Source organism: Rodentibacter caecimuris (assembly GCF_010587025.1).
Lineage (GTDB): Bacteria > Pseudomonadota > Gammaproteobacteria > Enterobacterales > Pasteurellaceae > Rodentibacter > Rodentibacter caecimuris.
In genome coordinates this window covers 2,531,355-2,589,025 of the sequence record NZ_CP040863.1, presented here as the reverse complement: position 1 = coordinate 2,589,025, position 57,671 = coordinate 2,531,355, and the positions used below count along the sequence as shown (strand labels likewise).

The 57,671-nt window shown below is 40.0% G+C and carries 45 protein-coding genes, 2 tRNA genes and 1 pseudogene (2 of these 48 cut by a window edge); 20 read left to right on the top strand and 28 right to left on the bottom strand.

Going from position 1 to position 57,671, the window contains the following annotated elements; translation table 11 throughout:
• Together FEE42_RS12490 and FEE42_RS12485 are read right to left on the bottom strand one after the other, a co-directional pair.
• Positions 1 to 994, bottom strand: the 5' portion of a protein-coding gene (locus FEE42_RS12490) for a peptide ABC transporter substrate-binding protein (protein WP_164028774.1). The gene continues 563 nt to the left of window position 1, outside the view; 994 of the gene's 1,557 nt are visible here — the first part of the coding sequence; it begins with the start codon at positions 992 to 994; its stop codon lies off the left edge, out of view.
• Entirely contained in the window at positions 987 to 1,391 is a 405-nt protein-coding gene (locus tag FEE42_RS12485; RefSeq protein WP_059365450.1) for a YbaN family protein, read from the bottom strand. Before FEE42_RS12485 ends, FEE42_RS12490 begins: the two co-directional genes overlap by 8 nt.
• A gap of 114 nt (positions 1,392 to 1,505) precedes the next feature.
• Here FEE42_RS12485 and prlC point away from each other — a divergent pair, with 114 nt between their 5' ends.
• Positions 1,506 to 3,545 (top strand): oligopeptidase A, encoded by a 2,040-nt coding sequence (gene prlC, locus FEE42_RS12480; protein ID WP_164028773.1) that lies wholly within the window; start codon positions 1,506 to 1,508, stop codon positions 3,543 to 3,545.
• A gap of 106 nt (positions 3,546 to 3,651) precedes the next feature.
• Here the strand turns inward: prlC and FEE42_RS12695 are convergent, their stop codons facing one another.
• The 5 genes from FEE42_RS12695 to fabB form a co-directional block, all read right to left on the bottom strand.
• Positions 3,652 to 4,170 (bottom strand): hypothetical protein, encoded by a 519-nt coding sequence (locus tag FEE42_RS12695; RefSeq protein WP_059365452.1) that lies wholly within the window; start codon positions 4,168 to 4,170, stop codon positions 3,652 to 3,654.
• The gene (locus FEE42_RS12470) at positions 4,170 to 4,595 is read right to left on the bottom strand and encodes an SMI1/KNR4 family protein (RefSeq protein WP_164028772.1); all 426 of its coding nucleotides are present in this window, start codon (positions 4,593 to 4,595) and stop codon (positions 4,170 to 4,172) included. The genes FEE42_RS12695 and FEE42_RS12470 overlap by 1 nt, the downstream gene beginning before the upstream one ends.
• Positions 4,596 to 4,646: 51 nt before the next feature.
• Positions 4,647 to 5,399, bottom strand: a complete 753-nt coding sequence (locus FEE42_RS12465; RefSeq protein WP_135968846.1) for an SMI1/KNR4 family protein — start codon at positions 5,397 to 5,399, stop codon at positions 4,647 to 4,649.
• Positions 5,396 to 6,190 carry a hypothetical protein gene (locus FEE42_RS12460; RefSeq protein ID WP_164028771.1) on the bottom strand — a complete coding sequence of 265 codons (795 nt, stop codon included), beginning with the start codon at positions 6,188 to 6,190 and terminating at the stop codon, positions 5,396 to 5,398. The genes FEE42_RS12465 and FEE42_RS12460 overlap by 4 nt, the downstream gene beginning before the upstream one ends.
• 71 nt (positions 6,191 to 6,261) lie before the next feature.
• Entirely contained in the window at positions 6,262 to 7,482 is a 1,221-nt protein-coding gene (fabB, locus tag FEE42_RS12455) for a beta-ketoacyl-ACP synthase I (RefSeq protein ID WP_135968844.1), read from the bottom strand.
• A gap of 189 nt (positions 7,483 to 7,671) precedes the next feature.
• Here fabB and mnmC point away from each other — a divergent pair, with 189 nt between their 5' ends.
• Positions 7,672 to 9,681, top strand: coding sequence for a bifunctional tRNA (5-methylaminomethyl-2-thiouridine)(34)-methyltransferase MnmC2/FAD-dependent 5-carboxymethylaminomethyl-2-thiouridine(34) oxidoreductase MnmC1 (gene mnmC, locus FEE42_RS12450; RefSeq protein WP_164028770.1), 2,010 nt, complete (start codon positions 7,672 to 7,674; stop codon positions 9,679 to 9,681).
• Between the two features lie 68 nt (positions 9,682 to 9,749).
• Here mnmC and araA read toward each other — a convergent pair whose 3' ends face one another.
• The 9 genes from araA to FEE42_RS12405 all read right to left on the bottom strand — a co-directional run bounded on the left by araA (position 9,750) and on the right by FEE42_RS12405 (position 23,510).
• On the bottom strand, positions 9,750 to 11,237 hold the full coding sequence (gene araA, locus FEE42_RS12445) for an L-arabinose isomerase (protein ID WP_059365457.1): 1,488 nt from the start codon (positions 11,235 to 11,237) through the stop codon (positions 9,750 to 9,752).
• Positions 11,238 to 11,246: 9 nt separating this feature from the next.
• Positions 11,247 to 12,848, bottom strand: coding sequence for a xylulokinase (locus FEE42_RS12440; protein ID WP_059368791.1), 1,602 nt, complete (start codon positions 12,846 to 12,848; stop codon positions 11,247 to 11,249).
• Positions 12,849 to 12,978: 130 nt separating this feature from the next.
• Positions 12,979 to 13,836, bottom strand: coding sequence for an arabinose operon transcriptional regulator AraC (gene araC, locus FEE42_RS12435; protein ID WP_237184436.1), 858 nt, complete (start codon positions 13,834 to 13,836; stop codon positions 12,979 to 12,981).
• A gap of 141 nt (positions 13,837 to 13,977) precedes the next feature.
• Positions 13,978 to 14,946 (bottom strand): L-arabinose ABC transporter permease AraH, encoded by a 969-nt coding sequence (gene araH / locus FEE42_RS12430; protein WP_059365459.1) that lies wholly within the window; start codon positions 14,944 to 14,946, stop codon positions 13,978 to 13,980.
• 16 nt (positions 14,947 to 14,962) lie between these two features.
• On the bottom strand, positions 14,963 to 16,480 hold the full coding sequence (gene araG / locus FEE42_RS12425) for an L-arabinose ABC transporter ATP-binding protein AraG (protein WP_164028768.1): 1,518 nt from the start codon (positions 16,478 to 16,480) through the stop codon (positions 14,963 to 14,965).
• 38 nt (positions 16,481 to 16,518) lie between these two features.
• A complete protein-coding gene (locus FEE42_RS12420) occupies positions 16,519 to 17,520 on the bottom strand; it encodes an arabinose ABC transporter substrate-binding protein (RefSeq protein WP_164028767.1) in 1,002 nt (333 codons plus the stop codon).
• A 435-nt stretch (positions 17,521 to 17,955) separates the two neighbouring features.
• Positions 17,956 to 21,396: a transcription-repair coupling factor gene (gene mfd / locus FEE42_RS12415; protein ID WP_164028766.1), complete on the bottom strand. Its 3,441-nt coding sequence runs from the start codon at positions 21,394 to 21,396 to the stop codon at positions 17,956 to 17,958.
• A gap of 90 nt (positions 21,397 to 21,486) precedes the next feature.
• A complete protein-coding gene (locus tag FEE42_RS12410; protein WP_157888081.1) occupies positions 21,487 to 21,660 on the bottom strand; it encodes a DUF5363 family protein in 174 nt (57 codons plus the stop codon).
• Positions 21,657 to 23,510, bottom strand: coding sequence for a tRNA(Met) cytidine acetyltransferase TmcA (locus FEE42_RS12405; protein WP_164028765.1), 1,854 nt, complete (start codon positions 23,508 to 23,510; stop codon positions 21,657 to 21,659). The genes FEE42_RS12410 and FEE42_RS12405 overlap by 4 nt, the downstream gene beginning before the upstream one ends.
• A gap of 125 nt (positions 23,511 to 23,635) precedes the next feature.
• Here FEE42_RS12405 and FEE42_RS12400 point away from each other — a divergent pair.
• From FEE42_RS12400 to FEE42_RS12385, 4 genes and pseudogenes are all read left to right on the top strand, one after another.
• Positions 23,636 to 24,097 (top strand): annotated as a pseudogene (locus FEE42_RS12400) (PTS sugar transporter subunit IIB); the annotation flags it as partial.
• 11 nt (positions 24,098 to 24,108) lie between these two features.
• Entirely contained in the window at positions 24,109 to 24,903 is a 795-nt protein-coding gene (locus tag FEE42_RS12395) for a PTS mannose/fructose/sorbose transporter subunit IIC (protein WP_077585887.1), read from the top strand.
• A 10-nt stretch (positions 24,904 to 24,913) separates the two neighbouring features.
• Positions 24,914 to 25,747 carry a PTS system mannose/fructose/sorbose family transporter subunit IID gene (locus FEE42_RS12390; protein ID WP_164028764.1) on the top strand — a complete coding sequence of 278 codons (834 nt, stop codon included), beginning with the start codon at positions 24,914 to 24,916 and terminating at the stop codon, positions 25,745 to 25,747.
• Positions 25,748 to 25,810: 63 nt separating this feature from the next.
• Complete coding sequence (locus FEE42_RS12385) at positions 25,811 to 26,194, top strand: hypothetical protein (protein WP_164028763.1); 384 nt, start codon at positions 25,811 to 25,813, stop codon at positions 26,192 to 26,194.
• A 40-nt stretch (positions 26,195 to 26,234) separates the two neighbouring features.
• On the opposite strand, the gene FEE42_RS12380 is transcribed toward FEE42_RS12385, so the two are convergent.
• From FEE42_RS12380 to FEE42_RS12360, 5 genes are all read right to left on the bottom strand, one after another.
• Entirely contained in the window at positions 26,235 to 28,076 is a 1,842-nt protein-coding gene (locus FEE42_RS12380) for an ATP-binding protein (RefSeq protein ID WP_164028762.1), read from the bottom strand.
• Between the two features lie 161 nt (positions 28,077 to 28,237).
• Positions 28,238 to 31,051: a valine--tRNA ligase gene (locus FEE42_RS12375; protein ID WP_164028761.1), complete on the bottom strand. Its 2,814-nt coding sequence runs from the start codon at positions 31,049 to 31,051 to the stop codon at positions 28,238 to 28,240.
• Positions 31,052 to 31,071: 20 nt separating this feature from the next.
• Positions 31,072 to 31,992, bottom strand: a complete 921-nt coding sequence (locus FEE42_RS12370) for a restriction endonuclease (protein ID WP_164028760.1) — start codon at positions 31,990 to 31,992, stop codon at positions 31,072 to 31,074.
• 267 nt (positions 31,993 to 32,259) lie between these two features.
• Complete coding sequence (locus tag FEE42_RS12690) at positions 32,260 to 32,847, bottom strand: hypothetical protein (RefSeq protein WP_206023153.1); 588 nt, start codon at positions 32,845 to 32,847, stop codon at positions 32,260 to 32,262.
• Positions 32,848 to 32,876: 29 nt separating this feature from the next.
• Positions 32,877 to 33,308, bottom strand: coding sequence for a DNA polymerase III subunit chi (locus tag FEE42_RS12360; protein ID WP_059365472.1), 432 nt, complete (start codon positions 33,306 to 33,308; stop codon positions 32,877 to 32,879).
• 499 nt (positions 33,309 to 33,807) lie between these two features.
• Here FEE42_RS12360 and fumC point away from each other — a divergent pair, with 499 nt between their 5' ends.
• Complete coding sequence (fumC, locus tag FEE42_RS12355; RefSeq protein ID WP_077582507.1) at positions 33,808 to 35,202, top strand: class II fumarate hydratase; 1,395 nt, start codon at positions 33,808 to 33,810, stop codon at positions 35,200 to 35,202.
• A gap of 110 nt (positions 35,203 to 35,312) precedes the next feature.
• Positions 35,313 to 35,915, top strand: coding sequence for a chalcone isomerase family protein (locus FEE42_RS12350; RefSeq protein ID WP_059365474.1), 603 nt, complete (start codon positions 35,313 to 35,315; stop codon positions 35,913 to 35,915).
• 26 nt (positions 35,916 to 35,941) lie between these two features.
• Here FEE42_RS12350 and FEE42_RS12345 read toward each other — a convergent pair whose 3' ends face one another.
• The gene (locus FEE42_RS12345; protein ID WP_059365475.1) at positions 35,942 to 36,841 is read right to left on the bottom strand and encodes an ATP-grasp domain-containing protein; all 900 of its coding nucleotides are present in this window, start codon (positions 36,839 to 36,841) and stop codon (positions 35,942 to 35,944) included.
• Between the two features lie 126 nt (positions 36,842 to 36,967).
• On the opposite strand from FEE42_RS12345, the gene FEE42_RS12340 reads away from it, so the two are divergent.
• The 4 genes from FEE42_RS12340 (at position 36,968) to FEE42_RS12325 (ending at position 42,859) form a co-directional block, all read left to right on the top strand.
• Positions 36,968 to 37,231 carry a GrxA family glutaredoxin gene (locus FEE42_RS12340; RefSeq protein ID WP_059365476.1) on the top strand — a complete coding sequence of 88 codons (264 nt, stop codon included), beginning with the start codon at positions 36,968 to 36,970 and terminating at the stop codon, positions 37,229 to 37,231.
• A 371-nt stretch (positions 37,232 to 37,602) separates the two neighbouring features.
• Positions 37,603 to 38,853, top strand: coding sequence for an NADP-dependent isocitrate dehydrogenase (gene icd, locus FEE42_RS12335; RefSeq protein WP_059365477.1), 1,251 nt, complete (start codon positions 37,603 to 37,605; stop codon positions 38,851 to 38,853).
• Positions 38,854 to 38,951: 98 nt separating this feature from the next.
• A complete protein-coding gene (gene acnB, locus FEE42_RS12330) occupies positions 38,952 to 41,555 on the top strand; it encodes a bifunctional aconitate hydratase 2/2-methylisocitrate dehydratase (protein WP_164028759.1) in 2,604 nt (867 codons plus the stop codon).
• 29 nt (positions 41,556 to 41,584) lie between these two features.
• The gene (locus FEE42_RS12325) at positions 41,585 to 42,859 is read left to right on the top strand and encodes a citrate synthase (protein ID WP_059365479.1); all 1,275 of its coding nucleotides are present in this window, start codon (positions 41,585 to 41,587) and stop codon (positions 42,857 to 42,859) included.
• Between the two features lie 65 nt (positions 42,860 to 42,924).
• Here FEE42_RS12325 and FEE42_RS12320 read toward each other — a convergent pair whose 3' ends face one another.
• The 6 genes from FEE42_RS12320 to rsgA form a co-directional block, all read right to left on the bottom strand.
• Positions 42,925 to 45,969 carry a glycoside hydrolase family 2 TIM barrel-domain containing protein gene (locus FEE42_RS12320; RefSeq protein ID WP_164028758.1) on the bottom strand — a complete coding sequence of 1,015 codons (3,045 nt, stop codon included), beginning with the start codon at positions 45,967 to 45,969 and terminating at the stop codon, positions 42,925 to 42,927.
• 136 nt (positions 45,970 to 46,105) lie between these two features.
• Positions 46,106 to 47,305 carry a mannose-6-phosphate isomerase, class I gene (gene manA / locus FEE42_RS12315; protein ID WP_164028757.1) on the bottom strand — a complete coding sequence of 400 codons (1,200 nt, stop codon included), beginning with the start codon at positions 47,303 to 47,305 and terminating at the stop codon, positions 46,106 to 46,108.
• Positions 47,306 to 47,362: 57 nt separating this feature from the next.
• Positions 47,363 to 47,863, bottom strand: coding sequence for a PTS glucose transporter subunit IIA (crr, locus tag FEE42_RS12310; protein ID WP_059365482.1), 501 nt, complete (start codon positions 47,861 to 47,863; stop codon positions 47,363 to 47,365).
• Between the two features lie 59 nt (positions 47,864 to 47,922).
• A complete protein-coding gene (gene ptsI, locus FEE42_RS12305) occupies positions 47,923 to 49,650 on the bottom strand; it encodes a phosphoenolpyruvate-protein phosphotransferase PtsI (protein WP_059365483.1) in 1,728 nt (575 codons plus the stop codon).
• Positions 49,651 to 49,754: 104 nt separating this feature from the next.
• On the bottom strand, positions 49,755 to 50,012 hold the full coding sequence (gene ptsH / locus FEE42_RS12300; protein ID WP_164028756.1) for a phosphocarrier protein Hpr: 258 nt from the start codon (positions 50,010 to 50,012) through the stop codon (positions 49,755 to 49,757).
• A 161-nt stretch (positions 50,013 to 50,173) separates the two neighbouring features.
• On the bottom strand, positions 50,174 to 51,214 hold the full coding sequence (rsgA, locus tag FEE42_RS12295; RefSeq protein ID WP_164028755.1) for a small ribosomal subunit biogenesis GTPase RsgA: 1,041 nt from the start codon (positions 51,212 to 51,214) through the stop codon (positions 50,174 to 50,176).
• 70 nt (positions 51,215 to 51,284) lie between these two features.
• On the opposite strand from rsgA, the gene orn reads away from it, so the two are divergent.
• From orn to glnE, 8 genes are all read left to right on the top strand, one after another.
• Positions 51,285 to 51,833, top strand: coding sequence for an oligoribonuclease (gene orn / locus FEE42_RS12290; protein WP_164028754.1), 549 nt, complete (start codon positions 51,285 to 51,287; stop codon positions 51,831 to 51,833).
• A 92-nt stretch (positions 51,834 to 51,925) separates the two neighbouring features.
• Positions 51,926 to 52,001, top strand: a tRNA-Gly gene (locus FEE42_RS12285).
• 14 nt (positions 52,002 to 52,015) lie between these two features.
• Positions 52,016 to 52,091: transfer RNA gene (locus FEE42_RS12280), tRNA-Gly, on the top strand.
• A 158-nt stretch (positions 52,092 to 52,249) separates the two neighbouring features.
• Positions 52,250 to 52,720 carry a tRNA (adenosine(37)-N6)-threonylcarbamoyltransferase complex ATPase subunit type 1 TsaE gene (gene tsaE, locus FEE42_RS12275; RefSeq protein WP_164028753.1) on the top strand — a complete coding sequence of 157 codons (471 nt, stop codon included), beginning with the start codon at positions 52,250 to 52,252 and terminating at the stop codon, positions 52,718 to 52,720.
• Between the two features lie 18 nt (positions 52,721 to 52,738).
• On the top strand, positions 52,739 to 54,247 hold the full coding sequence (locus FEE42_RS12270; RefSeq protein WP_135968826.1) for an N-acetylmuramoyl-L-alanine amidase: 1,509 nt from the start codon (positions 52,739 to 52,741) through the stop codon (positions 54,245 to 54,247).
• Positions 54,247 to 56,130: a DNA mismatch repair endonuclease MutL gene (gene mutL / locus FEE42_RS12265; RefSeq protein WP_164028752.1), complete on the top strand. Its 1,884-nt coding sequence runs from the start codon at positions 54,247 to 54,249 to the stop codon at positions 56,128 to 56,130. The genes FEE42_RS12270 and mutL overlap by 1 nt, the downstream gene beginning before the upstream one ends.
• The gene (miaA, locus tag FEE42_RS12260; protein WP_164028751.1) at positions 56,131 to 57,066 is read left to right on the top strand and encodes a tRNA (adenosine(37)-N6)-dimethylallyltransferase MiaA; all 936 of its coding nucleotides are present in this window, start codon (positions 56,131 to 56,133) and stop codon (positions 57,064 to 57,066) included.
• A gap of 4 nt (positions 57,067 to 57,070) precedes the next feature.
• On the top strand, positions 57,071 to 57,671 hold the 5' portion of the coding sequence (gene glnE, locus FEE42_RS12255; protein ID WP_164028750.1) for a bifunctional [glutamate--ammonia ligase]-adenylyl-L-tyrosine phosphorylase/[glutamate--ammonia-ligase] adenylyltransferase. 2,342 nt of this gene lie beyond the right edge of the window; only the first 601 of its 2,943 coding nucleotides appear in the window; its start codon is at positions 57,071 to 57,073; its stop codon lies beyond the right edge, outside the window.

Genomic DNA, 57,671 nt, shown 5'->3' with positions numbered 1-57,671 from the left:
ACATCGCTTTTGGTAAAAAATAAGAACTTGGAATAGAATCCGGCATTTCGTTATTTATAATCGCAGACACAGAAATAAGAGAAGCGATGGCTTTCCGCACCAAAGGATTAGCCAACTTAGGATCCCGTAAATTAAATTCGTAAAAATAGCCGCATAATTGGGGAAAATATTGTATGTTTCCTGTTTTCTTTGGCGGAGACCAGATAATATCTAACTCATCAAGCGGTTTGCTATTATAAGGCACATAATCCACCTGTTTGAATGATGTCCTATCCTTTTGCCAATAATACGGATTTTTCACCAAATGAACCCCTTTTTCATCGCGCAGTGAAAGCGTATATGCCCCGTTTGATACGAATAAATCCAAATCACGATATTGCGGCAATAACGCAATGTGTGCCAACATCTCAGGTAAATAAGGGGTAGGTTTATCCAATGTGATTACTAAAGTGCGGTCGTTTTCAGCCGAGATTCCCAAATTTGTTAACGGCTGTTTTTTTTCCAGAACCGGTTTCGCCCCTTTCAAATTTAAATACTGTAAATAAAATTTAAACGGACTTTCGGATTGAGAGAGTGCTTGCCAAGACAGAACAAAATCTTGTGCAGTTAAAGGCATACCATTTGACCATTTCAGCCCCTCACGCAGAATAAACGTCCAATTTTGATTATCTTGGGTTTGCCAACTTTCTGCCGCCGCCGGAACAATATTCCCTTGCGCATCATAAGCCGTGAGTCCTTCAAACAGATCCCGAATAAGCGAAAGCTGTTCTTCCTCTTTCACTTGCCAAGGATCTAAAACCGCATCGAATTTTATGCCACGAATCAGTTTTTCACGATTGTGTTGAACCGTCGGTTTTTCTATTGAAATAGTAGATTCAGACTGAGATTGAGATAGCGTTGGATTATTCAGATTCTCGTTATCACAACCGCTTAGCGTAAAAATAACGGAAAAAATAACCGCACTTTTCAGACTTGCAGAGAAAAAATTATTCATTTCCTATCTCTTCTCTTGGTATGGAATCAACTTCTGATTCTTCCTCAGTTTTAATCCAAAATAAGAAAAACCAATACTTCACAATAATTAATGCGGCGATAATACTTCTGCCCACCACACTAGGAGTAAAATAAAATCCGATTAATAACATTGAGCTGGCAAACGCCAAAATAACTATTTTTGTTTTTTTGCTCATTGCTCGGCGTTCATTAAAAGACTTCAAATGTTTTTGATAGATAGACGTGCCAAGAAACCAGGTTTCTAAACGCGTTGAGCCTTTCGCAAAGAAAAACAACGTCAGTAAAAGAAATGGTGTGGTTGGCAAAAGCGGAAGAAAAATACCAACAACACCAAGAGCAAGAGAAATAAAACCCAACAGAATATAAATGTACTTCATAGTATTCCTAAATAATTTAAATGCGAACCATTATTACTGATTTTTTAGATTTTTCAACCTTGATATTATAGAATTCACCGTCATATACAGAACAGTTTAACAAAGGAAATATCTATGACAAATCCATTACTCAATATCCAAGGGCTACCGCCTTTTTCACAAATCAAACCGGAACACATTCAACCTGCTGTAGAAAAACTCATTCAAGATTGCCGTGACACAATAGAACAGGTCTTAAATCAACCGCACTTTACTTGGGAAAATTTTATTTTACCTTTAACGGAAGTGAGCGATCGTCTAGGTCGGGCTTGGTCGCCGGTTTCCCATTTAAATTCGGTAAAAAACAGTCCAGACTTACGCACTGCCTATCAGGCTTGCCTACCTCTACTTTCTGAATATAGTACTTGGGTCGGTCAGCACAAAGGACTTTATAATGCGTATTTAGCACTCAAAAATAGCCCTGAATTTGCCACTTACTCCATAGCTCAAAAAAAGGCGATTGAAAATTCCTTACGGGATTTTGATCTTTCCGGTATTGCTTTATCGGAAGAAAAACAAAAACGTTATGGTGAAATTTCAGCAAGATTATCCGAACTCAGTTCTCAATTCAGTAATAATGTGCTTGATGCAACAATGGGCTGGGAAAAGGTGATTGAAGATGAAACAGCACTTAAAGGACTGCCTGAATCCGCATTGCAAGCGGCAAAACAATCCGCTCAAAGTAAAGGATTACAAGGCTATCGCTTTACTCTTGAAATTCCAAGCTATTTGCCGATCATGACCTACTGTGAAAATCAAGCGATACGCGAAGAAATGTACCGTGCTTACGCAACCCGTGCCTCAGAGCAAGGTCCGAATGCCGGTAAATGGGATAACAGTAAAATCATGGAAGAAATTCTCACCTTGCGTGTAGAATTGGCGAAATTACTCGGTTTTAATACTTACACCGAACTTTCCCTTGCGACTAAAATGGCGGAAAATCCACAACAAGTGCTGGATTTCTTAGATAATTTGGCGAAACGCGCCAAACCACAGGGTGAAAAAGAATTGGCTGAACTCCAAGCCTACTGCGAAAAAGAATTTGGTGTAACAAAACTTGAACCTTGGGATATTACTTTCTACAGCGAAAAACAAAAACAACATCTATACGCGATCAACGACGAAGAACTTCGCCCTTATTTCCCTGAAGATCGCGTGATCTCCGGCTTATTTGAACTGATTAAACGCATTTTCAATATCCGTGCAGTAGAACGTTTTGGAGTAGATACTTGGCACAAAGATGTACGTTTCTTTGATCTGATTGATGAAAATGATCAACTACGCGGCAGTTTTTATCTCGATCTTTATGCCCGTGAAAACAAACGCGGCGGAGCTTGGATGGATGATTGCATGGGTAGAAAACGTAAATCTGACGGTTCCGTTCAAACATCGGTGGCATATTTAACTTGTAACTTTAATGCGCCTATTGGTGATAAACCCGCATTATTTACCCATGATGAAGTCACCACGCTTTTCCACGAATTCGGACACGGCATTCACCATATGCTCACACAAATTGACGTATCTGATGTGGCAGGCATTAACGGTGTACCTTGGGATGCAGTGGAATTACCAAGCCAATTTATGGAAAACTGGTGCTGGGAAGAAGAGGCGCTGGCATTTATTTCCGGCCACTACGAAACGGGCGAACCTTTGCCAAAAGAAAAATTAGTACAACTATTGAAAGCAAAAAACTTCCAAGCGGCGATGTTCGTGTTACGCCAACTTGAATTCGGCATTTTCGATTTCCGTTTACATCACACATTTGATCCGGAAAAAATGAATCAAATTCTTGATACGCTCAAAGCCGTAAAATCGCAAGTTGCGGTAATTCAAGGAGTGGACTGGGCAAGAACACCGCATAGTTTCAGCCATATCTTCGCGGGAGGATATGCAGCAGGTTATTACAGTTACTTATGGGCGGAAGTACTCTCTGCCGATGCCTTCTCACGCTTTGAAGAGGAAGGGATTTTCAACCCAATTACCGGAAAATCCTTCCTTGATGAAATCTTAACCCGTGGCGGTTCAGAAGAGCCTATGGAACTTTTCAAACGCTTCCGAGGCCGCGAACCACAGCTAGACGCACTGTTAAGACATAAAGGTATCGCAAATTAACCATAATCAAAAGCCCTGAATATTCAGGGCTTTTTTATAGATAAAGTGCGGTCATTTTTTAAAGAGATTTTTCTGCTGTATTCTGTACCACTTCGTATGATTAACCTCAACGAATTTCCCTATCCATACATAAATTATTCCATTTATACAGAAGATTATATGTACTTATAATCTTAATAAACATAGGGAAATGTTTTCTTGTTTTCTTTCTAATTAACACTGCCTCTAAAAAATATTTTTCTGTTTTAATTGATTTATCAAGATTAATAAATACTAGTTCATATTCTTTAGAATTAATCATGCTACATAGCTGAGAAAAATCAATAAACTTTCTAGTTGTAAAAAGATATTTATTAAGAAAATAAATATTATGAAACATTTCTATTTCATAATGGTATTCTATATCAGGCTCATTATGACTAAAAACAATACAAGATTTATCTGTTTTCAAATGTTTTCCGGATCGATTATCCGAATGCGTATTGAGCACCACAAACCCATCTTCAAATTCAAAATAAACTTTATTGTCTATCACCTGAATACTTGTGCACACACAATCATGTAACGAAATAATATTTGGAACTGTTTCCTGTTCAATATGTATAAAATTTATTTTATCACTCATCAATATAATCCTTCTAACAATGCTGTAAAACTTTCACAAACAAACTCTAATTCCTCACCCTCACAATACGGAATTTCATGATCAAAATAATAAATTTTACCCGTAGGAGATAAAACGAGCTGATCACCATTTGGGGTTTCGGCAATGGCAAGCCCATAATCCCCCATATTTATTAATAAGTAACCACTATAATGAGATTTTAGTGCAAAAAAATATTGCACCACGACATTCTCATTAAATACTGATTTAGAAGGATCGCCTCCGTTATAACGCATTAAGAAATCAATATAATCTTGTGGTAAAGAAAATCCAATCTCAGCCTCAAGTGCCACAATATCATCTTGCGTAATCACATAATCCGTTTCGTAAGTCTTAATTAAAGCACGTTTATCCCGCTTATCCAAACGAAGACTGTTTTTCTGCATGTCTTCTAAATCTTCAGGGCTTAACCAACCCTAACTTTTTAAATATTAAACTCATATCAGTGACTCCAACAACATAGTAAAACTTTCCGCAATGCATTCCGGTTCATCTTCTATATCATAGAGAAATTCCCCCTCATCATCACAGAATATTTCAACGTCAAAAAATAGAATTTCCCCTTTTGGCGAAAGAACTAATAAATCTCCGGCAAGCGTTTGAGCAATCGGTAAACCGTAACCATAATTTGGCACATTGTTAAAAATCTCGCTTAATCGAAGCTCCAGATTATCAGTAACTAAGTTATAAAAATAGTCAATTTCAATCTTGTCATTAAATACGCAAGCAACCGGCGATTCACCGTTATAACACAGTAAAAAATCACGATAATCTTGGGGTAATGAAAAACCGATTTGTTGTTCTAACGCACTTATATCGCCCACTGTCACCTTGTAAGGATTATTATAATGCGCCTTATCGTTCTTAGATTTATCTTGTATTAAAGGCGTATTTTTTATTTTATAATTCCTCCAACCAAAATAGAACGAGACGATACCCAATAAAAGGGAAATAACCAAAACCGCCTCTCCTCCAGCTAAATTATAAATTACGGTGATCGGTCGCCATAGAACAATCTCTTTTTGTTTCGCCTCCGCCTGAAGGATTTGATAATAGCTAACACCACCTATTGCCCAACAACATACCGCCCAGAAAAATCCGATGAGCAAAGGTAATATTTTTGATGTCGATAATTTGTCGATATACATATAACGTTGAACAAATTGCGGATTATGTACAGGATGTTTCATCGGTAAACCTCCTGCACGGAAAGCGGAAGTTTCACTTTATCGAGGGATAATTTTTCTGTCGGTTTTTGTAATAAAAAAACACGATGTTTTTGCTTATCAACAAAAGCAGCCTGTGCTTTACCATTATGTGAAAAGTGCGGCTGAAATTCTACAAAAATTTTGCCTTTAAATTTTTCATCGTTCAACAAGGTTTTAATATCAAATGCCTGTCCAACCTCGGCTATCGGATTAGGGTAATAATTAATACTAATGGCATATCGATTATCATCTAGAACTTCCTCAATTTTCACCCAAAACCTATCTCGCACTGTGCCACCCTTTTGGACTTTTACAAAATATTTTGTACCAAGTTCCGGTGTGGCATCATAATTATCCCATAGGCTAGTGAGAATATACCAATCTATTTTCCCGCCTTTTTGCACTTTGTGATAGACCGCATATCCCATCCCCCCTACCACTAAAATTACCATCGCAAGCCAAACTTTTGCACCGTTCGTAAAACGCCAAGTGCGGTCAAATTTATCGGTGTTTTGGCGTTCCCGTTTGAAAAAACTTTCCATTTCTGGCGTCCAATCAACCGTGGCAATGGGTTCATTATCCTTTTCACGAGCAAATACGCCGGCAAGTTTTGGTGAAGTTCGATCAATAAAACCACGGTATTCCTCATAAGAATAAAGGCTCAGTACCATGGTTTCGGTTTGGGTTGATAGCGGACAACATAAATGATTGACCCGAACTTCACGCACTAATTTAAAATCATGAAAGTGTGATTCATAAGCCGAAAAAATCATATTGAATATCCACAAAAGATCGCACGATATTGCTACCGTGCGATTTTTCTTTTTACTATTGGTGTATTCGATTAACCATTGTAACGTTTGAAAATTAACGTTGCATTCGTACCGCCAAAACCAAAGCTGTTTGACATCACCGTTTGCAAACCGGCATTTTCTTTGGTTTCTGTCACGATATTGCAACCTTCCGCCGCTTCATCTAAGGTTTCAATATTAATGCTTGGCGCAATAAAATCATTATCCAGCATTAATAAGGTGTAAATGGCTTCATGCACACCTGCCGCCCCTAAAGAGTGACCGGTCATAGATTTAGTGGATGAAATTGCCGGCACATTGGCACCAAACACACTTTTGATTGCGCCCAATTCTTTCGCATCACCAACCGGAGTGGAAGTGCCGTGAACATTAATATAATCAATTGGGGTATCCACCGTTGCCATCGCTTGTTTCATACAACGTTCCGCCCCTTCACCACTTGGTGCGACCATATCATAGCCATCTGATGTTGCACCATAACCCACGATTTCCGCATAAATTTTTGCTCCGCGAGCAAGGGCATGTTCTAACTCTTCCACAACTACAACCGCACCACCACCGGCAATCACGAAACCGTCACGATTGGCATCGTAAGCACGGGACGCTTTTTCCGGCGTCTCATTGTATTTAGTGGAAACCGCTCCCATTGCGTCAAATTCGGTCGCACATTCCCAAGATAACTCTTCCGCTCCGCCTGCAAACACCACATCTTGTTTCCCTAATTGGATCAATTCTAATGCGTGACCGATACAATGTGCCGAAGTCGCACAAGCGGAACTAATAGAATAGCTGACGCCACGGATTTTATAAGGGGTCGCCAAACAAGCAGAAACGCTGGAAGCCATGGTTTTTGTTACGGCATAAGGGCCGATTGCCTTCACACCACGCGGGCCACGCGCCGCATCACAGGCTATCAATTGATTATGCGCCGATCCTGTACCTGCCCCGATAACTAAACCGGTACGATCATTCGATACCTGATCTTCCGTTAATCCCGCGTCTTCAATCGCTTCACGCATAGAAAGATAAGCATAAGCCGCTGCATCACCCATAAAACGATACACTTTACGATCAATATGCTCACTTGGATCCAATTTAATCGTACCCGCAACCTGACTACGCATTTTCATCTCAACAAATTCAGGCACAATCTCAATGCCTGATTTTCCTGCTTTTAGTGAGGCAAGCACTTCTTCTTTATTGTTACCGATACTGGAAATAATACCAAAGCCTGTAATTACAGCTCTTTTCATTGCTTCTTCCTTTTTGTTTTATATGTCAAAATAACGGCTCAAAACTACTACGAAATAAAAATATTTCAAGCAATAATTCATTTGTTCGACCAGTTAGAGACTGTGAAACCCATACCGCCCGACAAATTTCAATAAGCCGGAAAATTCCGTTATTATAAGTCAATTCAATAATGCAAGAAAGGAATAAAAATGCTCGCCGTTCAGTATGCAGACATTCATTTTAATGAACAACATACCCCCGTCTCCAATCAATTTGATGATGTTTATTTTTCCAATCACGATGGATTGGCAGAAACGGATTATGTATTTTTACAGGGCAATCAATTATGGGAACGTTGGCAAGATCATCAACATACTCACTTCACCATTGCAGAAACCGGTTTTGGTACAGGATTAAATTTTTTTGCTACCATCCGATTATTTCGAGAATTTCGCAAAAAATATGTCAATGCGCCTCTCAAACGCCTCTATTTTATTTCTTTTGAAAAATATCCGCTAAAACCGACCGCACTTCAGCAAGCCCATACGGCATATCCGCAATTTGCCGAATTAAGCCAGCATTTACAATGCTACTGGCGCTCACCGATTAAAGGCTGTCAACGCATTAATTTTGATGAAACCACCCTGGATTTATGGTTTGGCGATGTAACAGAAAATTTACCGCAACTTGGCGATTATATGAATGATCGCATTGATGCTTGGTTTTTAGACGGATTCGCACCAAGCAAAAATCCGGATATGTGGAACGAAGACTTATATAGCCAAATGTATCGGTTCACCAAAGCGAGCGGCACTTTTGCCACCTTCACCGCAGCAAGTGCGGTCAGAAAAGGATTAGCATCGGCAGGTTTTGCAGTCCAAAAACGTAAAGGTTTTGGCAAAAAACGGGAGTGCTTAAACGGGCAAAAAACACAAGCAAAACCGACCTCACTTTCAGCGCCTTGGTATTTACCCCAACCTGCCAGCATGAAAAAACAAGACATTGCAATTGTCGGAGGGGGCATTGCCTCGCTCTGTACCGCCATTTCATTACTTCAACGCGGTGCCGACATCACCCTTTATTGTGAAGATGAACAACCGGCACTCAATGCTTCCGGCAATAAACAAGGGGCGTTTTATCCTCAACTGAGCGATGATAATCCTCTCACTGTCCGTTTTTATCTTCATGCCTTCTCCTACGGCAAACAATTACTGGATTGGGCGATAAAACAAGGTATAGAATTTGAATATGAATTTTGTGGCGTAGCATTATGTGCCTATAACGAAAAAAGTGCGGTCAAATTGGAAAAAATTTCCCAATTAGGCTTACCTAATGAAATAGTTGAAATGCTCAATACAGAGGCATTAAGCGAAAAAGTCGGCTTGCCCCTTTCTTGTGGCGGTGGGTTTATCCCTCAAGGTGCTTGGCTTGCTCCTCGCCAATTTGTGCAAAATACCTTTTCACGACTTGAAAAATGTGGCGTAAAAATCAAAACCTCACAAAAAATTACCGCACTTGCCCAAACCCAAGCCGGTTGGCAAGTGCATAATTCCCAAAATGACATCACAGAGCACGAAGTTGTGATACTCGCCAACGGCTATAAAATCACGGATTTTGTTCAAACGGAAAAACTTCCTCTTTACCCGATTCGAGGACAAGTGAGTCAAATTCCCACTTCCGAAAACTTACTGAAACTTAAGTCCGTACTTTGTTACGATGGCTATCTCACACCGGCAGATCACGCCAAAACCAGCCATTGCCTTGGTGCAAGTCATATACGGGATAATACGGATCGTCGCTTTAGCGAACAAGAACAACGGGAAAACCAACAAAAACTACAACAAAATATTGCTCAACGTTGGACGCAAGATGTGGATACATCGGGCAATTTGGCACGCATGTGCATTCGTTGCTCCGTACGTGATCTCGCCCCAATGGTGGGAAATATCCCTAATTTCACCCGACAACGGGAAGATTATCACAATCTCTTTAATCTCCGCCGCCGTAAGCAAGCGATTCCAAGTGCGGTCAATTTTCCCAACCTTTTTCTGGTTGCCGCATTAGGATCACGCGGATTAACCTCCGCCCCTTTATTAGGCGAAACTTTAGCCTCATTAATTTATGGCGAACCTTTGCCTTTAGGGGAAGAAATTATACAAAACCTATCCGCCAACCGCTCTTGGGTAAGAAAATGGTTAAAGGGCTCGGAGGTGAAATAATGCTTTTCTTAAAAAGCCTATCTTCATTTGGAAAATAGGCTTTCTTTAAAGGAAATAGAGACGAAAAATTATTTATAACTTAATTCATTCCAACGCAACTCATTTTTTAATTGAAAAAGTTCTGTATTTTCATTGATATGAATAAACTCAATATCAAAATATTCTGCAAACATACGTAACATATCGGCATCCACATCTAAGCTAAATGCACTATGATGCGCACCGCCGGCTAAAATCCAAGCTTGAGTCCCAACCTCAAAATTAGGCTTAAGCTGCCAAAAAGCATGTCCAACCGGCAAATTAGGCATATCTTGCGGTTTTTCTACCACATCCAAATCAGCAACAACCATACGGAATCGATTTCCCATATCAACAATGGCTGCGTTCACCGCACGACCGGTTTTTGCAGTAAAAATCAAACGGGTTGGATCTTCTTTGCCACCAATACCAAGCGGTTTTATCTCTAACAGAGGTTTATCATCAGTAATGGATGGGCAAACTTCCAACATATGCGCCCCCAGCACCACTTCATTATTTTCGGCTAAATGATAGGTATAATCTTCCATAAAGGAACTGCCTTTTGGCAATCCATACCCCATTACTTTTATTGCCCGAACCAACGCAGCAGTTTTCCAGTCTCCTTCAGCACCAAATCCATAACCTTGTTGCATTAAACGCTGTACCGGTAATCCCGGCAATTGTTTCATATTATGTAGATTTTCAAACGTATCCGTAAAGGCTTTAAAACCACCGTTATCTAAGAAACGTTTTAGCCCCAATTCAATTTTCGCCGTATCAAAAAGTGCGGTACGTTTTTCACCATTTTTTTGTAATTTAGCACTGATTCGGTATTCTTTTTCGTATTCTTTAACCAATACCTCTGCATCTTCATCAGTGACTGTATGAATACTTTCAACCAATTGATAGACACCATAACCGTTAACGCTATAGCCAAATTTGATCTGGGCTTCAACTTTATCTCCTTCGGTTACTGCAACTTGCCGCATATTATCGCCAAAACGTGCGATGCGTAAATTTTTTTGATCATAAATTGCGGCTAAAACACGTTGCCAACGATTCATTTTTTCTAACACAGTGGCATTTTTCCAATGTCCCACAACAATGGTTCTGGCTTTACGTAAACGGGATAGCAAGAAACCAAATTCACGATCACCATGTGCGGTTTGGTGAAGATTCATATAATCCATATCAATCTCGTTCCAAGGAATAAATTGATTAAATTGGGTATGAAATTGTAATAATGGCTTACTTAACTGAGTTAAACCCGCAATCCACATTTTTGCCGGTGAGAATGTATGCATCCACGCAATAATTCCGACGCAATTATCTTGGTTATTCGCGGCTTGGCAAATTGATAGAATTTCTTCCGGTGAAGTAGCCAATTCTTTTAGCTTAATTTTGATAAATGGATTTTGTTGATTCAAATACTCTGTGATTTGCCCGGCGTTTTGTTTTACTTGTTGCAACGCTTCATCTCCGTATAAATGTTGGCTTCCTACAACAAACCAAACTTCCAGATTTTTAATAAATTCCATCATCATCTCCTATGATATCGTTAAAATTTTTGTATTAATGGCTTCTTGAACAATAGAAAGCCCCTGAGAATAGCGTTTAATAAATGCGTTATAACCTAGAACCATCTCACTATCCGGATAAACAATCTCTTTATTACAACTACTAAAAATATCTTCATCTAAATAGGTTTCGAGAGATTTATGCTTATATGAAAGATAATTGGCTAATAATGCAATTCCCCATGCGCCCCCTTCAGTCGCTGATTCAGTTACAGCAATAGGTACATTGAGTGCAGAGGCCAAAATTTTTTGTGCGATACCTTTTGTTTTGAAAATGCCGCCATGGGCTAAGATTTGCTGGATTTTGACTTGTTCCCGTTGCAGTAAAATATCCATACCAAGCTTCATTGCTCCAAAGGCAGTATAAAGATGAACTCGAATAAAATTGGCTAAATTAAAATTTGCCTTCATCGGATGTAAGAACATAGGGCAGCCTTCATTTAAGCCTACACCATGCTCCCCTGAATAGAAGCCATAAGCAAGCAAATTGCCACAATCATTCTCACCTTCTAACGCCTTTATAAATAAGGTTTCATAAAGTTTGCTTTGACTGACATTTACACCAAATGTAGCCAGACATTCACCGAATAAACTCACCCAAGCATTAATATCCGATGTACAATTGTTGGCATGCGCCATTGCGACTAATTTACCGCTCGGCGTAGTCACCATATCTAATTGTTCATACACTCTAGATAGCTCTTTTTCCAATACAATCATGGCAAAAGCAGAAGTTCCGGCTGAAATATTTCCGCTTTTTTCTTGGATACTGTTAGTTGCCACCATACCGGTTCCAGCATCCCCTTCCGGCGGACAAAGCGGGATACCGGCTTGTAATCCACCACTTGGATCAATCAATTTAGCACCGGATTCTGTCAACACGCCAGCGTATTCTCCGGCTCTGGCTACTTTGGGTAAAATATGACGAATCGTCCAGGGATAATCTAATTCACTGATAAGCCGATCAAATTGATCTAACATTTTTTGATTAAAATCAAGTAGTTGAATATCAATAGGAAACATCCCTGAAGCCTCACCGATTCCCAATACTTTTTCATCAGTTAATTTCCAATGAATATAACCTGCCAACGTTGTTAAAAAATCAATATTCGGTACATGCTCTTCTTTATTTAAAACGGCTTGATATAAATGAGAAATACTCCAACGTTGCGGAATGTTATATTGAAAAAGTGCGGTCAATTTTTCAGAAGATTTTGATGTGATATTATTACGCCAGGTGCGGAAAAAAGTCAGCTGATTACCCTCTTTATCGAATGGCATATAACCATGCATCATGCCACTAATACCAATTGCTTTCGCCTGCCTAATAACGACATTGTATTGTTTTTTGACGGATTCGGAGAGCGAGGCGTAAGCACCTTGTAAACCCTGCCAAATTTCTTCTTGAGGATAAGTCCAAATACCATCAATAAGATGATTTTCCCATTCAAACTCGCCTTTGGCTAAAATATTTCCTTTGCTATCAATTAAAACCGATTTAATTCTTGTTGAACCAAATTCAATACCAATAGAAATATTGCCCTCTTCAATTATTTGTTTAATCTTTTGCATTGCCACCACCTTTATTCCTTAAACGGATTAACAGTAGATTAGCGATTTTTTTTATCAATCGTTAGACAATGATAGGCTAGAAATATGGACAAAAAAGTTGCATAAGAAAATATGCGAACCAGATCAAATTTTATCTTGAATCCCGAAAACGAGAGGGACTTAAACCGGTGTAACGTTTAAAAATTCGTGAAAAATAAAGTTGGTCGTCATAACCTAATTGGCGGGCAATATGATAAATAGGTTCGCCGGAAGCATGTAATAAATGTTTTGCTTTAATCATTCTTTGCTCTTCCCTCCATTTTATGATACTTGTGCCAATTTGCTGGGCAAATAAGTGTGTAAGTCGAGAAGTGGACATACAAGCCTGCTTGGCTATTTCATTAACCGTATAGTTTTTATCAATATTATCGGAAATAAAATGGCAAGTTTCGAGTATTCGGGGATCAAGCATTCTTTGTTTATTTGCCGGGTCAAATCGAAAACAACGAATTAATAACTGTTCCAATAAACACATTGAAACGGCTTCCGAAAGCGGATCATCAGAATTATATTCCTTTTCAATCTGTAAAAACAAAGAGAGAATTTCTTGATAGCTTTGATCATCAGGAATCGTCAGTCTTCCTACATTATTAACCTCATCAGTCCATTTAACCCAATCCAGCCAAAATGCTCTCGGGCGAAAATAAATCCATTGATGGTGCCAACTTGGCGAATTATTGGCTCGATAGTAATAATGAACAGCATTTGGCGGAAATAAAAGCAAGTCACTGACTTGGCAATTAAATGCTTCTTTCCCTTGAAATACCCGCCCCTCTCCTTTTGTTGTAAGATTAATGATATATCCTCTCATTCCATGGGGACGGTTAATCGTAAAATCCAATTCACTATTTTCTTCAATTGGCGTACAACCGGCAACTAAATATGCATTAAAGTTATAGCCGGGTAATAACGGATTCTGTTGAACATTATTTTTGTTTATTATTTTCATATTATCTCTCAAATTACACATACAACTTAAGGTTGTGTTCCAACAAAAACAAATTGGCTTACAAGCATAGATATAAAATACCGATGAATACAAAACAAAATGCGGAGACTAAAATATCCGCATTATTATCCATTCACATTTTTACTTTATTAGTTTCTGTTTATATCTATCAAATATGACGGCAATTAATAGAATTAAACCTCTTACAACATATTGAGAAAACGGTGAGATATTTAATAAATTCATCGCATTTTCAATAGTACCTAAAATTAATACTCCAGCTATGATAAATGAAATTTTAGCGACACCACCATTCAAAGATACGCCGCCAAGTACGCAAGCTGAAATTGCCACCAATTCAAAACCAATGGATGTCATAGGTTGTCCGCTTGTCATTCTAGCAGCAAGAATAACGCCGGCGAGCGCAGAAATTGCTCCGGATACGACAAAAATAATTAATTTCGTGCGATCAACATTAATCCCGGCTAATCGTGCTGCTTCCTCATTGCCGCCAATTGCTAAAGTATTACGTCCGTAGGTAGTTTTACTTAATAAAAAACCAAAGATAGCAATACAAATAATGGTAAATAGAATTGGTAAAGGAATACCAAGTAAATTTTGATAACCCAGCTCGAAAAATTCTTCTTTTGTAATACCCACTGCTTTACCATCAGAAATAATATAGCCGAAACCACGTGCAATTTGCATACTTGCCAATGTGGTAATTAAGGAATTGATTTTTAATTTTGCTATAACAAAACCATTTATCAAACCGATTAAAGCACCTAATGATACGCCTGATAACACACCTAACGTTACACTTTGAGTAAGGTTAATCACTGTTGCAGTGACAACGCCGGCACAAGCAATCACAGAAGCGACAGATAAATCAATTTCACCGGCAGCAAGACAAAATAACATACCGCAAGCAACCATACCGCTCATTGAAATGGCTAGCCCTAGGCCTTTCATATTAATAACCGTTGCAAAATTAGGAATAAATAAACAAGCAGAAATAAAAATAACAGCAAAAATTAACAACATACCATAAGCATTCCAAATTTTATTAAATCTGCTCATATTGTGAGTTTGAGAAGTTACTGAAGTCATAAAAATTCTCCTTATATTACTTAGCTACGGTTTCAAAGATATCGGTTTCCACCATAGCAAGTTTCAAAACACGCTCTTCCGTTGCCTCTTCACGTTCTACAACACCTGTAATTTGTCGATTTCTCATGACCATAATGCGATCGGATAAACCGATAACCTCAGGTAAATCGCTTGAAATCACAATGATTGCAATCTTTTCATCAGCTAGTTTAAAAATCAGATCATAGATTTCGGATTTTGCCCCTACATCAATACCGCGTGTCGGCTCATCCAATAGAAGCACTTTAATATCCTCGGATAACCATCGTCCTAAAATCACTTTTTGTTGGTTTCCACCGGATAAATTCATAATAAGTTGCTCAATAGACGGTGTTTTCACATTCATTTGTTGGCATTGTTTCTCTGCATTTTGTTTTTCCCAAAACTCATTAATAATAAATTTAAAGAAATTATGGGATCGTCTTGCGCTTAAATTTATGTTTTCCGCTACGCTCGCCAAAGGAATTATTCCTTCTTTTTTACGATCCTCTGGACATAACACTATGCCTTGTTCAATAGCATCTTTGGGGCAAGTTATCTTGATACTTTTTCCGTCTAACTCAATATTTCCTTGAATCATTGGATCCGCACCAAAAATAAGCTTAAATAACTCCGAACGACCGGCGCCAACCAACCCAAATAACCCGAGAATCTCTCCCGCTTTCACTTCAAGATTAAAACTTCCCGGCAACTTTTTGCTTGAAAGTGCGGTCAGTTTTAACCGTGTTTTCCCTACTTCTCTTGAACGATAATGATAAATATCGCCTAAATTACGCCCAACCATACTACGCACTAAGATGTCATTATTAATCTTTGACAGATCCGAAAATGTTTCAATAAACCGACCGTCTTTCAATATGGTAATTTCATCACTAATACGAAAGATTTCTTCCATTCGATGAGAAACATACAGAATAACCTTTCCTTCCGCTTTCAGTTCTTCAATCACTGCAAACAACTTTTCAATTTCAGGTGCAGACAAACTACTGGTCGGTTCATCAAACGCAATAATTTTCGCTCCACGGCTCAATGCTTTTGCAATTTCAATCATTTGCCATTGACCAATGGAAAGTTCTCTTAAAGGAGTATTTGGTGAAATATTTAAGGCTAGTTTATCTAAGTATTTTTTCGTACGGATTATTAATTCTTTCTGATTAACCAATCCAAAAGAATGAGGGAATTGACCCAAACAAAGATTTTCTGCAACCGTCATGTCCGGTACGATATTTAATTCTTGATAAATAATAGCAACTCCGGCAAGTAAGGCATCTTTTGTTGTGCGAAATGTAAGAGAGCGTCCCCCAATATGCATTTTTCCTTCCGTCGGCAAATAGTTACCACTTAAAATTTTCAGTAAGGTAGATTTACCGGCACCATTTTCCCCCATAAGGGCATGTACTTTCCCCTCATAGCATTTAAATGACACATTTTGTAATGCTTTAACACCAGGAAAAGATTTGCTAATTTGGTCAAATTCTAAATAAGGAATTTGCATAAATATTTCCTCCTTACCGATATTTTAATGACATTCAACTAAAGCCCTTTTTTCTCCAACTCTAGTTTAAAGTTATCTCGCGTCAGTAATACGGGATCACCAATCGGCGTATATTTTGGTGGCTCAATTCCCTCTTTAACCCATTTATAAAGCATTTCCGTACTACGATAGCCATGCACATCGGGGCTTGGCAGTAATGAGCCGACAAAACCGGTCATTTTAGGCTTTGAAAGCTCACTTACTGCATCCGTACCATTGATACCGATACCGACAACATTTTCAGGTTTAAAGCCCTGCCCTTCCGTAGCCCTAATTCCCCCTAACACGGTATTATCGTTCATCCCGACGATTAACCAATTTTTCACTTCGGGGTGCTGCACTAACATGGCATTAGCGGCATCTAACGCTCCCGGAATATCATTACTTTTCGTGGGCGATTTATAGATTTGTTTTTCAGGGAAGCCTGCTTTGATTAAGGCAGAAATAGATCCGTCCGTACGGCGACGGGCAGTATCCAGTTCGTCTGCTGTGATAGCTAATACCGCGGTTTCATTGACATTCCAACTGCGTTTTTGCATTTCTTTATACAATTCTAAACCTTGACGTTCACCAATTTCTGTTGCAGCCATCATGATAATCGGCACATTATTCATAGGTTCCCCCGCTGCATTTAAAAATTGATCATCGACTGTAATTACTTTCAGATCATAAGAACGAGCCTTTGCCATAATAGCTGGCCCTAATTTAGGATCAGGTGTACAAATAACAAAACCTTTTGCACCGTTTGCTGCTAAATTATCTATAGCATTCAATGTTTTTTCACCGTCAGGAATCGCCATTTTTATAATCTGAACGTCCCCTAGATCTTTGGCGGCTTTATCCGCAAATACCCATTCTGTTTGGAACCAGGGTTCTTCCGGCTGTTTCACCAAAAAACCTAATTTTATAGTCTCTGTCGCTTGAATAGAGATAGAGGTAAAGCCTGTCGTAGCCAATACTGAAGCAGCTATTAATGATTTTAAAAAATTTCGTTTGTTCATTGCGAGATCCTCAATATAAATATACCAATAAATAAATATTACCTCTTAGGAACAGCTTACTTAACACGCTTACCGTTCAGTAACAGCATAATACTGTATTTATTAATCATTAAAATGAGATCTGGATCACAGTATGAATTTATTGCAAAATAATCCATATATTCAGCAAATCCATCCTGACAAATAGAAAAATTCGGTTATAAATACCGCATTTTTCCTAAGTAACGAGATTGTCTTTCAAATCGGGAAAAGTGACAAAACCAAAAATACAGCAAACTTAATGCAACAAAAACATACTGACATAGCATTCGGTTTAATATCACGGCTTATTATTCAGAAAGAAAAATTGAAGTAAAAAAATGACGCACTATAAAAATAGTACGTCATTGTTGTCATGCTAAGTTCTGCAATGTAATACAACAGAGTTAAAAAATCTTACTCAAGCAGAAACTTGATTAAATTTACCACAAATTCCAACCGCACTTTATTATCCGAAAGATCCTTCATAAACTTAAATTTCGACGGCCCGTCAAAACGATAGACAATCGGTTCTTTTTGAATAAGCTGAATAAATTTTTCCGGTGCGACTTGTGTTGTCGGTGAAAATTCAATAAAGCCCCCTTGTGTGCCGGCATCAATGCGAAGTATTTTTAGAGGCTCAATCAATAAACGTAATTCGGCAATTTGAAGTAAGTTTTTCGTTGCTTCCGGTAACAAACCAAAACGGTCGATCAATTCGACTCTTAATTCATCTAATTCTTGTCTTGTCTCGGCGGCGGCAATACGTTTATAGAAGGATAAACGCATATTCACATCGCCTAAATATTCATCCGGTAACAAAGCCGCGACTCTCAGTTCGATTTCAGCCTGTTGTTGGGTTAATTCTTCCAAAGACGGCTCACGTCCTTCTTTTAAAGCTTTCACCGCCGCATCCAACAATTCCATATAAAGGGAAAAACCGATGGTTTCAATTTGTCCGCTTTGTTCATTCCCCAACAATTCCCCTGCGCCACGAATTTCTAAATCATGGGTGGCAAGAATAAATCCCGCGCCAAGATTATCTAAACTTTCCAAAGCTTCAAGACGGCGTTGAGCATCTTTTGTCATCATTTTCGGGGGAGGGGTAAGTAAGTAGGCATAGGCTTGATGATGAGAACGCCCTACCCGACCACGTAATTGATGTAATTGTGCCAGACCAAAATGATCCGCCCGTTCAATGATAATCGTATTTGCCGTTGGAACATCAATGCCCGTTTCAATGATGGTTGAGCAAACCAATACATTATAGCGTTGATGATAAAAATCGCTCATCACCCGTTCTAGTTCACGCTCCCGCATTTGTCCATGTCCCACAATCACCCGAGCTTCCGGCACAAGTGCGGTCAATTTTTCTGCCGTATTTTCAATACTCGCCACATCATTGTGTAAATAATATACCTGTCCGCCACGCAGAATTTCACGCAAAATGGCTTCGCGTACCACTAAGTCATCCTTTTGACGAACAAAGGTTTTAATACTCAAGCGGCGAGCTGGCGGCGTGGAAATAATAGAGAGATCACGAATACCGTTCATTGCCATATTAAGGGTGCGTGGAATCGGGGTTGCCGTCAGGGTGAGAATATCGATATTGGCACGTAGTTGTTTAATTTTTTCTTTTTGCCCCACACCAAAACGATGTTCTTCATCAATAATCAGCAAACCGAGATCATGAAATTTCACATCCGATTGAATCAGTTTATGGGTGCCGATCAAAATATCCACTTTACCTTCTGCCAGATTTTGCAGAATTTGTTTTTGTTCTCTCGCCGTTTTAAAACGAGATAGCACTTCCACGTTTACCGGCAAATTGGCAAAACGATCTTTAAAGTTTTCATAATGTTGTTGGGCAAGCAATGTCGTAGGCACTAAAACGCCGACTTGTTTATGATTCATTACCGCCAAAAATGCCGCACGCATTGCCACTTCGGTTTTACCAAAGCCTACATCGCCACAGACTAAACGATCCATCGCTTTGGGCTGACACATATCTGAAATAACGGCATTGATCGCCATTTCTTGATCATGGGTTTCTTCAAAAGGGAAAGTTGCTGCAAACTGTTGAAATTCTTCGCGATCATATTTAAAGGCAAAGCCTTTTGTCGCCTCACGTTGTGCATAAACATCCAGCAGATCCGCCGCCACATCACGAATTTTTTCTGCGGCTTTTTGGCGTGATTTTGCCCAAGCCTCGTTACCCAGTTTATGTAATGGCGCACTTTCATCGGAACCGCCTACATAGCGACTAATCAAATGCAACGAGGTGACCGGCACATAAAGCTTAGATTCATTGGCATAATTCAGGAGCAAATATTCCGCTTTAATTCCCCCGGCATCAAGTGTTACCAAACCGCCATAACGCCCCACACCATGATCCAAATGTACCACCGGTTGCCCGATTTTAAGTTCAGCCAAATTACGCACAAGCGTATCCGGATTAATGGTTTTACGCTTATCACGTCGGCGCTGTTGAACTCTTTCGCCCAGTAAATTCGCTTCACCAATAATGGCTAACGGCAGGGATTGCTCAATAATAAAACCTTGCTCAAAGGAGCTGACCAATAAACTAAATTTTTCTTGCTCAGTCTGTGTGAGGGATTGAATTTGTTTAGGTTTAATTTTTAACGCTTGAAGTAAATCAAGCAGAGTTTCCCTACGTCCTTCCGTTTCGACCGAAAACAATAGGTTTCCATTAAAATGTTCAATAAATTGACGAAGTTGCCCGAGGGGTTCTTTTTGTTGTGATTGAATAGTGATCTCAGGCAATGAGGCTACCGGTAAGTTTTTCTGACGCACTGACGCGCGCACTTTTTCGTTTTTAAGTGTAATACGCGGATAGGCTTTCAGTTGTCTATTCACTTCATCAATATTTAGCCATAAACGTTCCGGCGGTAATAACGGGCGCATTGGATCGACTTTGCGTTGCTCATAGCGCTGTTTCGCATCTTGATAAAAACGCACGCCTTGTGCTTGGTTGCCTTCCATATCCACAAATAAGGCTTGTTCCGGCAAATAATCAAATAAGGTTGCCATTTCTGCAAAAAATAACGGTTGCCAATATTCAATACCGGAAATCAAGGTTCCCTTGCTAATTTGTTGATAAATGTGTTCCGGATCGCGCCGAATTTCCCCAAAAGTTTCTCGAAATTGAGCGCGAAAAAATTCAATACCTTTGTCATCAGTAGGAAATTCGTGTGCAGGCAGAAGATTAATAGATTGAATTTCATCTAGCGTGCGTTGCGTATCCACATCAAAAGTGCGGATAGAATCAATTTCATCATCAAAAAAATCTAATCGAAAAGGCACCGCACTTCCCATCGGAAAAAGATCAAGCAATGCCCCCCGCACAGCATATTCCCCATGCTCCAGCACTTGCTCTACGGCACGATAACCGGCAGATTCCAGTTGTAAACGCATTTTATCAATAACAATGCGATCACCTTTTTTAATCAATAAAACATTATGTTGTAAATACTGCGGCGGGCAAAGGCGCTGCATTAAGGTCGCAATCGGCAACAAAAAAATGCCTTTTTTTGCATTTTGGAGATGAAAAAGCGCGCTTAGACGGGAAGAAATAATATCTTGATGAGGCGAAAAAGTATCATAAGGTAGCGTTTCCCAATCAGGAAATAGTTTCACTTCTTGCTCGCTTAATTCCGATAAAATACCGGATAAACGAACCGCACTTCTGGTATCTGGAGTCACTACGACAGTTAAATGTTGGTGTTGTTCGGCAATCTCGCTAATCGCAAGGGCATCAGCGCCTTGCAAGACATTACCTAAAATTTTGTGATCATTTGGACCGGAGGGGATATCGAGTTGAAAAAAAGCGGTTTTCATAAATAATGCGCCAATCTCTTATAAAAATTGACGCATAGTTTACTGAATTAAAAATGGGGATTCAAGCTGAAGTCTGTATAAAAAAACAGGTTATTTTTTGAAAAGTGAATCTTCTTTACATAAATTTCCGTTTTCGTCTTCGCGCATTTTGGGTACACCACAGCAGCTCGGGGAATCAAGATCGTAAGTTTTAAGAAAATGATCATATTTTTCCAACGCCCGTTTAAACCAGCCTTTTGGTTTCTCTTTTTTTTCTGTTGTCATAAAAGTTCCTCTAAGTATTGTTTAATTTCTAAACGAAAGCATTCTACGCTTTTTTTCTTGTCAAAGGGTAATTGTTTTTTCGTTAAATAGCTTGAAAGTTGTGGAAAATTGCGTTTATTTTGCGCCCTTAACAAACGTTGAATCGCGGGCATTGAGGAAAATAAAGAGCGGTTGAAATAGGCAAAATTTTTTAAGCTTTGCCAATCTTCCTCATTAAGTATCCAATCAATTTTTCCGCGCATTATTTTTTTAGCCAAAGGATGAATAAATAATGCCACGTTACGTTGAAATTGTTGCCGTGCAATTTTCGTCAAAGCCCTTCCCTTTTCCGACATACCCTTCAAAGCAATAGCTGAATAACAACCGCTACTGGCTTCTTGATGCTCCCCTAAATGAACCAAAACAAAACCGCACTTTTGCCAGAAATGTGCTAATTCTTCCGTATAACCGAAACTGACGGAAAGAAAATCAGCCTCGGCATTATCCATTGAGCTAATCAGCCTTTGCCCGATCCCTTTTTGTTGCCAATGAGGTTGTACGGCAATGCGAGAAATTCGTAAAGACTTCAACCGACAGGCTTCGGGAAAATTGCCGTGAAAACACAAAGATTGTGGTACAAGGTTTCCTTTGGGGCGGCGTGTTCCTTGTCGGATTTGTGCAATCAGATTTTCATCCTCCATTCCGCCTTCTTCCAACGCCCAAATAGCACCAATAAGCTGTCGTTGATCATTCGCCAAATAAAAATGCTGCCTTTCACCATCAAATAAACGACGTAAATCAATAGGCGAAGTCCGATAATGCGCCAGTATCATCAAGCCATAAAAAGGTTCAGGCGACTGAATTAACTGAGATTGTGTTATTTTATGAATCTGAATCTCACTCAGTGCGTTATAGGCAATTTGCTCAAATTTATCTTCGGCATTCAGCAATAACAAATCTTCAATAAACGATTCAAGAACATCATTTTTTTGCCAACGCAAAGGATGATAGAGTTCCACTTGTTGAAAAGTGCGGTGGATTTTTTGTTTGAATTTTAATTCAAAGCCACGTCCGGTTCCCTCATAACTATGAATGGTTGTACTAAAAACAATGTGGCGAAAATATTGGGAAAACTGTTGTAGCAAAGACAACGGAATCATCGCCGCCTCATCAACCAAAAGCCAAGCATTTTCGGCAAATGCCGCATCTTGTCGTAATCGTTGGCTTAATTCATCCGGTGCAATAAATTCAACGGTTCTTTTTGCAAAATCATATAATGAATTGACCGCACTTTTGTTAGGCGCGGTGAGATAAATCGGGGTATCAATGTGATTAACAAGCAGCCCTAATAATGCTGATTTTCCCCGTCCGCGTTTTGCCGTGAGAAAATACAGATCACATTGTCGTTGCAAGATTTGCTCAAGGATCTGTTGCTGTTCAGCTGTAGCTGATTTGCCCTTTTCTTCACAATGAAAAACGGACGAAAAACCAACCGCACTTGCTTTTCTCAAAATAGGAAAATGGTAGCGTTTCACACATTGTTTGAAATGATGAATAAAATTTGCTGTGCTGATGGCAGAAGTACCGCTATTCCAACGAAGACTATCAAAATCAGGGTGTTTTTCTAAATTTTCCCAGTCCGAAACCAGCAAACATAAGGTTCCTCCCATTTTTAGCGTACCGGCAACAATCGCAAGGGCTTCTAAATGAATGCCATTTCGTGCATCAAATAAAATATGTTCAAATTCTTGCCCCAGTAAATTTGCCACTTTAGAAAAGGGAATTCCCTGTTCTCCAACAATTAAAACTTGTGGAGGGCAAGACTCGGGTAACACATCAGAAATAAGTACTTGGCATTGGCGGTTTAGCATAAGCAATCCTTATCATTATTTCGGAGCATTTTAACGAAATTTTAATATCGACAAAACATGATAAATTTTGACCGCACTTTCCTGTCAAAAGCACTCCATTATTCGCTGTCTATTTTGCCACCATTCGTTTGATTCATGGTCAAGTGGCGACATCTTGGGCAAAAGCAGTGAAATGTGAAGCTATTTTTGCGATCAGTGATGAAGTGGCAAATGATGAACTTCGCAAAGAATTGTTACTTCAAATTGCACCGCCTCATTTAAAAGCCTATGTTATTTCTGTGGATAAAGCGATTAAGGTGTATAACAATCCTAAATATGCCAACCGTCATATTTTAATGCTCGTAACAAAACCGGAAGATGCACTGCGTTTAATTGAAGGCGGGTTGCGGATTGATACCATCAATGTAGGCGGAATGACACATAAAGAAGGCAATAAACAACTTTCTGATGCAGTCACCGTCAATCCATCTAATGTGGAAGCATTCAAAAAATTACTCGATATGGGGGTAAAACTCTCACTTCAAAAAGTGGCAGCCAATAAACCAATCGAGCTTACCCGTGAAAAATTAGATTCAATTAAATTTTAGGAGAGCCTTTTATGTCAACAATGGAACTCATTTTAGTCGTACTGGTTGCAGCAATCTGCGGCATGGGGAGTGTGTTAGATGAACGTCAAACCCACCGTCCACTTTTTGCTTGTACCATGATAGGTCTTGTCTTAGGCGATCTTGAAACCGGTATCATTCTTGGCGGTACCTTAGAAATGATCGCATTAGGCTGGATGAACGTAGGGGCGGCAATGGCTCCGGATGCGGCACTGGCAAGTGTTATTTCTGCAATCTTGGTTATTAAAGGTGGACAATCGGTTGGTACCGCCATTGCCATTGCCGTACCGGTTGCTGCGGCAGGCCAAGTATTAACGATCTTTGTTCGTACTTTAACGATTTTCTTACAACACAAAGCCGATAAATTTGCGGAACAAGCGAATTTCCGAGGGATTGAACTCTGTCATTTTGCCGGTCTTTCTTTACAAGCCTTACGTGTTGCGGTTCCCGCATTAGCCGTCGCTTTAGTGGCAGGCACGGATAGCGTAACCAGTGCATTAGATGCAATTCCTGAAGTGATTACCCGTGGGTTACAAATTGCTGGTGGCTTCATTGTAGTTGTGGGCTATGCGATGGTTATCAATATGATGCGTGCAGGTGCATTAATGCCATTCTTCTTCCTTGGCTTCGTGATCGCCTCATTCACCAACTATAACTTAGTGGGTTTAGGTATTTTAGGCACTTGCTTGGCAATGCTGTATATCCAATTAAATCCTCGCTTTAACCAAGCCGCAATGCCGGTAGCGACAAAAAGAAAATTAGCCGATAACGAATTAGAAGGTCTATAAGGAGCGTATTATGTCAGATCAAAAAGTGACACTTACTAAAGGTGATATTTTAAAAACCTACTTCCGTTCAACGTTCCTTTTAGGTTCATTTAATTTTGAACGTATGCAATCAATGGGATTTTGTGTTTCTATGATCCCAACCATCAAGCATCTATATAGTAAAAAAGAAGATCAAGCCGCGGCATTAAAACGCCATCTTGAATTCTTCAACACCCAACCTTGGGTGGGTTCCACCATTATGGGCGTTACCGCTGCGATGGAACAGGAACGGGCAAACGGTGCAAAAGATGTGAATGATGCGGCAATCAGCGGGGTTAAAGTGGGCTTAATGGGGCCGCTTGCCGGTGTGGGCGACCCAATTTTCTGGGGAACATTACGCCCTGTTTTAGCCGCACTGGGCGCCGGTATTGCTTTAACCGGTAGTCCTTTAGGTCCATTATTATTCTTTATTTTAATTAACATCATTCGTCTATTAACCCGTTGGTATGGTTTCAAATACGGGTATGAAAAAGGAACGGAAATTGTTTCCGATATGGGCGGTGGCCGTTTACAAAAAATTACACAAGGTGCCTCTATTCTCGGTCTCTTTGTTATGGGTTCCCTTGTATCCAAATGGACGACGATTAATGTGCCATTAGAACTTACCCGCTATAACAATCAGTTAGGTGAAGAAGTGGTTGTTACCCTTCAAGGCGTATTAAATGATCTTCTTCCCGGTGTACTTGCATTATTACTTACCTTCTTATGTATGTATTTATTACGTAAAAAAGTGAATGCGATGATTATTATCTTTGCCCTATTCGGGGTTGGGATTTTAGGTTACTGGGCGGGTATTCTTGCTTAGAATACTTGAAATATTTCACCATAAGGGCGTATGATAACGCCCTTATTTCTTAGGGTAAACATGATGAAACTCAAAGAATTAATACAAGCGCCGCCCAGTGAAACTTATATCAAAAACAGTTCCCAGTTGGTTTCCGGTCTATTTATTATCGGCGGATTACTTTATTATCCGACAAACGGTTATGGTACGCTCATCTCCTTAGCGCTGGCATTCATCGTGTTATTCGGGCAAAAAATGTTGCTTACTCAAGCAAATAAAGATTTCAGCGATATGTATCAAGCGAAACAATTTTTTGAACAAACGCAAAATGCCGATTATTTACACTTTATTATGGCGCGTTCCGAACAAATGCTAAAAGATAATAAAGTGCTGTCTGATAAGGCAAAACGTGAAATTCACCTGTTGCGAAAATACTCGGAAGATAAACTGAATAATAAAAACTCCTAAAAAAACGACCGCACTTTCGCTTTAAAGTGCGGTCTTTTCGTTATCCAACAGAATTCAAATAATCTTCCAATTCTTCGACATTAACTTGCCAGTAACTATTCAGTTCACGAAGCCAATTTTCAATATTATCGTTCCAGCCCTCTTCCTGATTACATTGCATTTTTTCCGCAAGTTGCTGTAATCTGCTTAATCCGACAGAACCTGCTGCTCCTTTAATTTTATGCGCCACATCCGCAACACTTTGATCGGCGGTGTGATCCGACAAATAAACCTTAAAGGCTTCATTAAGTTCTTGAAGATATGCCGGCATCATTTGTTTAAACAAGACTAAATTCCGTTCGGTTTGCGTTTTACCTAACAGTTCTATCAGTTCCAGGTTTAAAGACTGATAGGATGACTGTTTTTCTACGGCTTTAGAATCGATACTTTTTATATTTCCTTCACCAAAAAAATGATAAAAACAACGTTTTAACTCATCTAGGGCGAGAGGTTTACGCAGAACCGAATCCATTCCCTTACTTTGGTACTCCTCTTCACTTTGCATCACATTTGCCGTGAAGGCAACAAGAGGTGGGAGAAAATCATAAATGCCGTCTTCGTATTTTTTACGTAGATAAGCGGCTATATCAAAACCCGACATATCCGGTAATTTAATATCAAGCAATATAATATCGTAAGTATTGCGTTCAAAAAGCTTAATCGCGTCTTTTCCATTCATCGCAACATCAACACTATGTCCCAGTTTTTCCAATACACTTTTTGCGACAAGAACATTTAATTCAATATCTTCAACTAATAAAACCGATAAATTCAACGGTTGAATAGGTTCACAATGATTAATTGGATGAGCTTCTTTAGCATAGATAGTCAGATCAAAGGTTGAACCCTGACCAAGCCGGCTTTCGACTTGAATATCGCCTTTCATTAATAAGGCGAGATTTTTTGATATTGCAAGCCCTATTCCACTACCGGAAGATCGATTTGTATTTTCTTTCACACGATAATACATTTTGAAAATGTTATCCTGCTCACATTGGGCGATCCCTATGCCGGTATCAGAAACACTAAAACGATAAATATCTTTTTCTAAAGACTGAATAGTGAGTTTAATTGTGCCTTTTTCAGTAAACTTCACTGCATTAGCAATCAAATTTAAAAGAATTTGACTCAAACGTGCTCTGTCCAAATAAAGCAAATCCGGTAAATGAGGTTCAACGTCTAAAATAAATTTAAGATTTTTAGGTTCGACCATTAAAATGGCAAAATTTTGAATATCATTCAATAATTCATTCAAATTAATCGGTTCAAGGTTCAATTTTAGACGTTTTGTATCAAACTTATCTAAATCAATAATATCGCTAAAAATATGTCCTAAATTGACCGCACTTAAGTTAATTGTTTTTAAATAATTACGCTGCTGCTCTGAAAGCTGATCATCCAATAAGATATGGCTCAACCCAATAATACCATTAAGCGGTGTTCGCAATTCATGACTAATAGTCGCAAGTAAGCTACTTTTTTCTCGATTATTTTTTTCTAATTTATCTAAGGCAATAGAAAGTTTCTTTTCAGCGATAATTCTTTCCGATACTTCATTTCGTAAACGTAATACCGTTTTAGACAGATCCAATCTTGAGCGTTCTAATTGTTCAACCAGTAAAGTCAAAAAATAAATAACGAAAGGCGCAGTGAGAAGCCCGAAGATAATTGAACGGACAAGCACCATCCAATCAATTTGATTAGTAATAAATAGACTAAGTAAAATCTGTGCACTCAACGCTAAGACGGCGAGAATGAATAATCCAAGTAGGGAAAACCGAACACGTCCGAGTTTTATAACCCAATCGACATATCGTTGCGCAAAATATTTAAAGTTTTTCATTATTGATTCAATGTGGGAAAAGATACTGGCAAAGTATTTTAGCACTGAAAGGAAAATTGTATATCTATTAGTTGGTATGAGCGGGATAGCAATAGTGGGAATCATCATCCCACTATATTTTTTAAATAAAAAACGCTGAACCGGTCAGCGTTTTTTCAAAATTATAATGCTTCAATCGCTCGGTATTGAGTCTGCAATTTCTCAAGTCCCGCTTGATACTCTGCCATTTTTTCACGCTCTTTGTTGATTACCGCTTCCGGTGCTTTGGCAACAAAGGCTTCGTTACTGAGTTTACCCTCAATGCGTTTAACCTCATTGGTGAGCTTGTCGATCTCTTTGGTTAAACGGGCAAGCTCTGCCTCTTTGTTGATAAAGCCCGCCATTGGCACAAGCACTTCCATATTGCCGACCAATTTGGCAACGGAAAGCGGCGCTTCCGAACCAGCCGGAATTGCTTGTACGCGCTCCAGCTTCGCCATTGCTTTTAGCAAGCGGTCGTTTTCCGCCAAAATTTGGCAATCGCTTTCTTGGGTATTGCGAATGAGCAATTCTAACGGTTTACTTGGCGCAATATTGCTTTCCGCGCGGATATTCCGTACCGCGACAATCACCTCTTTCAACCAGCCGATTTGCGCAAGTGCGGTCGGATTTTCAAGGGCTTCGTCATATTGCGGGAACGGTTGCAACATAATAGTGTCGCCTTCCACGCCGGCAAAGCCTTTCACTTTCTGCCAAATTTCTTCGGTGATAAACGGAATAATCGGATGAGCCAAACGCAACAATTTTTCCAATACATTGATTAACGTGTCGCACGCCCCACGCTTTTCTGCCACCGAACCTTGCGCAAATACCGGTTTGGTCAGCTCCAAATACCAGTCGCAGAATTGATTCCAAGTAAATTCATACAGGGCATTGGCTGCCATATCGAAACGGTATTGGCTAAGTGCCTCACGGAAGGTTTTCACCGTGTTATTAAATTCCGCCTGAATCCAACGATCCGCCAATCTGAAGGTTTTCTCGCCCTCGCCCAATTCGAGCGCATTCATATTCATCAGCACATAGCGGCTGGCGTTCCACAATTTGTTGCAGAAATTGCGGTAGCCCTCAAGGCGTTTCATATCCCAGTTGATGTCCCGACCGTTGCTCGCTAACGCAGCCAAGGTAAAGCGTAACGCGTCCGTGCCGTGCGGAGCAATTCCCTCTGGGAACTGCTTAGTGGTGGACTTAGCAATTTTTTCCGCCAGTTGCGGCTGCATCATATTACCGGTGCGTTTTTCCAATAACGCCTCAAGGCTGATACCGTCAATCATATCAATCGGGTCAAGCACGTTCCCCTTAGACTTCGACATTTTCTGCCCTTGTTCATCACGGATTAACCCCGTTACATAGACGGTTTTGAACGGCACTTGCGGTTTGCCGTTTTCGTCCTTGATGAAGTGCATCGTGAACATAATCATTCGGGCAACCCAGAAGAAAATGATGTCAAAGCCGGTGATTAACACATCGGTCGGGTGGAACATTTTCAGCTCTTTGGTTTGTTCCGGCCAGCCGAGCGTGGAGAACGTCCATAGCCCCGATGAGAACCACGTGTCCAGTACGTCTTCATCTTGGGTTAAAGGTAAATCCGCCGGCAGATTATGTTTTTGGCGGGCTTCTTCTTCACTACGGGCAACGTAGATATTACCCGCTTCGTCATACCACGCCGGAATACGATGCCCCCACCATAACTGGCGAGAAATACACCAATCTTGAATATCCCGCATCCACGAGAAGTAGAGATTTTCGTACTGCTTCGGCACAAATTGGATTTCGCCGTCTTCCACCGCTTTAGTCGCCACTTCCGCAAGCGGTTTGACGCTCACATACCATTGATCCGTTAAATACGGCTCAATGACTACGCCGGAGCGGTCGCCGTAAGGGCGTTTTAACTCGTGCGGTTCGATTTTTTCTAAATAACCTTCCGCTTCTAAATCAGCAACAATTCTTTTACGTGCCTCAAAGCGATCCAAACCACGATAACGCTCAGGAGCGTTGTCGTTTAAGGTGGCATCGGGGTTCATTAAATTGATGATTTCAATATCGTGGCGCTTGCCCACTTCGTAGTCGTTGAAATCGTGCGCCGGCGTGATTTTCACACAGCCCGTCCCAAATTCAGGGTCTGGGTAAGGGTCAGCCACCACCGGAATGATACGGTCGGTCATCGGGACGTGTACCATTTTACCGATCACATCTTTGTAACGCTCATCATCAGGGTGAACCGCCAAACAGCCGTCCGCTAAAATCGTTTCAGGACGGGTGGTCGCAATGTGCATATAACCGCCGCCAAAGGTTTCGGATTTATCCACAAACGGATAGCGAACGTGATACATAAAGCCTTTTTCATCACGGTTTTCCACTTCCAAATCGGAAATCGCGGTACGCAGTTTCGGATCCCAGTTTACCAAGCGTTTGCCACGGTAAATCAGCCCCTCTTCGTGCAAGCGAACAAAGACCTCTTTTACCGCATTGGATAAACCTTCGTCCATTGTAAAGCGTTCACGATCCCAGTCGATAGAGTTACCTAAACGACGCATTTGCTGGCTGATTGTTCCGCCTGAATAGGCTTTCCAATCCCAGATTTTGTCGATAAACGCCTCACGCCCGTAATCGTGGCGGGTTTTGCCCTCTTCGGCAGCAATTTTACGCTCCACCACCATTTGCGTGGCGATACCTGCGTGGTCAGTACCCGACTGCCACAGGGTATTATGCCCTTCCATACGGTTAAAACGGATCAAAGTATCCATTAAGGTTTGCTGGAAAGCGTGCCCCATATGCAAGCTCCCCGTTACATTCGGCGGCGGAATCGCAATACAGTAACTCGGCACATTCGGATTTTCATTCGGTTTAAAATAACCTTGTTCTTCCCAGTGTTTATACAGGGCTTGTTCTACCGCAGATGCCTCAAAGCGATCTGCCATTTGGAAGTTTTTTGTCATTTTTTCTCTCGTTATGTACTTTAATTTATTTCATCGTTCGGGATGTTATCCCAAAAATCACTATCTAGTTTTTTAATACTGAATTCTTTCTCTATTTGTACACCTAATTCGTATTCATAAATATATTTAGCTAATAAATTCCCATCGATTAAAACTATCCTAGCTTTGGAGAAGTTTTTTGCAAAGTTTTCAGCATCTTGAGAAAATTTTGCTGTTGTTATGAAAACACCTTTAGTGGCATTTCCTTCTAATCCCAGTAATGCACCAGTGAAACCTTGAATTTCAGGGCGACCAATACTTTTATCTTTCTGATAACGCTTTGCCTGCACATAAATTTGTTCAAAGCCTAAGATATCGCCTTTAATTCTTGCATCAATGCCGCCATCTCGACTAACTTGAGTGACCTGTCCGTCACCATAGCCCATTTTTTGTAATAATTGTGTTACTAAGTTTTCAAATGCTTTTGGTGATTTACTCAAAATAGTATCCAAAATATCATTATAAACTTGTGCTCTGATTTCCTTATAAGAGCTTTCTAATAATGATAATGGTGTTTCTTCTGTTTCTATTGTAGTTAATATCTCTATTCTTTTAGCTGTTTTTTGTTTATTTCGATGATAATTAATATTAATAAATCTTGCTAATTCATCATTAGAGCAATTTAAGTATTCTTTTCCTAAATCAGTAATAATATATTTTCTTAATTTTTCCTTTTTTATAAAGGAAATCAAACCTGATTTTTCTAAATCGTTTAATTTCCACATTACTGTATTTTCAAAGATTTTTGCATTACTGACCTCATAACGTTTATTAAGAAAATCTTCATCTAACTGAAATATAGAAGCTAATTTAGAAATAATTTCTGGTATAGATATATAATTTTCAGTGTTCAGTAAATTTAGGATTGGGCTCAATAGCTCTTTTGATTTGTGGTAACTCATACTATTTCCTTAAAATTACTTTGCCATATTTAATGGCAACCTAAGAGCCATCAGGGTAATGTTCAACAATATTGCAATTGCAGCTTAGACACTAAAAAGTGAATGCTTCACGCTGCTTTTTTTATCTTGTTCATAACCACAAATCAGCTCAAACAAAGTGGATATATATTGCTCGTTTTTATGGTAATCATCAAAACACTGATAAAGCCGTCTCGGACTCAATTACATTTGTTCCTTAAAGTGCGGTTAAATTTCAGGAAGTTTTGATTACTGATTCAAACGAATCTCGTCTTTCACTCGCTCAATTTCTAAAAATAAACGGCGTTCTTCTTGGCGACAGAAACTGTTATTACCTAATTTTTCCGCTTCAGGGGTACAACGTACTTGCTTGTATTGAGATTCTAGCACTTTAAGCATTGCTTTTTGTTCGTTCAGATAGCGACTTTGCGCAGTACTTTTCGCCTTTTTTACCGGCTTGGTGATCACTTGAGTTGCCACCGACACGTTGTCTTTTTCTACAACCTGTGCAGGTTCTGTTTCTTTGATTTCAACTTTAATGTTATCCGTTTTATCGTTTGTTTGAGCTTGAGCTTGAGCTTGAGCTTGAGCTTGAGCTTGAGCTTGAGCTTGAGCTTGAGCTTGAGCTTCAAGTTTAGTTTCTACCGAAACCGTTGCAGCTACCGATTCGTCTTTTTTCACCTCCGATTCCGCCTTATCATTCATTGCTTTGGGTGTAGGAGCTGGAAGTGCGGTTGATTTTTCAGTTGTTTTTGTTTCTTGGTTATCGCATGCGGTTAGCGTTAAAATACTTGCTCCGACAAAAAGAGATAAAACAAATTTAGTTGATAATCTCATATAAACTCCGTTAGGTTATTCGAAAAGTGTTACGCATTTTCAGTGGAAAGCTGCCAACCTTGCATACGTAGTTGTTTATAACGTTCCCGTGCTTGGGCTTTTGACATTTCCTCCACCGGAACAAAATCAATTAATTGAGTAAAACTATGACTAAACTCCGGCACATCATGCTGCAAATTAATGAGTAAATCACGTCGTTGTGCATTGCGTTTTCCGCGCCATGAAATCTCAATAGGTGTGGGATATTGAGTCGCTTCACCCGATAAGTTATGCGGCACAAATTCATTGGGATCCCGCTGCCAAAGCGCTTCGTCAATATCAAGTGCTTGTTGTTCCGTTTCACAAGCGATCAAAATCCGTTTTCCTAAACGCCAAGCAGAAGCGGCAAGATCGCAGGCGAGTTGTTCTACACTTTTCTTACTTTCTGCATTTAAAATATAAAATTGTGCATTTTTCGCCATTTTTGTCTCAATTTTGCCAAGTTTAAAACTGCAAGATTTTACTAAAAAATGATGAAAAAATAAATCCTTCAAGAAAAGATTATTGTCCTACCATGATGTTTAAATTAATGTTCTTTCCGCTTTATACGGAATTGAATTTTTAGACCATTTTCGTCTGTCTGAACAAAACAAGTTCAGAAAATTTCTGTAACGATAAATTCAATGGGATAAAAGATAAAAGAACGCAGGGCGTGTTTTCCTTTTTCCTACTTTGCGTTGTATAAATTATAGAAAAAGCAGGTCATTCATTGAGCAAAATCCGATACTGAAAAAAATAAAAGAAAGTCACTCATCATCTGTGAAACCCTATATGAAAAAACACGCTCAAAACACACCGCACTTTTATGATCTACATCACAAAACTGATTTTTAGCATTTCCGTCTCGTTCCATTCATAACTCCTAGGTGTTAGAATCAACCCGTTTTTATTTTCAATCTATATTCTATAAGGAGTATCACAATGGCATTTCGTATTGAAAAAGACACTATGGGCGAAGTTCAGGTTCCTGCCGATAAATATTGGGCGGCGCAAACCGAACGTTCACGCAATAACTTTAAAATCGGGCCTGAAGCCTCAATGCCAACTGAAATTATTGAAGCCTTTGGTTATTTGAAAAAAGCGGCAGCCTTCGCAAACCATGATTTAGGTGTATTACCTGCTGAAAAACGTGATTTAATCGCTCAAGCCTGCGATGAAATTCTTGCCAAGAAATTAGATGATCAATTTCCACTCGTTATTTGGCAGACCGGTTCCGGTACGCAATCCAATATGAACGTCAATGAAGTCGTAGCAAATCGTGCGCACGTTTTACATGGCGGTAAATTAGGGGAAAAATCGATTATTCACCCAAATGATGACGTAAATAAATCACAATCTTCAAATGATACTTTCCCAACAGCTATGCATATTGCGGCATACAAAAAAGTAGTGGAACACACTATTCCTTGCGTAGAACGTTTACAAAAAACCTTCGCTGCCAAATCCGAAGCATTCAAAGATGTAGTGAAAATTGGTCGTACTCATTTAATGGATGCGACACCATTAACGTTAGGTCAAGAATTCTCTGCCTACGCTGCACAATTAGATTTTGGTTTACGCGCATTAAAAAACACCCTTCCTCATCTAAGCCAATTAGCTCTCGGTGGTACGGCAGTCGGTACAGGATTAAACACGCCGAAAGGCTATGATGTGAAAGTGGCGGATTACATTGCTAAATTCACCGGACTTCCATTTGTTACCGCTGATAATAAATTTGAAGCATTAGCGGCGCACGATGCCATCGTAGAAACCCACGGCGCATTACGCCAGCTCGCGATGAGTTTATTTAAAATTGCTAACGACATTCGTTTGTTAGCCTCCGGCCCTCGTTCCGGTATCGGTGAGATTTTAATTCCTGAAAATGAACCGGGTTCTTCCATTATGCCGGGCAAAGTAAACCCAACCCAGTGTGAAGCGATGACCATGGTTTGTGCACAAGTATTTGGTAACGACACCGCCATTGCTTTTGTAGGTTCACAAGGCCATTTCCAATTAAATGTGTTTAATCCGGTGATGATCGCCAACTTCTTGCAATCCGCACAATTATTAGGCGATGCTTGTGTTTCTTTCGATGAACACTGTGCTGTGGGTATTGAACCAAATTATCCGCGAATCAAACAACAACTTGAAAATTCATTAATGTTAGTCACCGCACTGAATACCCATATCGGTTATGAAAATGCGGCGAAAATTGCCAAAACCGCACATAAAAACGGTACAACCCTACGTGAAGAAGCGATTAATCTCGGTTTGGTTTCAGCCGAAGATTTCGACAAATGGGTACGCCCGGAAGATATGGTGGGCAGCTTAAAATAAACTTCCCCATAAAATGGCGGTCAAAGGCGGGTGATTCACTCGCCTTTTATTTGTGGTTTTTTAGGCGTTTTTGCTATAATCCGTGCGTTATCGAACCGTAAAAGAACAATATGAAAATTAAATATTTTTTCGTGGCAATTTTAGCCTTTTTTTCAACCGCTCTTTCCGCCCATTGGCAGTTGGTGGGCAATGCCGAATATACTTGGGGGCCTTTCCATGTGTATAGTGTCGGGCTTTTTTCTGAAACCGGTTCATACCAAGAAAATCAATCCCCACTAATGTTTTCCATCAAATATGAAAAGCCGATTGAAGGCAAAAACTTCGCTATCACCTTAATAAAAGAAATGGAAGCTCAGCAATTCGATACGGATGACACCACTGCTTGGCTAAAAAAAATGCAGGAAATTTTTCCTGATTTTTCACCAAATGACATTTTAAATTTCGTGGCACTAGAAAATAAAGGTTATTTTATCGCTAACGATACTGTGTTGGATCATGAGTTTGATCGTAAATTTACCCGAGCTTTTATCAATATTTGGCTTTCACCGAAAAGTAGTTTCTTAAAATTACAACCACAATTATTAGGCAAAGAAAAGCGCGGTCAAAATAAACAAGAATTTCAATATAAACCGGATAGCGAGCCTTTTGACGAAGAAAATTCTATGCCGGAATTACCGCCTAATTATGATCCTCAACATAATTTGAATGGATAAATAAACGGCGAGTAATTACTCGCCGTTTATTTTTGCCAAGTCATTTTCTCCAAATAGAGAATCATCTGTAGCGCAATATCCACACCGCTGGTTTTCTCGATCATCTCCAAGCCGGGGCTTGCATTCACTTCCAGCACCAATAAACCGGATTTTGAGCGAATAAAATCCACACCTGAAACCGCCAATCCTAATGCTTTGGTTGCCTTGATTGCAATTTGTTTTTCTTGTTCGCTCAGTGTGATTTTTTGCGCACTTCCGCCTCGGTGGATATTTGCTCGAAATTCACCGTCTTGCCCAAAGCGTTGCATACTCGCAACAACCTTATCGCCGATAACAAAACAGCGAATATCTGCGCCATCGGCTTCCTCAATAAAATCTTGCAATAATACCGGAACACTCACTTGTTTTAAGGTTTCTAAAATACTGACCGCACTTTGTGCATTTTCCATCAACATAACACCAATGCCCTGAGAGCCGTTTAAGGTTTTCAGGATCAAAGGAGAAACCATTTTTTGAACGGAGGCTTTCGCCTCCACTTCAGTACCGGATAATTGACTATTCGGCACGGCAATGTTCTGCTCTCGCAGTATTTGCAAACTTTGCCATTTATCACGTGCCGTTAAAAACGCCTTTTCTGTGTTTAAACAATAAATCCCTTTTGCCTGAAAATGCCTCAACACGGCACAGCCCATTTTTGTACTTGCCGTACCAAAACGTGGTATCACCGCATCATAATCAGGTAAAAGGTAGGTATTGCCTTCCTTTGGCTGATAATAAATATCAAAGTGCGGTGAATTTTCCGTGAGTTTTAGAATACAACGATTCGGATCCAAAATATCCATTTCGTGTCCGCATTGTATTGCGGCTTCTTTCAGACGCTGACTACTGTATAAACGGGGTTCACGGCAAAGCATTAAAAATTTCATCAGAGATTCCAAACAAAAAAATGACGATACATTATACCAATCATAAAAATCCTGAAAATCTATTTATGGCAAATTAAAAAAAGAGTAGAATCACGAAAACTTTAACATTAACAAAGGGAAGAATTTATGTTTGTTGTTATTTTTGGTCGTCCGGGTTGTCCTTACTGTGTCCGTGCAAAAAATCTTGCGGAAAAATTAAAAGGCGAAGTCGCCGACTTCGATTACCGTTATGTTGATATTCATGCGGAAGGGATCACAAAAGAAGACTTATCCAAATCAGTCGGTAAACCAGTTGAAACCGTGCCACAAATCTTTATTGATGAAAAACCGATTGGTGGCTGTACCGATTTTGAAGCATTAATGAAAGAACAATTTGGTGTAGTAGCTTAAAATACAACACTAACCTGGTTGTTGTAAAAGTTCGGTTAATTTTCAAGGTATTTAAAACCAAAGAATTTATCTTTACTAAAAAAATTTGACTTCACCTAATTTAGAGGCTAAGTTCTGTACTCGTCAGAGCTTAGCCTTTTTATTTTTACTTGTAGGAATCATCAACATCATCATTGCTTCCCTCAATTCAAAAACTCGTTAGCATTAGATATATTCTCAATTCTAATCCATATCAAACCGGAAACCATTTAAATTATTTTATATTTTTGTAAATATATTGTTATTCAATGCGTATAAGGATTATACTTGCTATACAGTTGAAGAAAATTTTTCCTCAACTCAACCCTAACTCAACTCTGTGAGGTGAAACTATGCAACACAAAAAAGTAGCAACAGCGAATGGTCAAGCAATCACACTAAATCAAGATTGCACCCTCAATGTCCCAAACAATCCTATTATTCCATTTATTGAAGGCGATGGTATCGGTGTAGATGTCACACCTGCGATGCGTTTGGTCATTGATGCCGCAGTATCGAAAGCCTATGGTACGGAACGTAAAATTGATTGGTTAGAAATTTATGCCGGCGAAAAAGCCAATCAAGTTTACGGTGAAAATACTTGGTTGCCAGCAGAAACATTAAACGCGATTAAACAATATCATATTGCGATCAAAGGTCCATTGATGACCCCTGTGGGGGGCGGCATTCGTTCATTGAATGTCACAATGCGACAAGAATTGGATTTGTATAACTGTTTACGTCCAGTTCGTTATTATGATGGCACACCAAGCCCAGTGAAACATCCTGAATTTATTGATATGGTCATTTTCCGTGAAAATTCGGAAGATATTTATGCCGGAGTGGAATGGCAAGCCGGCTCAATAGAAGCGGATAAAGTCATTGCATTTTTACGTAATGAAATGGGCGTAAAAAAAATTCGTTTCACTGAACAGTGCGGTATTGGCATTAAACCGGTATCAAAAAAAGGTACACAGCGTTTGGTACGTTCCGCATTGCAATATGTTATTGATAATGATCGTCGCTCACTCACTTTAGTGCATAAAGGCAATATTATGAAATTTACCGAGGGGGCATTTAAGGAATGGGGTTATCAAGTCGCACAAGAATTTGGTGCTGAAATGATTGATAACGGTCCTTGGCACAAATTGAAAAACCCAAAAACTGGACGGGAAATTATCATAAAAGACTGTATTGCTGATGCATTTTTACAGGAAGTGCTGTTACACCCTAAAGATTATGATGTGATCGCAACTTTGAATCTGAACGGTGACTATATCTCCGATGCTCTGGCTGCTCAAGTTGGCGGTATAGGTATTTCACCTGGTGCAAATATTGGGGTGGAGACAGCTATTTTTGAAGCAACTCACGGCACCGCACCTAAAATTGCAGGACAAAATAAAGCGAATCCGAGTTCAATTATTTTGAGCGGTGAAATGATGTTACGTCATTTAGGATGGACGGAAGCAGCAAATTTAGTCGTAAAAGCAGTAGCGAAAACTATTTCCAATAAAACCGTAACCTTAGATTTGGCCGAAACGCTGGAGAATGCTAAATTGCGTTCTACCATGGAATTCGCACAAGACATTGTGAGTAATATGTAAGTAATTTACTTTTTATAGCTGTATTCTTTTTCCATGATAAATTTACTGAATCTTTACTCACGACCTTCTATTATTTTTCATTCAGACGGAGATCGCATATGTCGTTTTTAACTGAATACCAAACCCATGTTGACCAACGGGCTGCTCAAGGTGTCGTCCCTCTTCCACTCAATGCCCAACAAACCGCAGAATTAGTCGAGCTACTAAAAAACCCACCGCCAGAGAATCAGAATCTATTAGTTGAATTATTTGAAAGCCGCATTCCCACAGGCGTTGATGAAGCTGCCTATGTGAAAGCGGCTTTTTTAGCCGATTTAATTAAGGGGAACACACAATCACCCTTGATTTCACCACAAAAAGCAGTGCAATTATTAGGCACAATGCAGGGCGGTTATAATATCGAACCACTAATTGATACGCTAGAAATTGACAAACTCGCACCATTAGCGGTGAAAGCTTTATCTCATACCTTATTAATGTTTGATAACTTTTATGATGTCGCTCAAAAAGCCAAACAAGGTAATACTTATGCCCTGCAGATTCTACAATCTTGGGCTGATGCCGAATGGTTTTTATCTCGCCCTCAGTTAGCTGAAAAATTAACCTATACCGTATTTAAAGTCTCTGGTGAAACCAATACGGACGATCTGTCACCAGCACAAGACGCCTGGTCACGTCCTGATATCCCCTTACATGCATTGGCAATGTTAAAAAATTCAAGAGAAGGGATCAAACCTGATGAGGCGGGTGCTATTGGACCAATGAGACAAATTGAATCATTAAAACAAAAAGGTTTTCCATTAGTTTATGTAGGCGATGTAGTAGGAACGGGATCTTCCCGAAAATCTGCCACTAATTCAGTGCTATGGTTAATGGGCGAAGATATGCCCTATATTCCAAATAAACGCACGGGGGGAATTGTGCTTGGTGGCAAAATTGCACCGATTTTCTTTAATACAATGGAAGATGCCGGAGCACTACCAATTGAGCTTGATGTAAGCCAGCTTAATATGGGGGATGTGATCGATATTTACCCTTATGCAGGTAAAGTATGCAAACACAATACAGACGAAGTTCTGTCAACCTTTAAACTTAAAACAGATGTATTACTTGATGAAGTGAGAGCGGGTGGGCGCATTCCATTGATCATCGGGCGAGGCTTAACTCACAAAGCACGAGTAGAGCTCAGTCTACCTGAAAGCGATGTTTTTGCCAAACCGCAAGTTTCTAATAAAAATAATAAGGGCTTTACACTTGCTCAAAAAATCGTAGGGAGAGCCTGCGGAGTAACGGGTATTCGAGCTGGACAGTATTGCGAACCGAGAATGACCAGTGTCGGCTCGCAAGATACTACAGGTCCAATGACTCGTGATGAATTAAAAGATTTGGCCTGCTTGGGTTTCTCTGCTGATTTAGTCATGCAATCATTTTGTCATACAGCAGCCTACCCAAAACCAGTAGATGTGATAACTCACCATTCCTTACCAGATTTCATTATGAATCGAGGTGGCATTTCATTACGTCCTGGCGATGGCGTAATCCATTCTTGGTTAAACCGTATGCTATTGCCAGATACCATAGGTACCGGAGGAGATTCTCATACCCGTTTCCCAATTGGAATTTCCTTTCCAGCCGGTTCCGGATTAGTGGCATTTGCCGCAGCGACAGGCGTTATGCCATTGGATATGCCTGAATCTGTCTTAATTCGCTTTACCGGAGAAATGCAACCCGGTATTACACTACGAGATTTAGTCCACTCCATTCCTTACTATGCTATTCAACAAGGGCTACTCACCGTGGAAAAAGCGGGAAAGAAAAATATTTTCTCAGGAAAAATCCTTGAAATTGAGGGGTTGGAACATCTAAAAGTAGAACAAGCTTTTGAAATTTCCGATGCCTCTGCCGAACGCTCAGCGGCAGCTTGTAGTATTAAGCTCAATAAAGAACCTATCATTGAATACCTCAATTCTAATATTGTGCTACTGAAATGGATGATCGCCGAAGGTTATGGCGATAAAACTACGCTTGAACGCCGAATTAAAGCAATGCAAGATTGGCTCGCCAATCCGCAACTATTAGAAGTGGATAAAGATGCAGAGTATGCAGCCGTCATTGAAATAAATCTCAACGACATAAAAGAACCTATTGTATGTGCCCCAAATGATCCCGATGATGCTCGCCTATTATCTGAGGTACAAGGTGATAAAGTTGATGAAGTCTTTATTGGCTCGTGTATGACAAATATCGGTCATTTCCGTGCTGCCGGCAAATTACTCAATCAACACCAAGGAATGATCCCAACCCGTCTATGGATTGTACCACCAACTAAAATGGATGCACACTTATTAAGTGATGAAGGCTATTTTAGTATTTACGGCAAGAGCGGTGCACGTATTGAAGTACCGGGTTGTTCACTTTGTATGGGCAATCAAGCACGAGTGGCAGATGGTGCAACCGTAGTTTCCACGTCCACTCGTAACTTCCCAAACCGAATGGGTAAAGGAGCATTCGTTTATCTCGCCTCAGCGGAGCTTTCCGCTGTCTGTGCCTTACTGGGTCGCATTCCAACACCAGAAGAATATTTGCAATATGTACAAAGTCTTGACGCAGATAAAGACGATACCTATCGCTATATGAATTTCGATCAAATCGACTACTATTCTAACAAAGTTAACAGTTTAATTTTCCAAAAAGCCGTATAACACAAACCATATAAATAAGGAGACTTAATATGCCAAACTTACATCCAACTTTAACCGCAGAACTTCATTTAAGTGATGGTCGAAAAATTGCCTTACCAGTTTACCACGGCACTTTAGGCTATGATGCTATCGGCGTAGAAGCGCTGCAAAAACAAGGTTTATTTACCTACGATCAGGGGTTAACCTCCACTGCACTTTGTGAATCCAGCATTACTTACATTGACGGCGATCAAGGTATTTTATTACACCGAGGCTATTCAATAGATGAATTAGCCTTCAATAAAACTTATCTTCATACCGCATATTTATTGTTAGAAGGCGAAATGCCTACAGAAGAACAACTCACAGAGTTCAAAAAAGAAATTTGCTCACATTATATGGTAAACGATCAATTTACCCGCCTATTTCAAGGTTTCCGTCGAGATTCCCATCCAATGGCAGTCATGTGTGCAGCAAGTAGTGCGTTAGCAGCATTCTACAATAATGATTTCCAAACAGAAAAAAACATTGATCGTACAGCGATTCGTTTATTGGCAAAAATGCCTACCTTAGCAGCAATGTGTTATAAATATAGCATTGGCCGCCCATTTATGTACCCACAGTATCACCTCTCCTATGCAGGTAACTTCTTATATATGATGTTCGCCACACCGTGTGAACCTTATATCGTTAATCCAGTATTAGAACGAGCAATGGATAGAATTTTTACTCTACACGCTGATCACGAACAAAATGCTTCTACCTCATCAGTGCGTAGTGTCGCATCATCAGGCTCAAATCCATTTGCTTGTATCGCGGCAGGAATTGCCTCTTTATGGGGACCATCCCATGGTGGTGCCAACGAGGCGTGCGTAAGAATGTTAGAAGAAATCGGCACGGTAGATCGTATTCCAGAATTTATCGCTAGGGCAAAAGATAAAAAGGATCCGTTCCGCTTAATGGGTTTCGGACATCGTGTGTACAAAAACTACGACCCTCGTGCCAAAGTTATGCGTGAAACCTGCCACGAGGTGTTACAGGAGCTTGGCATCACCACCCCATTATTAGAAGTCGCTATGGAACTTGAGCACATTGCCCTAAGCGATCCCTATTTTATTGAACGAAAACTCTATCCGAATGTGGATTTCTATTCCGGTATTATTTTAAAAGCCATTGGCATTCCAGTGTCAATGTTCACTGTCATCTTCGCGCTAGGTAGAACAGTCGGCTGGATTGCCAACTGGAAAGAAATGAACGAAGAGAACCTAAAAATTGTCCGCCCAAGACAAATTTATACCGGTCATCAAGAGCGTCATTTAAAATAAGCAAGAAGTCTTTACTTCCTTAAAGTGCGGTTAAAATCAACCGCACTTTTTCATTTTACCCCTCGTTAGCGTGGTAAAAATTGCATTTCCCAATCCCATTCCGTTTCACTTAAGCGATATTTTTCTTTCAAACTTGGGCCGCAGGAATTAGAGCCAATGCCACTCATTTTATAATCCACACATAATATTGTACTGCCGCTTTCTTCCAATTCATCGTTATGCTTTTTCGCCTCCAATTCTTCTTGTGTATAAGGTGAAAGATTAAAGCTAAATGCTTTATCACAATAAATTGAAAATCCCTCTCGATCGTTCTTAATCGTAAACCTCTGACAACCAAAATGGCTTCCATTTTCTTGCGGTTTTAAATAGAGCACATGGTTGGATTTTGGTGTCGTTTTATACAAGTTAAACTGTGTTGCTTGATGTTTATCAAGGTAACTTTCCGTTTCGCCATAGCCGATATATTCAGCTTGTTGAAAACCGTCTTTTAAGAAAAAGCGAACGCCAAAACGCGGTAAAAACGGTAAGTGCGGTTGTTTTTTAGCATGAATTTTAATTGATAAATTGCCCTGCGTATCAATTCGATAAATTACATCAAGGGTTAAAATACGCTCGCGTGAAACTGCATTAATGCCGGATTTGACTCGAATTTCCAGCGCACTTTCTTGTTCAACAATAACAAAATCATAAGCACGAGTCACAGCCTGCTCATAACCTGCTGCCAACCAATGGGTTTTAATCAGGCTGTCATTATCCAATGGCGCCCTCCAAATATTAAAATCCAAAGGCGCATTAAGCCAAGCGCTTCCCTCACAGAAAATTTGTGTGATAATCCCTCTGTGTTTATCCAATTCATAACAAATTTTTCCGACAGAAATCAACACATGATGGGGCGTTTCATTAAGAGAAATAGTCTGCGTCGCTTTCTTTATCTGATGAACAGGCAACCTGCTTTGGGAAGAAAAACAAAGTTGATCGAAACCTAAACAATGATTTTTTGCCACCAAGCCACGATCAATTTTTTGGTAATAGGTGAGAGTGATATGCCAGAGTTCATTATCGGTTTCAGGCAAATCAAGCGGCAAAAGTGCGGTTGCTTTCGGGGTAATTTTTATTCCATCAAAATAGCCTTCACTGATGACACGCAAATTTTCGGTAATTTGATAATGAATGGCGATCACTTCTTCCGTATCGGTGAAATCCATATAATTTTTTAACCGCACATTGCCTTCATCTAAAAAGGCCCGAATCGGACGCTGTACATTTTTTAGCTCCAACAAATTGCTCTGAATTTGCCGATCAGCCGTGACTAAACCGTCAGCACAAAAATTACCATCATTCGGTACATCAGCAAAATCCCCGCCATATCCCATCCGCTCGGAATGAGGCAAATAAGGCGAATGATTACACCATTCCCAAACAAAACCGCCCGCCGCCCCTCGATGACATTCCATCGCTTGAAAATAATCTTCCGCATCACCGCAAGAATTTCCCATGGCGTGCAAATATTCACAGAATAAATAGGGTTTCCTATTATGGGGATCCGCAAAATAAGCATCCAGTTCCTCTGTAGCGGTGTACATTTCGCTATGAAAATCAAGATTCGTTAAATCGTTTTGATGATCGGAATGTTGGAAAACGGCATTTTCATAATGCACTAATCGATTTGGATCACGGCGTTTCACCCAAGCCGCTGCTTGCTCAAAATTCTCTCCATAGCCGCTTTCATTGCCAAGCGACCATACCAGCACGGAACAGCGGTTTTTATCACGTTCGACATTGGCATAAGTGCGGTCTAAAATTGCCGCATTAAATTCAGGGCTACGCGCCATATAACAATAATTGTCGATAATTTGTTGGCGAATGGCTTGATGATCAATTTCTGTTTTCACACCAAGCAAAATACTGGTTTCAGGCGATTTCACATACACCGCATTGGTGCCGTGAGATTCAATATCGCTTTCGGCAATCAGATAAAAACCATACTCATCACAAAGTTCGGTGAACCAAGGGGCATTAGGATAATGTGCGGTGCGAATTGCGTTGAAATTATGTTCTTTCATCAAGCGTAAATCTTGTAAAGCTTGCTCGTGATTAATGACATAACCGGTTTTGGGATCGCTGTCGTGGCGGTTTACGCCTTTAAATTTGATGGCTTCACCATTAAATAGCATCACACCATCTTTTACTTCAATTTTACGCAAACCAATTTTTTGACAAATCACCTCCGAACCATAGCGAAATAGCAGTGTATAAAGTTGTGGGTTTTCCGCATTCCATAAGGTGATTTCATTCAACGTGAAATGGAAGCCGCTTTCCGTTACCGCAGAAAGCAAAATTTCACCTTGCGGATCGTTCAGTTGCCATGCAATTTCACGAAGATGCGCCGGTTTCCCCCTTTCCATAAAAGAAACCTCCACAGAAATGACCGCACTTTTTAGATCATCCGCAAGTTCGGTGCGAATAAAAAAATCCTGTAAGTAATGATTTTCCCGTTCAAGCAAATATACATCACGAAAAATGCCTGACATTCGGAATTTATCCTGATCTTCCAAATAGCTGCCGTCACACCATTTTAATACTACAACATGAAGATGATTTTCACCGTTTTTTAGAAAATCACTCACATCAAATTCACTAGTGCAATGGCTAATTTGACTATAGCCCACAAATTGATGATTCACATACACAAATAAACAGCTGTCCACGCCCTCAAAATTGAGCAAATAACGTTTATTTTGTTTAGGCGAATGCGTAAAAGTGCGGTGATAAAGCCCGCAGGGATTTTCAATCGGCACATAAGGCGGATCAAAAGGAAAAGGGTAATTCACGTTGGTATAGTGATGATGATCATAACCGTGATTCTGCCAATTGGCGGGAACCGGAATTTTTTCTGAAAAGGAGAAATGAAGAAAATCTTTCGGTAAATCTACATAGCGATCAAAATAGGCAAAATCCCACTCGCCATTAAGTAAAGTGAAAAAAGCAGAAAATTCTCGCTGATTTTTGACCGCACTTTCCACAGAATCAAAAGGAATAAAATAAGCATGATGCGGCGTGGTGTTAATGTGAAGAATTTGAGGATCTTGGAAATAATTCGGTAATGGCATAGCAACTCCGAAAGAGGAAAGATTGCCTTACTATAACTGAATTTTATCTTTCATTCAGAAAGGATATCGGATTTTGTGAGGGGGATCACAATATCCAATGATCCTTTATAACATTAGTTAATATACCGTTAGATTCTCAGGGTAGCTTTGCTATGACGGCATAGCCCTCCGATAGCCCTTCAATTTCATAAGAAGAACCGGAAGTGATAAAGGCAGACTCTCCCTTTTTAAGAGAAAGTGCGGTGGTTTCCGAGCGTAAATTGAGTTGCCCTTTCATCACCATTAAAATTCCTGCACTCTGAATTTTTAAGCGATGAGTTTCACCACATTCATATTGTATATTTTGTAAGGCGAAATCTTTTGCCGGCGTGGAATAAGTAAATACGCGCATATCATGAGGGGCCGCAGAAATAATTTGCGGTTCTATTTCTCGGCAATCCACTACTTTCAATAGTTCCGGAATATCTACATATTTTGGCGTTAATCCGCCACGAATGACATTATCGGAACATGCCATCAATTCAATATTTTGTCCGCGTAAATAAGCGTGTGGAATACCTGCTTCTTGGTAAATCCCCTCACCTTTTTTGAGGTGAACAATGTTGAAAAGATAAAAACAGACTAAACCCGCATCGAGTTTTTCCAGTGAAATCTCCATCGCTTCCATAGAATAAAGCAGCCAATAATCGGGATTATTTAGCCTGAGTTCATTCTGAGCATAAGCCTCACGATTTTGTTCAACAATAGGGGCAAGCCATTGATATAGTTGGGATTGATCCGCTTGCATGACATCCGCATAAAATGAATGCAGATCTTGATTACCTAATTTTTCTGCAAGAGGGGCAAGAGAAGGACGTTCATTAAGTGAAGAGAGAATTTTTTCTTTTGCCTTAAATCCATGTAGCAGCCAGAAATCAGACAATGCAATCATCATTTCAGGTTTATGATTATTATCTTTATAAGTTCGTTTCGAATCTTTTAAATCAATACCTTTCGCATTTTCCTTTGCGAAACCGATTTCCGCCTGTTGTTTTGTTGGGTGCAACTGGATAGAAAGCGGCTTTGCCACATCAAGGATCTTCAATAGGTAGGGTAATTCTTCACCAAAAATTTCTCGACTTTTCTCACCAAGTGCGGGCGGATTTTGCTGTAAAAATTCAGTCAGCGGTAAATGTTTGCCCTCAACTTCAATTATGGAAGGGGCAGAAATATGTGCACCAAGCCACCATTCGGCATAATGTTGATTTTCTTCCACCGAAAGATTTAATAATTGTGGAATGTAATGCTGTCCGCCCCAAATATAATGTTGTAAAACACCAGTTAATTTATAAATCACTTTTCACCTCTAAACAAAAAATCCGCACAACGGCGGACTTTTTTATTCTATATAAAGTTATTTTTTAAGGCTTAACACTACGGACTCGCCGGCAATAACCTCGCCTGCTTTTTTCTCAATACTTGAGATCTCATCCATATTGGAAATCACAACCGGTGTCAATACAGATTTAGCTTTTGCTTCCAGTAATTCAAGATCGAACTCAATTACTGTATCACCACGTTTTACTGTTTGCCCTTCTTGCGCAACACGGGTAAAACCTTCACCTTTTAACTCAACGGTATCAATACCAAAGTGAACAAATAATTCAACTCCTTCTTTTGATTCCATTGAAAAGGCGTGGTTGGTTTCAAAAATCTTACCAATAACACCATCAACCGGTGCGACAATTTTATTGCCTGTCGGACGAATAGCAATGCCATCACCAACAATTTTTTCAGAAAACACAACATCCGGTACATCTTCGATATTGACAATTTCACCGGAAAGCGGTGCATAAATCTCAACTTCGACTGATTTGTTCTCTTTGGAACCGAATAGCTTGTCAAATAAACCCATTTTCATCTCCTATCCATTAAATATGGTTGATATTCTAGCTTAAAACACTGATTTTGTATCTAACTCAGTGCTTTTTCTGACAAAAATTCTTCAATTAATTGCTCAATTTCCGAAGCGGTTGGTTTCTCTAATGCTTTACTTGCAAGCTCTTTTACCTCTTGGAAATTCACACTACGAATGAGTTTTTTAATACGAGGTACCGAAATTGCACTCATACTAAATTCATCTAATCCCATACCTAACAAGAGCAAGGTTGCACGCTCATCACCGGCTAACTCACCACACATCCCCGTCCATTTACCTTCTGCGTGAGACGCATCAATAACTTGTTTAATTAAGCCAAGTACGGACGGTTGCATTGGATTATAAAGATGAGAAATCAATTCATTGCCGCGATCAACGGCTAAGGTATATTGCGTTAAGTCATTAGTCCCGATACTAAAGAAATCCACTTCTTTCGCCAAGAATTTCGCATTTACCGCAGCAGACGGCGTTTCCACCATTACACCGATTTGAATATTTTCATCAAAGGCTTTAGCTTCTGCACGTAGCTCCACTTTCAGAGTTTCAATCACAGATTTTAATTCACGAATTTCTTCTACCGAAATAATCATCGGGAACATCACCGCTAATTTGCCAAATGCAGAGGCACGCAACACCGCACGTAACTGAGCATGGAGAATTTCACGGCGATCCAGTGCAATACGAATTGCCCGCCATCCTAAGAACGGGTTCATTTCTTTTGGAAGATCTAGATACGGTAAATCTTTGTCACCACCGATATCCATAGTACGAAGCACAACCAAACGTCCGTCCATAGCTTCTACGACTTCTTTATAAGCAATAAATTGCTCTTCTTCCGTTGGAAGTTGATCGCGATCCATAAAGAGGAACTCTGTACGGTATAAACCTACCCCCTCGGCTCCGTTACGGTTTGCACCGTCACAATCGCGAATAGTACCAATATTTGCCACTACTTCAACTTTATGCCCGTCTAATGTCACGGCAGGAAGATCTTTTAATTTTGCTAATTCGGCTTTTTCTTCTGCTAATTTTGCTTCTAAAGATTTTAATTCGTTGATTTGGGCTTCGGTTGGATTAATATAGACTTTGTTATTTACGGCATCAAGAATCAGGAAATCACCGGTATTCACTTTTTCAGTCACATTGTTGGTTCCAACAATAGCCGGTAATTCCAAAGAGCGGGCCATAATAGAAGTATGTGAAGTACGGCCTCCAATATCTGTAATGAATCCCAATACTTTCTCAAGATTCAATTGCGCCGTTTCAGAAGGGGTGAGATCATAGGCAACCAAAATAGATTCTTCGTTTATATCGCCTAGATCAACAATATGCATACCTAAAATGTTTTTGATTAAACGGTTACCAATATCACGGATATCACCGGCACGTTCTTTCAAATACTCATCATCAATTTCTGATAACATCGCCACTTGCTGATCAATAATTTTACTCGCAGCGACACCGGCATTAACTTTATGTGAACGTAGATAGTCGATAATTTCTTCTTCTAATTCTTCATCTTCCAAAATCATTAAATGCCCTTCGAAAATCGCCGCTTTCTCTTCTCCCAACGAAGCAAAAGCACGATCTTTGATGGAATTTAATTGTTCAACTGCGGCATTACGCCCTTCGTAAAAACGTGCAATTTCCGTTTCAATTTGATCATCAGAAATCGACTTTGTATCAAGGACAATTTTTTCTTCTTTAAGAACTAACGCCTTACCAAAAACAATACCGGGGGATGCTGGAATACCTGAAATCATGTTCACCTTCCAAGATTAATAGGATTAAATAAAACAATAGCCATAAAACACGTGCTTACAGGAGTAAATCAAAACGGATTTTATGGCTATCTTATACTCAATAGTTACTCTAAAGTAGGGATTAATGCGACTAAATGTTCAACGGCTTGTTGTTCATCTTCACCTTCCGCGGATATGGTCATAACCGTTCCTTGTGTTAAACCTAAAGTTTGTAATTTAAACAAACTTTTGGCACTCGCACTTTTCCCTGCGGATGTCACAGTAATGTCTGAAGCAAAACCTTTTGCTTCTTTTACGAATTGCGCAGCAGGACGAGTGTGCAAACCGTTAGGTGCTGTGATTTCTACATCTTTTGAGAACATAATGTTACCTCTACTAATAAATAGTTTAATTATAAAACTGTCAGATCCAAAACCTGCCATAGTATCCTTGTTAAAAACAAAATAATCAAGGAAAAAGGCAAAAAAACTTAAGTGAGATCAACATTCTAATCCGATTAACCAAATTTTACTCTAAGTTCCGGCTAACTTGTTGAAAAATGCCGTTGTGACTTTGTTTCGGATAAACTTGCAATAAGTTTGTGATAGTTTTCATAACGAATCTGAGAAATTTTCCCAGTCTCTACCGCTTCACGTAAAGCACAGCCCGGATCATTCAAATGTTTACAATCACGGAATTTACAAGTACCTAAGATATATTGGAATTCTCGGTATCCTTTGGTGATTTGATCAGCGTCTAAGTGCCATAATCCAAATTCGCGGATCCCCGGCGAATCAATGAGATTTCCGCCTTGAGGTAAATGATAAAGACGTGAGGAAGTTGTCGTATGTTGCCCCAGCCCCGAATTTTCACTCACCTCGCCTACTTGTGCATTGACGTTGGGGAAAATAGCATTGATCAAGCTGGATTTGCCGACACCGGACTGCCCGACAAAAATAGATGTGCCACTGCTCAAAAGTGCGGTTAGTTTTTCCATATTTTTTCCGTTTGAGGCAGAAATAATCAAGGTTTGATAGCCGATGTCACGATAAATTTGCAGTTGTTGTTCAATATTTTTTTCCTCTTCATCCGTTAGAAGATCGCCTTTATTGACGACAATAACCGGCTCAATACCTGAAATTTCACATACCACAAGATAACGATCAACAATATTAAGAGAAAAAACCGGCAACACTGCGGAAACAATAATAATACAATCAATATTCGCGGCAATAGGTTTCAATCCATCATAATAATCAGGGCGTAAAATTTCATTTACACGCGGATGAATAGCTTCAATCACCCCACTCACACCTTGTAACTGTTCGTTTCCTTCCCGCCAAATGACTCTATCGCCCACCACTAAACTTGACAGAGTACGGCGTAAATTACAGCGGTAAATCTCCCCTTGTGCATTTTCTACATCGGCGTGCATAGAATAACGCGTCACCACCAAGCCGTCTTGTGATACCCCCAGCATTTCATCTTGCCATTCAATTTCTCTTTTCTTGTGGCGATGAAGCGTTCGGGCATTGTTAAATTCAATTCGGCGGAACTGATTTTGAGTGAGTTTACGTTTAGCCATAAAAGTGCGGTCGTTTTTTACGACGATTTTGATAAAATGGAAAAAATTTTTACATAGGATACCTTATATTATGCAATTAGATAAACAAAATCTGATCTGGATTGATTTAGAAATGACCGGATTGGAACCCGATAAAGAACGCATTATTGAAATCGCAACTATCGTCACCGACAAAGATCTCAACATTCTTGCGGAAGGCCCTGTCCTTGCCATTCATCAAAGCGATGATTTATTAGGAAAAATGTCCGAATGGTGTGTGAAAACGCATACCGCAAACGGCTTAGTGGAACGGGTAAAAGCCAGTAAACTCACCGAACGGGCGGCAGAATTACAAACCTTGGATTTCTTGAAGCGTTGGGTACCCAAAGGTGCCTCGCCCATTTGTGGCAATAGTGTTGCACAAGATAAACGCTTTCTTTACCGATATATGCCGGATCTGGCCGATTATTTCCACTATCGTCATTTGGATGTCAGCACATTAAAAGAACTTGCCGCCCGCTGGAAACCTGAAATTTTAGAAGGTTTCAAAAAGGCGAATACGCATTTAGCCTTAGATGATATCCGTGAATCCATTAAAGAACTCGCCTATTATCGCGATCATTTCATTAAATTGGATTGACGAAAACTTAGTCAGCTAAGTCATTTTGAAAAATTTGCTCTTGCAAGAGAGAAAAATATTCGTATAATGCGCCCCATTCACTGATGTGAACTGCGGGAATAGCTCAGTTGGTAGAGCACGACCTTGCCAAGGTCGGGGTCGCGAGTTCGAGCCTCGTTTCCCGCTCCAATTTTGTACTCTCTGCGGGAATAGCTCAGTTGGTAGAGCACAACCTTGCCAAGGTTGGGGTCGCGAGTTCGAGCCTCGTTTCCCGCTCCAAATTCTTAATCCACTGCTGAAAAGCGGTGGATTTTTATTCCTAGTCAATGGAACGTTTTCCATAAAACAACCTCTAATACGGATAAAATCCCCTTAGCGAAAAAAACAAAAGTGCGGTAGAATTCCCACCAGTTTTGACTTTAACAATCATAATCAAGATGAATGAATTAACTCAATACATTCCTGATGAATCCACTATGTTACGTTTTGGCAAAAAATTAGCCGAAACTATTTTGAAATGCCACACCGAGCGTGCCGTTATTTTATATTTCAACGGTGATTTAGGTGCGGGAAAAACCACACTAACACGAGGCATGGTACAAGGTTTAGGGTTCCAAGGTAATGTAAAAAGCCCGACTTATACCCTAGTGGAAGAATACAACATTACCGGAAAAATGATTTACCATTTTGATTTATATCGCCTTGCCGATCCGGAGGAATTAGAATTTATGGGGATTCGTGATTACTTTGCCAAAGATTCTATTTGCCTTATCGAGTGGGCTGAAAAAGGTGAAGGAATCCTTCCACCGGCTGATTTGTTTGTTAATATTGATTACTATGATGATGCTCGAAACGTTACATTAATCGCACAAAATGCTCTAGGCGAGCAAATTATTCAACAACTATAATCTTTTTATCAATTCACGATGAACACAAAATTTTCATTTTTTTTAGGGATAATATTCTCTCTTTTTGCCTCTACGGCTTTTGCAGCACAGTGGACAATAGCCATTGATCCCGGTCATGGCGGTAAAGACCCCGGCGCAATCGGGCGTAATCTTGGTATTTATGAAAAAAATGTGACCCTTTCCATCGCACGCGAACTGAAGGCCTTATTGGATAAAGATCCGAATTTCCGTGCTGTCTTAACCCGTAACGGCGATTATTACATCTCCGTGCCTGAACGCTCGGAAATAGCCCGCAAATTCAAAGCAAATTATCTGGTTTCTATCCACGCGGATTCCTCGCTTAACCCCAACCAGCGCGGCGCATCAGTATGGGTGCTGTCAAACCGTCGGGCAAATGATGAAATGGGGCAATGGTTGGAAGACGATGAAAAACGCTCCGAATTATTGGGTGGGGCCGGAAAAGTTCTCTCTCATAACAACGATAAATATTTAGATCAAACCGTACTCGATCTCCAGTTTGGACACAGCCAACGCACCGGTTATGAAATCGGCAGACATATTTTACGCCGCTTTTCAAAAATCACGACCTTAAGCCGTAGCACACCACAGCATGCAAGCCTTGGTGTATTACGTTCACCGGATATTCCTTCGGTATTGGTGGAAACCGGTTTTCTATCGAATGCCGAGGAAGAACAAAAACTCAATTCTCCGACTTATCGCCGCCGCATCGCCTATATGATTTATGAGGGATTAGTCGCCTATCGTAACGGCAATTTAAAATCACTTGTCGCCTTTGAAAATGATGATAAAGAAAACAGCGGCAAAACTAACCGCACTTTATTGACGAAAGACAGTTTAATTCGCCACAAAGTGAAAAATGGTGAGAGTCTTGGCAGTCTAGCCAATAAATATGATGTGAAAATCGCCGATATAGTGGCACTCAATAATTTAAAACGAAAAGCTTTATGGGTGGGCGAAACCATTAAAATTCCGGATAACGGAAAACACAAAAAACCGGAAGAAACCGATTCTGTCGATAAAAAAACAAACGACAAAAACACAGAAAAAACCGACCGCACTTCGGAAGTAAAAGACAGCGGTATTCGCCATAAAGTGAAAAACGGTGAAAGTATCGGCAGTCTTGCCAATAAATACGATGTAAAAGTAACGGATATTATTCAGCTTAACAAATTGAAACGTAAAGAATTATGGATTGGCGAAACAATAAAAATCCCGAATAACGGTAAAAATCAAAAAATTGTTGAAGCCCAAAAAGCCGAAAAAACGACAATAAAACCTGCGGATAAAAAAGACAGCCCCAAAACAGATACAGACGAAAAGAAAAAAAGTAAAACTGATGGAAAAAAAGCGGATATTCCGCTCTATCATACCATCAAAAAAGATCAGACAATTTATGCGGTCTCACGGGAATATAACATTCCGGTGAAGCAAATTTTGAAACTGAATCCAACATTAAAAAATGGTAAAGTGATTACCGGTCAAAAAATTAAACTGAGAGAAAAATAATGGCGATTAAAATTCTTTCCCCACAACTTGCCAATCAAATTGCCGCAGGAGAAGTCGTGGAGCGCCCTGCTTCTGTGGTGAAAGAATTGATTGAAAACAGCTTAGATGCCGGCGCAAATAAAATTCAAGTCGATATTGAAAACGGTGGTGCAACACTGATCCGCATTCGTGACAATGGCTGTGGCATTGCAAAAGAGGAATTAAGCCTTGCCCTTGCGCGCCATGCCACCAGTAAAATTGCTGATTTAGAAGATCTTGAGTCTATTTTAAGTTTAGGTTTTCGTGGTGAAGCATTGGCAAGTATCAGTTCAGTTTCCCGTTTAACCCTCACTTCACGCACCGCAGAACAAACCGAAGCATGGCAGGTTTATGCGCAAGGGCGTGATATGGAAACCACTGTCAAACCAGCCTCACATCCTGTTGGTACAACAGTGGAAGTGGCGAATCTGTTTTTTAATACTCCGGCACGCCGTAAATTCTTACGCACCGACAAAACCGAATTTGCCCATATTGATGAAGTCATTCGCCGCATTGCACTGGCTAAATTTAATATTGCCTTTACCCTCACCCATAACGGCAAAATTATTCGTCAATATCGCCCTGCTACCGATCTTACCCAACAACTCAAACGGGTTTCGGCAATTTGTGGAGAAGGATTTGTCAAAAATGCCCTGCGTATTGATTGGAAATACGATGATTTACATCTTTCCGGTTGGATTGCTACCCCGGATTTCAGCCGTTCACAAAATGATCTGAATTATTGCTATATCAACGGACGCATGGTGCGTGACAAAGTCATTACCCATGCAATTCGCCAAGCCTATGCAGAATATTTACCCCACGAAAGCCACCCTGCCTTTGTGCTATTTATTGATCTCAATCCTCACGAGGTGGATGTGAACGTCCACCCGACAAAACATGAAGTACGTTTTCATCAACAACGGCTCATTCATGATTTTATTTATGAAGGGATAAATCATGCATTGAACAATCAACCATCACTTCAAGCAACACTACCTCAACAAAGTGCGGATAAACATTTACGAGAAAATGACATAAAAGAACCCGCTCCGACTTATGGGACATCTTGGGCAAATAAACCCAATCGGGCGTCAGCCGGACAAAATATGTTTACCCAGAATGTTTCTGCGGAAAAACCTATGCAAAATCCACCGCACTTTTCGCGAGACAATAGAACATCTCATCAGGGCTCTCCTGATTATCGGGAAAACTATCGTTCAGAAAAACCAAGTAAAACCGAGCAAAGATTGTATGGAGAATTGCTAGGCTCAACCAAAGACAATGACAATCTTGTTCAGCCCAAAACGTCAGAACAAGTGGTGGAAAAAAACGAAAATCCAACACATCTGCGGGCATTATCACTGATTGAAAACCGCGCACTTTTATTACAGCAAAACCAACATCACTTTTTGCTTTCGTTGGAAAAATTGCAACAATTACAATGGAAATTAGCTTTACAGCAGCCACAAATTGAGCTGCAACCTTTGTTGATCCCCATCGTATTTCATTTAACGGAAAAGCAATTTAGCCAATGGGAAAAAGTGGCGGAAAATTTTGCCCAAGCGGGTTTTGAGTTTATCGAGAATAAACCCCAACGGCGTTTAACGTTAAACAAAGTTCCCCGCTTTTTACGCACACAAAATTTACAAAAATGTGTGATGACAATTTTAAATCACTCGGAAAATTCAGCGCCTTTTTCAACCGCACTTTGCTCACAATTAGAAAGCAAAACCGTGACCGTATTTGCCGATGCGGTGAATTTATTAAGCGACATAGAACGCTTGCTCAATAACACCAATCGGGCTGAATTTGACCAATTACTCAAACCCATTCATTGGCAACCTTTATTAGACGAGCTATAAATGAAACCGACTGCAATTTTTTTAATGGGCCCAACGGCGTCCGGTAAAACCGATTTAGCTATTCAATTACGCCAACATTTGCCGGTGGAAATTATTAGTGTCGATTCTGCCTTAATCTACAAAGGAATGGATATCGGCACGGCAAAACCCTCTAAAGAAGAACTTGCTTTAGCTCCCCATCGACTCATCGACATTTTAGATCCCGCTGAAAGCTATTCAGCCATGAACTTTCGCGATGATGCTTTACGCGAAATGGCGGACATTAGCGCACAAGGAAAAATCCCGCTTTTAGTCGGAGGAACAATGCTTTATTACAAAGCCTTGCTCGAAGGGCTTTCCCCTTTGCCTTCCGCAGATGATACCATTCGGGCTGAAATTGAACGGAAAGCGGCACAACAAGGTTGGGTGGCATTACACCATGAGCTCGCTCAAATTGACCCTATCTCGGCACAACGTATTAATCCGAATGATTCACAACGGATTAATCGTGCATTAGAAGTATTTTATATTACCGGTCAATCCTTAACCAACCTCACCGCACAAAAGGGCGAAGCATTGCCTTATCATATTCTACAATTTGCTATCGCACCGGAAGATCGCCATATTTTGCATACCCGCATTGAACAGCGTTTCCATAAAATGATTGATTTAGGTTTTCAAGAGGAAGTGGAAAAACTCTATGCACGTGGCGATCTGAGCGTGAATTTGCCGTCTATCCGTTGCGTGGGCTACCGCCAAATGTGGGAATATTTGCAAGGCGATTACGATCACAAAGAAATGATCTTCCGAGGCATTTGTGCCACACGCCAACTGGCTAAACGTCAGATTACTTGGTTACGAGGCTGGAAAACGCCGATTCAATGGCTAGATAGCTTACAGCCCACACAGGCGAAAGAGAAAGTTTTACAGCTTGTCGATCAGAATATAAAAAGTTAACAACATGACCGCACTTTTATCCCTTAGCAAACAAAAACTCACCGCACTTGGCATAATCTTATGCCAATCTTTTCCTGAAATTGATGCCAATGGCGTTACTCAAACGATTCAACAACACCAAGAAGATAAAAACCACCCTATCGGAAGATTAGGCTATGCCGTTGCGATGTCCGACTTTGTTGAAAAAGTCTTACAAAAACAACCGCACTTACTGGCACAATGGTGGGAAACCAGCCCTACATTTTCCGACTGTGAGCAATATCAAGAACGCTTAAATAGCGAATTATCAGCAATTTCCGATGAGGCTGAATTTTATAAAACTCTACGGTTTTTTCGTAATACAGAAATGGCGAAATTAAGTTTTTGTCAAAGTCTCAATTTGGCAACTGTAGAAGAAATTTTTATCCGTCTCTCAGAACTGGCAGAAAGTCTTATCATTGGCGCACGTGATTGGCTTTATCGTCAGGCTTGTGCCGAAATGGGAACACCGGTGGACGAACAAGGTAACCCACAACCGCTTTATATTCTTGGTATGGGTAAACTGGGCGGATTTGAACTGAATTTTTCTTCCGATATTGATTTAATTTTTACTTATCCGTCTCAGG

What these genes read in the sequence shown, in the direction of transcription:
- FEE42_RS12485 (WP_059365450.1), bottom strand. Translation starts at nt 1,391, where the DNA reads ATGAAGTACATTTATATTCTGTTGGGTTTTATTTCTCTTGCTCTTGGT.
- prlC (WP_164028773.1), top strand. Translation starts at nt 1,506, where the DNA reads ATGACAAATCCATTACTCAATATCCAAGGGCTACCGCCTTTTTCACAA.
- FEE42_RS12695 (WP_059365452.1), bottom strand. Translation starts at nt 4,170, where the DNA reads ATGAGTGATAAAATAAATTTTATACATATTGAACAGGAAACAGTTCCA.
- FEE42_RS12470 (WP_164028772.1), bottom strand. Translation starts at nt 4,595, where the DNA reads ATGCAGAAAAACAGTCTTCGTTTGGATAAGCGGGATAAACGTGCTTTA.
- FEE42_RS12465 (WP_135968846.1), bottom strand. Translation starts at nt 5,399, where the DNA reads ATGAAACATCCTGTACATAATCCGCAATTTGTTCAACGTTATATGTAT.
- FEE42_RS12460 (WP_164028771.1), bottom strand. Translation starts at nt 6,190, where the DNA reads ATGATTTTTTCGGCTTATGAATCACACTTTCATGATTTTAAATTAGTG.
- fabB (WP_135968844.1), bottom strand. Translation starts at nt 7,482, where the DNA reads ATGAAAAGAGCTGTAATTACAGGCTTTGGTATTATTTCCAGTATCGGT.
- mnmC (WP_164028770.1), top strand. Translation starts at nt 7,672, where the DNA reads ATGCTCGCCGTTCAGTATGCAGACATTCATTTTAATGAACAACATACC.
- araA (WP_059365457.1), bottom strand. Translation starts at nt 11,237, where the DNA reads ATGGAATTTATTAAAAATCTGGAAGTTTGGTTTGTTGTAGGAAGCCAA.
- FEE42_RS12440 (WP_059368791.1), bottom strand. Translation starts at nt 12,848, where the DNA reads ATGCAAAAGATTAAACAAATAATTGAAGAGGGCAATATTTCTATTGGT.
- araC (WP_237184436.1), bottom strand. Translation starts at nt 13,836, where the DNA reads ATGAAAATAATAAACAAAAATAATGTTCAACAGAATCCGTTATTACCC.
- araH (WP_059365459.1), bottom strand. Translation starts at nt 14,946, where the DNA reads ATGACTTCAGTAACTTCTCAAACTCACAATATGAGCAGATTTAATAAA.
- araG (WP_164028768.1), bottom strand. Translation starts at nt 16,480, where the DNA reads ATGCAAATTCCTTATTTAGAATTTGACCAAATTAGCAAATCTTTTCCT.
- FEE42_RS12420 (WP_164028767.1), bottom strand. Translation starts at nt 17,520, where the DNA reads ATGAACAAACGAAATTTTTTAAAATCATTAATAGCTGCTTCAGTATTG.
- mfd (WP_164028766.1), bottom strand. Translation starts at nt 21,396, where the DNA reads ATGAAAACCGCTTTTTTTCAACTCGATATCCCCTCCGGTCCAAATGAT.
- FEE42_RS12410 (WP_157888081.1), bottom strand. Translation starts at nt 21,660, where the DNA reads ATGACAACAGAAAAAAAAGAGAAACCAAAAGGCTGGTTTAAACGGGCG.
- FEE42_RS12405 (WP_164028765.1), bottom strand. Translation starts at nt 23,510, where the DNA reads ATGCTAAACCGCCAATGCCAAGTACTTATTTCTGATGTGTTACCCGAG.
- FEE42_RS12395 (WP_077585887.1), top strand. Translation starts at nt 24,109, where the DNA reads ATGTCAACAATGGAACTCATTTTAGTCGTACTGGTTGCAGCAATCTGC.
- FEE42_RS12390 (WP_164028764.1), top strand. Translation starts at nt 24,914, where the DNA reads ATGTCAGATCAAAAAGTGACACTTACTAAAGGTGATATTTTAAAAACC.
- FEE42_RS12385 (WP_164028763.1), top strand. Translation starts at nt 25,811, where the DNA reads ATGAAACTCAAAGAATTAATACAAGCGCCGCCCAGTGAAACTTATATC.
- FEE42_RS12380 (WP_164028762.1), bottom strand. Translation starts at nt 28,076, where the DNA reads ATGAAAAACTTTAAATATTTTGCGCAACGATATGTCGATTGGGTTATA.
- FEE42_RS12375 (WP_164028761.1), bottom strand. Translation starts at nt 31,051, where the DNA reads ATGACAAAAAACTTCCAAATGGCAGATCGCTTTGAGGCATCTGCGGTA.
- FEE42_RS12370 (WP_164028760.1), bottom strand. Translation starts at nt 31,992, where the DNA reads ATGAGTTACCACAAATCAAAAGAGCTATTGAGCCCAATCCTAAATTTA.
- FEE42_RS12690 (WP_206023153.1), bottom strand. Translation starts at nt 32,847, where the DNA reads ATGAGATTATCAACTAAATTTGTTTTATCTCTTTTTGTCGGAGCAAGT.
- FEE42_RS12360 (WP_059365472.1), bottom strand. Translation starts at nt 33,308, where the DNA reads ATGGCGAAAAATGCACAATTTTATATTTTAAATGCAGAAAGTAAGAAA.
- fumC (WP_077582507.1), top strand. Translation starts at nt 33,808, where the DNA reads ATGGCATTTCGTATTGAAAAAGACACTATGGGCGAAGTTCAGGTTCCT.
- FEE42_RS12350 (WP_059365474.1), top strand. Translation starts at nt 35,313, where the DNA reads ATGAAAATTAAATATTTTTTCGTGGCAATTTTAGCCTTTTTTTCAACC.
- FEE42_RS12345 (WP_059365475.1), bottom strand. Translation starts at nt 36,841, where the DNA reads ATGAAATTTTTAATGCTTTGCCGTGAACCCCGTTTATACAGTAGTCAG.
- FEE42_RS12340 (WP_059365476.1), top strand. Translation starts at nt 36,968, where the DNA reads ATGTTTGTTGTTATTTTTGGTCGTCCGGGTTGTCCTTACTGTGTCCGT.
- icd (WP_059365477.1), top strand. Translation starts at nt 37,603, where the DNA reads ATGCAACACAAAAAAGTAGCAACAGCGAATGGTCAAGCAATCACACTA.
- acnB (WP_164028759.1), top strand. Translation starts at nt 38,952, where the DNA reads ATGTCGTTTTTAACTGAATACCAAACCCATGTTGACCAACGGGCTGCT.
- FEE42_RS12325 (WP_059365479.1), top strand. Translation starts at nt 41,585, where the DNA reads ATGCCAAACTTACATCCAACTTTAACCGCAGAACTTCATTTAAGTGAT.
- FEE42_RS12320 (WP_164028758.1), bottom strand. Translation starts at nt 45,969, where the DNA reads ATGCCATTACCGAATTATTTCCAAGATCCTCAAATTCTTCACATTAAC.
- crr (WP_059365482.1), bottom strand. Translation starts at nt 47,863, where the DNA reads ATGGGTTTATTTGACAAGCTATTCGGTTCCAAAGAGAACAAATCAGTC.
- ptsI (WP_059365483.1), bottom strand. Translation starts at nt 49,650, where the DNA reads ATGATTTCAGGTATTCCAGCATCCCCCGGTATTGTTTTTGGTAAGGCG.
- ptsH (WP_164028756.1), bottom strand. Translation starts at nt 50,012, where the DNA reads ATGTTCTCAAAAGATGTAGAAATCACAGCACCTAACGGTTTGCACACT.
- rsgA (WP_164028755.1), bottom strand. Translation starts at nt 51,214, where the DNA reads ATGGCTAAACGTAAACTCACTCAAAATCAGTTCCGCCGAATTGAATTT.
- orn (WP_164028754.1), top strand. Translation starts at nt 51,285, where the DNA reads ATGCAATTAGATAAACAAAATCTGATCTGGATTGATTTAGAAATGACC.
- tsaE (WP_164028753.1), top strand. Translation starts at nt 52,250, where the DNA reads ATGAATGAATTAACTCAATACATTCCTGATGAATCCACTATGTTACGT.
- FEE42_RS12270 (WP_135968826.1), top strand. Translation starts at nt 52,739, where the DNA reads ATGAACACAAAATTTTCATTTTTTTTAGGGATAATATTCTCTCTTTTT.
- mutL (WP_164028752.1), top strand. Translation starts at nt 54,247, where the DNA reads ATGGCGATTAAAATTCTTTCCCCACAACTTGCCAATCAAATTGCCGCA.
- miaA (WP_164028751.1), top strand. Translation starts at nt 56,131, where the DNA reads ATGAAACCGACTGCAATTTTTTTAATGGGCCCAACGGCGTCCGGTAAA.